This is a genomic window from Variovorax sp. BGA-UO-ETr-C22 (assembly GCF_059567965.1).
The window spans coordinates 1,129,706-1,187,376 of the sequence record NZ_JCAQPA010000010.1; the positions used below are offsets into that span (position 1 = coordinate 1,129,706).

Consider the following 57,671-nt stretch of genomic DNA (forward strand, 5'->3'; position numbering starts at 1 on the left):
ATGAGACGACCGGTGCGCAAAGTCTAGAAATCGGCCGCGCGCCGGAAAAGACAATCGCTTGTCGCGATGACAACCTGCGTTTGTCTGGGGATCACCCGGTGGCGCCGGGCGGCAGAATGCGCCGCATGAAGGACCACCAGCTCAAGGCCTGGCTGCGGCTGGCCGACACCGGCAGCATCCGCGCCGCCGCGCGCAGCCTGCACCTGAGCCAGGCGGCCGTGACCAAGGCGATCCGCGAACTCGAGGCCGAGGTCGACGCCCAGCTGGTGCTGCGCAGCTCGCGCGGCATCGAGTTCACCGAGTGCGGCCGCCAGCTCACCGTGCGCGCGCGGCTGGCGCACCAGCAGCTCGAACTCGCGCGCCAGGACATCCGCATCCTGCAGGGCAGCCAGCACGGGCGCGTGGCCGTCGCGGTGACGCCGATGGTGTTCCTGGGCGTGCTGCCCGAGGTGGTGCGCGCCTTCCGCAAGGCGATGCCGCATGCGCAGCTCAAGCTCTTCGATGGCCTGATTCCCCAGGTGCTGCCGCTGCTGCGCGAAGGCACGATCGACTTCGCGGTGGCCGGCCCGGTGGCCGCGGCGCTCGATGCCGACTTCGCCTTCGAACGGCTCGACATGATCGAGATGGCGGTGCTCTGCCGGCGCGGCCATCCGCTGAACCGCGCCACCCGATGGGAAGAAGTGGCGGGCGCCGAATGGCTGATGCACCTGGCGCCGGGCAGCCAGCACACCTTCCTGCTCGAACAATACGCCGCGCAAGGCCTGCCGCTGCCCGAGCACCGCATCGAGGTGGCGTCGTTCGGCGTGAGCTGGGGCCTGCTGACCCGCAGCGACGCGCTGATGGTCGGGCCGGCCGGCATGCTCACCATGCCGCCGTATGCCGACCTGGTGGAGCGCGTGCCGCTCGCGATGCCGGTCCCGCCGCTGGAGCTGGGCATCGTCTCGCCGCGCGGCAAGCCGCTGTCGCTGGCGGCACTGCGGCTGGCCGAGCTGTTTCGCAAGTACCTGGCGCGGCCCACCTGAGTTGATGTCATCGTTTTCGTGATCGCCGCGTGTATATTGCGCCGGCGTTCGCGGGGCCGCTCCCACGCACGCAGACCCAAGGGAAGCCGTCATCGCAGCCACCATCGAAGCCGCGAGACAGACCAATTTCAGGATGCCCCGCCCATGACCCCCTTGCGCATGCTGCCGCTGCTGAGTGCCCTTCTCCTGCCGGGCCTCGCGCTGGCGCAGTCCTTCGAGCCGAAGAACATCTGGGTCAACCCCGGTTTCTATTCGGCCCACTTCGACAGCGGCAAGGGCCTGGAAAACGCCAACCCGGGCCTGGGCTTCGAGTACCCGCTGAACGACACCTACCGCGTCACGGCCGGCACCTTCCACAACAGCAACCGGCGCCAGTCGCACTACGTCGGCCTGTACATCCTGCCCTTCGAGTTCTACGGCGTGAAGTTCGGCGCGGTGGTGGGCGGCTTCGACGGCTACCCGGACTATCGCAACGGCAACTGGTTCCCGGCCATCATTCCCACGGCCGCCATCGAGGGCAAGAACTGGGGCCTGAACATCGCCTACGTGCCGACGATCAGGAACCGGTTGTACGGCGCGATCAGCTTCCAGCTCAAGTACCGCTTCGGCACGCACGAGTAGCGGCCACAAAAAAAGGCCAGGGCCGCGCGAGCGACCCTGGCCTTCTTCGGGCAGGCCCCGCAGGGCCGCAGGCTCAGTGGCGGAAGTGGCGCACGCCCGAGAACACCATCACCACGCCGCGCTCGTCGGCCGCGTCGATCACTTCCTGATCGCGCATCGAGCCGCCCGGCTGGATGACGCAGCCCGCGCCCGCGTCCACCACCACGTCGAGGCCGTCGCGGAACGGGAAGAAGGCGTCGCTCGCCACCGCCGTGTCCTTGAGCGACAGGCCCGCGTGCTCGGCCTTGATGCTGGCGATGCGCGCCGAATCGAGGCGGCTCATCTGGCCGGCGCCCACGCCCATCGTCATGCCGTCGGCGCAGAACACGATCGCATTGCTCTTGACGTACTTCGCAACCTTCCAGGCGAACAGCAGGTCTTGCAGCTGCTGCGGCGTGGGCTGCTTCTTGCTGACCACCTTGAGGTCGGCCAGGGCCAGCTCGTGGTTGTCGGCGGTCTGGATCAGGAGGCCCGAGCCGACGCGCTTGACGTCCATCGCGTTGCGGCCGTTGTCCCAATCCGTGCTTCCACCCTTGGGCAGCGCGATCTCGAGCACGCGCACGTTGAGCTTGGCCTTGGTGGCCTGGAACACTTCCAGCGCCTCGGGCGTGTAGCCCGGTGCCATCAGCACTTCGACGAACTGCTTGTTGACGGCCTGCGCGGTGGCCAGGTCGACCGGGCGGTTGAAGGCGATGATGCCGCCGAAGGCCGAGGTCGGGTCGGTCTTGAAGGCCTTGCTGTAGGCCTCGAGCGCGTCGGCGCCCACGGCCACGCCGCAGGGGTTGGCGTGCTTGACGATCACGCAGGCCGGCACGTCGAAGCTCTTCACGCATTCCCACGCCGCATCGGCGTCGGCGATGTTGTTGTAGCTGAGTTCCTTGCCCTGCAATTGCTTGGCCGACACGAGCGAACCGGGCGCCGGGTACAGGTCGCGGTAGAACGCGGCCTGCTGGTGCGGGTTCTCGCCGTAGCGCAGGTCCTGCACCTTCACGAAGCGGCCGTTGCTCTGCGCGGGGAACAGCGAGCGCTTGGGCGCGGGCTGGCCGATGCTGGCGTCGAAGTCGATGGCCGAGAGGTAGTCGCTGATCGCGCCGTCGTAGTCGGCGATGCGGTTGAACGCGGCCACCGAGAACGCGAACTTGGTCTTGTCGCTGAGCTTGCCGTCGGCCTTGAGCTCAGCCAGCGCCACGGCGTACTGCGAAGCGTCGGTGAGCACGCCCACGTCCTTCCAGTTCTTGGCGGCGCTGCGCACCATGGCCGGGCCGCCGATGTCGATGTTCTCGATGGCGTCCTCGAGCGTGCAGCCGGGCTTGGCCACGGTGGCTTCGAACGGGTACAGGTTGACCACCAGCAGGTCGATGGTGTCGATGCCGTGCTCCTTGATCGCAGCGACGTGCGCGGGCAGGTCGCGGCGCGCCAGCAGGCCGCCGTGGATCTTCGGGTGCAGCGTCTTCACGCGGCCGTCGAGCATTTCGGGAAAGCCGGTGTGGTCGGCGACTTCGGTCACCGGCAGGCCGGCGTCGGCCAAGAGCTTGGCGGTGCCGCCGGTGGACAGCAGCTTGACGCCCAGGCCATGCAGGGCCTGCGCGAATTCAAGGATGCCGGTCTTGTCGGAAACGGAAAGGAGTGCGGTCTGAGCCATGGGATATGCCGTGGAGTTATTTCAAAAGTTTGTGCTCGACCAATTTCTTGCGGAGCGTGTTGCGGTTCAGGCCCAGCCATTGGGCGGCCCGGGACTGGTTGCCTTCGGCGCGCGTCATGACGACGTCGAGCAGGGGTTTCTCGACCACGCGCACGAGCATCTCGTACATGCCGTCGGGTTCGGTGCCCCGCAGATCGCGAAAGTAGCTGTCCAGACTGCTGCGAACGCAGTCCTCGATGTGTTTCTTGCTCATTGCTTCTTCTCTTTTTGTCTTCGCTCAATCGACGGCGCAGGCCGTCTCCTCTTCTCCCGCCGGCTCCTCGTCTGCCGTCGGGGCGGGCATGCGGTCCATGCGGTCCGCAAGCCCCTGGAAATAGTCGTCGACCGCGCGCAACTGGCCGGCGCAGTCTTCGATGGCGTTCATCCGTGCGCGGAACGCCTCGCCATCGGGCAGCGCGCGCACATACCAGCCGATGTGCTTGCGCGCCGTGCGCACGCCGCTGAACTCGCCGTACAGCGCGTAGTGCTCCACCAGGTGATCGAGCAGCAGCCGGCGCACCTCCGCCACCAGCGGCGGCGCCAGGTGGGTGCCGGTGTCCAGGAAATGCGCGATCTCCCGGAAGATCCACGGCCGGCCCTGCGCGGCGCGGCCGATCATCACGGCGTCGGCGCCCGTGGCCGCGAGCACGTCGCGTGCCTTCTCGGGCGAGCGGATGTCGCCGTTGGCCACCACCGGCACGCGCACCGCGGCCTTCACGGCGGCGATGGTGTCGTACTCGGCGTGGCCCTTGTAGCCCTGCTCGCGCGTGCGCCCGTGCACGGTGAGCATCTGCACGCCGGCCGATTCGAAGTCGCGCGCGAGCTTCACCGCGTTGCGGTGGTCTTCGCTCCAGCCGGTGCGCATCTTGAGCGTGACCGGCACGTTGAATGGTTGCGCCGCGTCGACCACGGCCTGGACGATTTCCAGCGCCAGCGGCTCGTCGCGCATGAGCGCCGAGCCGGCCCACTTGTTGCAGACCTTCTTGGCCGGGCAGCCCATGTTGATGTCGATGATCTGCGCGCCGCGCTCGATGTTGTAGACCGCGGCCTCGGCCATCATGGCCGCGTCGGTGCCGGCGATCTGCACCGCAATGGGGCCCGGCTCGCCGTCGTGGTTGGCGCGCCGCGAGGTCTTCAGCGTGTTCCAGAGTTCCTTGCGCGAGGTGACCATCTCGCTGACCGCATAGCCCGCGCCGAGTTCGCGACACAGCATGCGGAAGGGCCGGTCCGTCACGCCGGCCATGGGCGCGACGAACAGCCGGTTTTCCAGCGTGTGGGTGCCGATCTGCAAGGTCATGGGAAGGAGTGCTGTGCGGGTCGGCTGCTGAAAAATGAGGCACGATTGTAGCCACGTGGCATTTCAGCGACTGAAACGATTTACGCCTTTTTGCGCTTGCGACACAGGCGTAAACACCAGTATTTCGCGGGGCCTTCTCCCACGCGCTTGCGACGTGAGCGCTGCCTATACTTCGCCGACCTTATGCAAGCCTGGCTCGACGCACTCCTGGCGCTCCTCGCGCTCCCCCAGTACGGACTTTCGACGCTGTTCATCGCGGCCTTCGTGTCGGCCACGCTGCTGCCGGTGGGCTCCGAACCGATTTTGTTCGGCCTGCTGAAACTCAACCCCGAGATGTTCTGGCAGGCCATTGCCGTGGCCACCATCGGCAACACGCTGGGCGGCGCGGTCGACTGGTGGATGGGCTACGGCGCGCACAAGGTGGCCGACAAGTACTCGCACTCGAAACACCACCTGCGCGTGCTCGGCTGGCTCGAGCGGCTGGGCCCGAAGGCCTGCCTGCTGAGCTGGCTGCCGATCGTGGGCGACCCGCTGTGCGCGGTCGCGGGTTGGCTCAAGCTGCCGTTCTGGCCCTGCGTGGGCTACATGGCGATCGGCAAGTTCCTGCGTTACGTGACGATGACCTACGCGCTTCTATACGTCTTTCCGTCATAAGGACTTGGCTCGCCCCCCAGGCTGCGCGCACTTCGTGTCGCTTCGCCAACCCCCTACCGGGGGCAGGCCGGCCGCTTCGGGTGGCCGTGCGCGGCGGCCTCGCGCAGATGCAAAAAACTCAGCTCAGCAGTTCGTAGGGGCCGCCGCGTTCCAGCGCGCGCTGGTAGGCCGGACGCGCATGGATGCGCTCCAGGTAGGCCATGAGCTTCGGCCGCTTCGCATCGAGGCCGCCGCGCGCCCGCGAGGCTTCGACCACGAAGCTCATCTGGATGTCGGCGCCCGTGAATTCATTGCCCGCGAACCACTCGCTGCGGCCGAGTTCGGCCTCCATGAAATTCAGATGGCCCGTGATGTTCGGATGAATGAAGGCCGACTTCGCCTTCGCCGCGATGGCCTTGGCGATCGGCTTGGCGAAGAAGGGCATCTTGCTCGTCTCGATGCGGTCGAACACCAGCTTGAGCAGCAGCGGCGACATCGCCGTGCCTTCGGCGAAGTGCAGCCAGTAGCGGTAGCGCAAGGCCTCGGGCGAGCCCGGCGCGGGCGCGAGCCGACCCTGGCCGTAGCGTTCGATGAGCGACTCGATGATCGCGCCCGATTCCGCCAGCGTCGCGCCGTCGTCGGTCGTCACCACGGGCGACTTGCCCAGCGGATGCACGGCCTTCAGCGAAGCGGGCGCCAACATGGTCTTGGGGTCGCGCTGGTAGTGGACGATCTCGTAGGGCAGCTCGAGTTCTTCGAGCAGCCAGAGCACACGTTGCGAGCGCGAGTTGTTCAGGTGATGGACGGTGAGCATGATGGCGAATGAAAGCCTTCCGGCGGAGGATGCAGCGGGCGCGCAGTCTAACCAACGCACGCGGGTTCCGGGCGCCCGCTGCGACAGCGTCACCGCCTACGGCAAACCGTGGACCGGCTTCCTACACTGACCCGGATGGCTCCTCACTCCGCGCGGCACCGCCGCACCTCGCTGTTCATCACCGGACTCTGGCTCGGCCTTGCGGCCTGCCAGGCCTGGGCGCTCACGCCCGAGGAGGTGTTCCGCAAGGTCGCGCCCGCCGTCTGGACCGTGAAGGGCGAGCGCGGCAACAACCAGACCGCCATCGGCAGCGCGGTGGCCGTGACCTCGGGCGCGCTGGCCACGGCCTGCCACGTGGTCGACGGCGCCGTCGCCGTCACCGTGGAGCAGGGCCCGACCACATTGCGCATCGCCCGCATCGTGCGCGACCCTGATCCGTCGCGCGACCTGTGTGTGCTCACGAGCGAGACGCCGCTGCAATTGCCCGCCGTGCAGATCGTGCCCGCCAGTGAACTGCGCGTCGGCCAGCGCGTGTTCGCCGTCGGCAGCCCGCATGGCCTCGAACGCACGCTGAGCGAAGGCCTGATCTCCGCGCTGCGTCCGCGCGCGCCCGGGCAACTGCCGATCGTGCAGACCTCGGCGCCCGTGTCTTCAGGCTCCAGCGGCGGCGGGTTGTTCGACACCGAGGGCCGGCTGGTCGGCGTGACCGACAGCGTGGCGCCCGGCGGCGCGAACCTCGGCTTTGCCTATCCGGCGCAATGGGTGATGGAACTGCCTCAGCGCGTGACCACGGAGCTGGCGACATGGCGCGATCTGCTGAAGACCACCGGCGTGGTGTTCGGCCCCAACGGGGAACCCGCGCCGTCCGGCCACGCCGAGCTGTCGGACCTGCAGGCCCTGCCGCCCATCGGCGCCGACCCGACCCCGGTGCGCAATGCGTACCGCCAGTTCCTGCTGCAGGCCCGGCCCCGGATCTTCCTGATCACCGGCGATCAGAAGTTCGGCACTGCCACCAGCTCGGCCGCGCTGACCGAGCATCTGAAAGGCTGCACTGAACGCAAGGTGACGTGCGCGGCCTATGCGGTGGATGACACGGTGGTTTGGGGCAAGGAGCAGGCCGCGAAGTAGCCGTGACTTACTTGACGCCGGCCTTGCGAAGCTCTTCCGCCGTGATGCGGACCGACTTCTGGCCCCGCTGAACCACGATGGCGGTGTTGGTACGCACCGCGGCCTCGCGCGCAGCCCGCGCGGCGCGCCGGATCGCGATCAGCGAAGCGGCCAGGTCCTTGTCCTTGGCTTGCATGAGCTGTTCACGGGTCATGGTGCTTCTCCCCATTCGATGAGATCCGGCTCTTCGCCGGCGTTGTCGTACAGCGCCCACGCGTCCACCGCGACGCGATAGAGGTCGTCGAAATTTCGACGCCCCGCCTCGAATCGGCGACGAATCACATCTTCGGGAATGTGATGCCCGCCCTGCCGGACACGCTCGGCGACGCGTGCCACGGCAAATTCTGCCGTCGGAAGGGCCAGAAAGAAAAGGCTCACGTGGTAGCCCGACTTTCTCCACGCATCGATGTGGCGCAGATAGCCCAGTCCCGACAAGGTCGTCTCGAAAGCGAAGCTCTCTCGGCGACGGGCGCACTCCGCGATCTCCGCCAGCATCAATCGCCCAGCCTTGAGGGCTTCAGCCTCCGGTGCGAAAGGCGACAAGCCGGCCGCGATCAGATCGGCATTGATGAAACGCGAGATTTGCGCTTCCTGAGGAAGGAAGGCGCGGGCGAAAGTGGTCTTGCCCGCACCGTTCGGTCCCGCAATGATGACGATCTTGGGATGGCTCATCAAAGCAGGAGATGCGCGCTCAGGAACTGAACAGGAAGTTCATCACGTCGCCATCCTTCACGACGTATTCCTTGCCTTCCGACCGCATCTTCCCCGCGTCCTTCGCGCCCTGCTCGCCCTTGAAGGCGATGTAGTCGTCGAACGCGATGGTCTGGGCGCGGATGTAGCCCTTCTCGAAGTCGCCGTGGATCACGCCGGCCGCCTGCGGGCCGGTGTCGCCGATGTGGATGGTCCAGGCGCGCACTTCCTTCACGCCGGCGGTGAAGTAGGTCTGCAGGCCCAGCAGCTTGAAGGCGGCGCGGATCAGGCGGTTCAGGCCCGGCTCTTCCTGGCCGATTTCGGCGAGGAACATCTTCTTGTCTTCGTCGTCCATCTCGGCCAAATCGGCTTCGATCTTGGCGCAGATGGCGACCACGGGCGCGCCCTGCTTGGCGGCGTACTCGCGCAGGCGATCGAGGTAGGGGTTGTTCTCGAAGCCGTCTTCCGACACGTTGCCCACGAACATGGCGGGCTTGGCGGTGATGAGCGTGAAGCTCTTCACCAGCGGCAGCTCTTCCTTCGTGAACTCGAGCGCGCGCACGGGCGTGTTCTCGTTCAGCGCGGCCTGGCAGCGTTCGAGCAGGCCGACGAGCTTCTGCGCGTCCTTGTCGCCCGAGCGGGCGACCTTGGTGTGGCGGTGCAGCGCCTTCTCGACCGTGGCCAGGTCTGCCAGGCAGAGTTCGGTCTGGATCACTTCGATGTCGGAGATCGGGTCGACCTTGCCGGCCACGTGGATCACGTTTTCGTCGTCGAAGCAGCGCACCACGTTCACGGTGGCGTCGGTCTCGCGGATGTGCGCCAGGAACTTGTTGCCCAGGCCTTCGCCAGTGCTGGCACCGGCCACCAGGCCGGCGATGTCGACGAACTCGACGATGGCGGGCACCACGCGCTCGGGCTTGACGATCTCGCTCAGCTGGTCGAGCCGCGGATCGGGCACTTCCACCACGCCCACGTTGGGCTCGATGGTGCAGAACGGATAGTTTTCCGCTGCGATGCCGGCCTTGGTCAACGCATTGAAAAGGGTGGATTTACCGACGTTGGGCAGGCCGACGATGCCGCATTGCAAACTCATGGGAGGTCCTCTTGGGTAACCCCCGATTTTAGGCTGACCGGGTTCTCCCCCGGGCCAGGCGCCCTTCCCGCCACGCCGGCGCGCCCTTTTCCAAGGCGCTCGACTCCGCCAGAAAGCCCTCTGGCAGCGGCTTCGAGGGCTGAAAGGCTCAGGGTTTGACCCGACTGGCAAACGTTTGCGCAAACGTTTCCCTCGATTAACATCGGGGCCCCCGGCACAGACCGGCGTTCCGCTCTGACCCCTTATTTCAGGAGACATCCACCATGAAGTTCACCCGCCGTACCCTGCAAAGCGCTGCCGCACTGACCTTGCTGGGCGCCATCGCCGGAACGCCCGCCTTCGCGCAGGACAAGCCGAAGGTCGCGCTGGTCATGAAGTCGCTGGCCAACGAGTTCTTCCGCACCATGGAAGACGGCGCCAAGGCGCACCAGAAGGCCAACGCCGCGCAGTACACGCTGGTGGCCAACGGCATCAAGGACGAGACCGACACCGCCGCCCAGATCAAGATGGTCGAGCAGATGGTGGCGCAGAAGATCAACGCGCTGGTCATCGCGCCGGCCGATTCGAAGGCGCTGGTGCCGGTGATCAAGGCGGCCATCGACAAGGGCATCCTGGTCGTGAACATCGACAACCGGCTGGACGCCGACGCCCTGAAGGAAAAGGGTATCCAGGTGCCCTTCGTCGGCCCCGACAACCGCGCCGGCGCCAAGCTGGTGGGCGACGCGCTGGCCAAGGAGCTGAAGTCGGGCGACAAGGTCGGCATCATCGAAGGCGTGTCGACCACCTTCAATGCGCAGCAGCGCACGCTGGGCTACCAGGACGCCATGAAGGCCGGCGGCATGACCGTGGTCGGCGTGCAGTCGGGCCAGTGGGAAATCGACAAGGGCAACACCGTGGCCGCCGGCATGATGCGCGAGCACCCCGACCTGAAGGCCCTGCTGGCCGGCAACGACAGCATGGCGCTGGGCGCCCTGGCCGCCGTCAAGGCCGCGGGCAAGACCGGCAAGGTGCTGGTGGTGGGCTACGACAACATCGGCGCCATCAAGCCGATGCTGAAGGACGGCCGCGTGCTCGCCACCGCCGACCAGTTCGCCGCCAAGCAGGCCGTGTTCGGCATCGAGACCGCGCTGAAGGCCATCGCCGACAAGAAGAAGCAATCGGAAATGCCGGCTGAAGTGAAGACCGACGTGGTGCTCGTCACCAAGTCGTCGAAGTAAGCCATTCCGCTCCCCTCTAAAAAGAAGAAGACCTCGTTTTGACCGCCGCACCCGACGCCGCCATGAATCCGCCCTTACCCACCGCCGTGCTCGCCCTGAGCACGGTCGGCAAGGACTACGCGGCGCCGGTGCTCGACGGGGTTTCGCTCGAGCTGCGCGCCGGTGAGGTGCTGGCGCTCACGGGCGAGAACGGCGCGGGCAAGAGCACGCTGTCGAAGATCGTCTGCGGGCTGGTGCAGCCCACGCGCGGCGGCATGCTGCTCGATGGCCAGCCCTTCGCGCCAGCCTCGCGCCGCGATGCCGAGCGCCTGGGCGTGCGCATGGTCATGCAGGAACTCGGCCTCGTCACCACGCTGTCGGTGGCCGAGAACCTGCTGCTCGACCGCCTGCCGCACAAGAGCGGCTGGATCCGCCGCGCCACGCTGCACGAGCTGGCCGAGCGCCAGCTCGCCAAGATCGGCCTGGACGGCATCGACCCGGCCACGCCGGTGGCGCGGCTGGGCATCGGCCAGCAGCAGATGGTGGAGATTGCGCGCAACCTGCAGGACGACACGCGCGTGCTGGTGCTCGACGAGCCCACCGCCATGCTCACGCCGCGCGAAACCGCCCACCTGTTCGAGCAGATCGAGCTGCTGAAGCTGCGCGGCGTGGCGATCGTCTACGTGTCGCACCGCCTCGAAGAGCTGCAGCGCATCGCCGACCGCGTGGCGGTGCTGCGCGACGGCAAGCTGGTCGACGTGCGCGCCATGGCCGGCGTGCGCGAATCCGAACTGGTGCAGCGCATGGTCGGGCGCGCGGTGCACGAGCACGAAGGCCGCGCGCGCCGCGTGGCGGGCCCGGTGCTGCTGAGCGCGCGCGGCATCGGCCGGGCGCAGGTGGTGCGCGACGTCGATCTCGAACTGCGCGCGGGCGAAGTCATGGGCCTGGCCGGCCTGGTCGGCTCGGGCCGCACCGAGCTCGTGCGGCTGCTGTTCGGTGCCGACCGCGCCGACCGCGGCGAGGTCGTGCTGCACGACGGCACGCCGGCCGCGCAGCCCGTGCAACATGCGCGCAAGGGCTGGCGCTCGCCGATGCAGGCCATTCGCGCGGGCATCGGCCTCGTCACCGAAGACCGCAAGTCGCAGGGCCTGCTGCTGTCGCAGCCGATCCGCGTCAACGCCACGCTGAGCGACCTGGGCGCGATCTCGCACGCCGGCTGGCTGCGCCGCACCAAGGAGCGCCAGATTGCCCGCCGGCTGGTCGAGCTGCTGCGCATCCGCTCGCGCAGCATCGAACAACCCGTATCGACGCTCAGCGGCGGCAACCAGCAGAAGGTGGTGTTCGCCCGCTGGCTGCACCGCGAATGCAGGGTGCTGCTGCTGGACGAACCCACGCGCGGCGTGGACGTGGGCGCGCGCGCCGACCTGTACGCCGAACTCGACCGCATGACCGACGCCGGCAAGGCGCTCCTGATGGTGTCCAGCGACCTGCGCGAGCTGATGGCCATGTGCGACCGCATCGGCGTGATGAGCGCCGGCCGGCTGGTCGCGGTGTTCGAGCGCGGCGAGTGGAGCGAACAGTCGCTGCTCGCCGCCGCCTTCAGCGACGCCACGGGCCGCGTGCCCGGTTCCCCGGCGGATTCCGCCCCTTCCGCATCCGCCCCGACTTCCGCCGACGCCTGACGACCATGAACGCAGCCTCTCCCTCTTCTCCTGCTTCCGCCGCCGCCGGCAAGCCGCCGTCCGCACTCAAGGGCCAGCTCGGCACCTACCTCGGCCTCACGGTCGTGCTGCTGGGCATGATTGCGCTCTTCGGCTCGATGAGCGAATACTTCCTCACGCGCGAGACCTTCATCTCCATCGCCAACGAAATCCCGGCGCTGGCCGTGATGGCGGTGGGCATGACCTTCGTGCTGATCATCGCGGGCATCGACCTCTCGGTGGGCTCGGTGCTCGCACTCAGTGCGGCCGTCACGGCCGCCGCCATCCTCGAATGGAAGCTCTCGGTGCCGCTGGCCGCCATGCTCGGCCTGGCCACCGGCCTGATCTGCGGCACGGTGACGGGCGCGGTGTCGGTCGCCTGGCGGCTGCCGAGCTTCATCGTCTCACTGGGCATGCTCGAGGCCGTGCGCGGCGGCGCCTACCTGGTCACCGACTCGCGCACGCAGTACGTGGGCGACGCCATCTCGGGCCTGGCCGCGCCGTGGATCGGCGGCATCTCGGCCGCCTTCGTGCTCGCCGTGGTGCTGGTGGCCGTGGGGCAGCTGGTGCTCACGCGCTCCGTGTTCGGCCGTCATGTCGTGGGCATCGGCACCAACGAGGAAGCCATGCGCCTGGCGGGCATCGACCCGCGGCCGATCCGCATCATCGTGTTCGCCGTGACCGGCCTCTTGGCCGGGCTCGCGGGCCTGATGCAGTCGGCCCGCCTCGAAGCGGCCGACCCGAACGCGGGCGTGGGCATCGAGCTGCAGGTGATCGCGGCCGTGGTCATCGGCGGCACCAGCCTCATGGGCGGGCGCGGCTCGGTGGTCAACACCTTCTTCGGCGTGCTGATCATCGCCGTGCTCGAGGCCGGCCTGGCGCAGGTGGGCGCGAGCGAACCGAGCAAGCGCATCATCACGGGCGCGGTGATCGTGGTGGCCGTCATCATCGACACCCTGCGCCAGCGCCGGGCCGAACGCCGGCTGGCCTGAGCTTCCACAGGAACAAGGACAACCATGGCCACCATCAAGGACGTCGCACTCCAGGCGGGCGTTTCCGTCACCACCGTGTCGCACGTCGTCAACGACACGCGCCACGTGAGCGCCAAGGTGCGCGAGCGCGTCGAGCTGGCGATCCGCGAGCTGGGCTACGTGCCCAACGCGATGGCGCGCAGCCTCAAGAGCAACACCACCTCGACGCTGGGCATGCTCATTCCCAACAGCTCGAACCCCTACTTCGCCGAGATCGTGCGCATCGTGGAAGACCGCTGCTTCGGCGCCGGCTACACGCTGGTGCTGTGCAACACCGACGACGAGCCCCGGCGCCAGAGCGTGTACCTGCAAGTGCTGGCCGAGCGCCGCATCGACGGGCTCATCGTGGTGTCGACCGGCGCCGACGAAGACGACTCGCTCGCCACCCAGTTGCGCGGCCTGCGCATTCCCACGGTGCTGGTCGACCGCGAGATCGCCGACCCCGCCTGCGACCTGGTGGAAACCGCCCACATGCAAGGCGGCCTGCTCGCCGTGCGGCACCTGCTGTCGCTGGGCCACAAGCGCATCGCCTGCATCGGCGGGCCGCTGGGCGTGACGTCGAGCGAGCAGCGCATCGAAGGCTGGCGCATGGCGCTGGCGGAAACCGGCTCCGCGCCGAACGCCGACGCGTTGCTGTGGCGCGGCGGCTTCACCAGCCAGGGCGGCTACGAGGCGATGCACGCCATCCTGCGCACCGAGCAGAAGCCCTCGGCCGTGTTCGTGTGCAACGACCTGATGGCCATCGGCGCGCTGCGCGCCGCGCATGAAAGCGGCGTGCGCGTGCCCGACGAACTCTCCATCGTGGGCTTCGACGACATCGAACTGTCGGCCTACACCAGCCCGCCGCTCACCACCGTGGCCCAGCCCAAGGAGCGCATCGGCGCGCTGGCGGTCGACATGCTGCTGGAGCGCATGGGCGGCAAGCGCCGCGACGCGCGCAAGGTCGTGCTGCAGCCCGAGCTGCGCGTGCGCGCCTCGACCGCGCGCCACGCGGGCTTTCGCGAAGCCGGCGTGACGCCCGCTCCTTCCACCACCACCGCCACACCTTCCAAGTCCCGCACCTCGTGAGCCTTCAGCCTCTTTCTTCCTCCACGCCACCGCGCATCGTGGTGCTCGGCAGCCTGAACATGGACATCGTGCTGCGCGTGCCGCACGCGCCGGCCGCGGGCGAAACCCTGCTGGGCCGCTCCATCGACGCCATTCCCGGCGGCAAGGGCGCCAACCAGGCCGTGAGCTGCGCGCGCGAAGGCGCGCAGGTGCAGATGATCGGCTGCGTGGGCGACGACGCGCATGGCACGGCCCTGCGCGATGCGCTCGCGCGCGACGGCATCGACACCGCCGCGCTGCGCACCGTGGCGGGCGAGCCGACCGGCACGGCGCTGATCCTCGTGGAAGACAGCGGCCAGAACCGCATCGTGATGATTCCCGGCGCCAACGCGCGCGTCGCCATCGACGAAGCCTCGCTGACGCAGCAGGTGCAGGGCGCGGCCTTCCTCGTCGCGCAGTTCGAAACCCCGATGGACCAGGTGGCACGCGCCATCAACGCCGCGCACAACGCGGGCTGCGCGGTGATGCTCAACCCCTCGCCGGTGCAAGCCATCGCCGAGGCGCTCTGGCCCCGCATCGACACGCTGGTGGTCAACGAGATCGAGGCGCAGACCCTGTCGGGCCAGAACGCCGACAGTCCCGAAGAAGCAGCGCAGGCCGGCCAGGCGCTGCGCGCGCGCGGCATCGCCCGCGTGGTCGTGACCTTGGGTTCGCGCGGCGCCGTGGCGGTCGACGCCGACGGCGCGCGCCACCATCCCGCGCCGAAGGTGCAGGCCGTCGACACCACCGCCGCCGGCGACACCTTCCTGGGCGCGCTCGCCGTGGCGCTGGGCGAAGGCCAGTCCTTCGACGAGGCCGTGCGCCTGGGCATCCGCGCCGCCGCGCTGTGCATCCAGCAGCCCGGCGCCCAACCCTCCATTCCGCTGCGCGACGCCGTGCTGCGCAGCCCCCTGCCTCCCGACTGGATCACGCTGTGAAACGCTCTCCCCTGCTGCACGCCGAACTCTCCCACGTGATCGCCTCGCTGGGCCACGGCGACATGCTGGTGATCGGCGACGCCGGCCTGCCGATTCCCGACGGCCCGCGCCGCATCGACCTGGCCGTGGCACGTGGTGTGCCGGGGATCAGCGATGTGCTGAAGGCGGTGCTGTCGGAGATGCAGGTGGAAAGCGCACTCATGGCGCGCGAAGCGCTGGAGCACTTGCCTGCCGGCACGCTGCCCGCGTGGTGCGAAGGCCAGCTGAGCGTGGTGCCGCAGGTCATATCGCACGAAGAACTGAAGCGCGTGAGCGCGCGCGCCAAGGCCGTCGTGCGCACGGGCGAATGCACGCCCTACGCGAACATCATCCTGGTCGCGGGCGTGGCGTTCTGATCGCCCCTTACTCGAAGCGGTAGTTCGCCCCCACCACCTGCCCCACCTTGAGCATGTGCTCCACGCCCTGCACCACGATGCAGTTCATGCCGAAGGTGATGCCGCCATCCACGCGCGCGTCGGCGCGGTAGGTGCGCAGCACGTCGCCGACCTCCGGGCTGCTGAGCGCGGTGGCCGGGTCGATGTCGGGAATGGGGCAGCGCGTGCAGGGCTTGACCGGGCGCAGCTCGGCCTCGCCTTCGCCGGTGGTGACGTGCAGCGCGTCGACCCGGTCTTCGTCGTGCGACTCGATGCCGGCCAGCACGATGTTCGGGCGGAAGCGCTCGATGCCGACCGGGCCGTGGCCGGCCGCCGCCAGGCGCTCGTTGAGTTCGGCGATCGAGCCTTCGCTGGCCACCAGCAGCGGGAAGCCGTCGGCGAACTGGTTCAGCGCCTCGACGCCGTCGGTCCACTTCAGGCTCGACAGGCGCTGGTGCTCGGGGTCGAAGCGCACCAGGCGCAGCGTCTGCGGCTTGCCGGGCTCCGAAAGAAAGTCGCTGAACCACTGGGCGGCGATGTCGCCCATGTCGTAGGCCGCGACTTCGTCCTTCCACACGCGCACGCGCACCGGCTGCTCGACACGGTCGAAGGCCAGGTGCAGCGCCAGCATGCCGGGCGCGCGCAGCACGACCTCGGTGTGCTTCATCTGCGGCTGGATGAGTGCCATGCGCGGCAGCTGCCGCTGGGTGACGAACTCGCCCTGCGCATCGACCACCATCCAGGCGCGGTCGAACTCCAGGCCGGTTTCGGTGAGCAGCATCTCGTCGAGCTCGACGCCGGCGCACGACTTGACGGGGTACACGAACAGGCGGGCGATGGTGGCCTGGAGATCGAAAGCGGGCGGCTGCGACACGGTGGGGGTTCCTTTGAAATCGCTGGCCATTCTCCCGCATGAACGGGTATCGGCGCCCGCGCGCGAGGCAACTCCTACAATCATCCGATGGCTCTTTCTCCCGAAGTTTGTATCCGCGGTGCCGGCATCGTCGGCCGCACGCTGGCGCTGCTGCTGGCGCGCGAACGCGTGCGTGTCGCGCTGGTGGTGCCGCCGGCCCCTGCGGGCAAGGAAGACATCCGGGCGTACGCGCTCAACGCGGCGTCCCGCACCATGCTCGAATCGCTGCGCGCCTGGCCCGACACGGCCCATGCCACGCCGGTGCACGAGATGCAGGTCCACGGCGACGACGGCGGCCGCGTGCAGTTCAGCGCCGCGCGCCAGAAGGTCGAGGCGCTGGCCTGGATCGTCGACGTGCCCGCGCTCGAACAGCAGCTGGCCGACGCGGTGCGCTTCCAGCCCCTGATCGACGTGGTGACCGAGCCCGTGGTCGCGCCGCTCACGGTGGTCTGCGAAGGCAAGGCCAGCGCCTCGCGCGCCGCGCTGGGCGTGAGCTACGAGGTCACGCGCTACCCACAGCACGCCATTGCCGCGCGGCTCGAGGCCGCGCACACGCACGACGGCATCGCGCGCCAGTGGTTCAACGACCGCGGCGAGGTGTTCGCCCTGCTGCCGCTGGGCGGCGTGCACGGCAAGACGCTGGCGCTGGTGTGGTCGGTCGACCAGCTGCGCGTGCCCGAGCTGGTCGCGCAGGGCGTCGACGAATTCAGCGCCGCCGTGAGCGAAGCCAGCCACGGCGAGCTGGGCTCGCTGCGGCTCACGAGCGAACGCGCCGTGTGGCCGCTGTCGCGCGCCATCGCCGACCGCTGGTCCGGCACGATGCCCGGCCAGCCCACCCAATCGTGGGTGCTCGCGGGCGACGCCGCGCACACGGTGCATCCGCTGGCGGGCCAGGGCCTGAACCTCGGCCTGGCCGACGCGGCCGCGCTGGCCGACGTGATCCGCACCCGCGACTACTGGCGCAGCGTGGGCGACGCCCGCCTGCTGCGCCGCTACGAACGCGCCCGCCGCGCCGACGTGCTGCAGATGAGCCTGGCCACCGACGGATTGCAGCAACTTTTCTCGCACAACCTGGGTCCACTCCCTGCGTTGCGCAACTGGGGCATGCGCGGTTTCGACCGCACGCGCTTCGTGAAGCACTGGATCACCGCACAAGCCATGGGCCTGAAGGCCTGATCGCCTGACGCCGCCGCCAGCCCTCCACCTTTTTCCCGAAACCTTCCCGATGACCTTCGTCCGCCACCTTCTCGTCGCCGCTTGCGCGCTGCTCACGCTCTCCACCGCCGGCGCGGGCGAGGCCGAGATCCGCAAGAACCTGCCGACGCACATTCCGCAGCTGCCGCCCATCGAGGAAGTCACCAAGACGCCCGTGCCGGGCCTGTACGAAGTGCGCGTCAACGGCAGCCAGATCCTGTACACCGACGAGCAAGGCGGCTACCTGCTGCAGGGCAGCCTGATCGACGCCAAGACCCGCCGCAACCTCACCGAAGAGCGCGTCGAGAAGCTCACCGCCGTCGCCTTCGACAAGCTGCCGCTGAAGGACGCGATCAAGATCGTGCGCGGCAACGGCAAGCGCAAGGTCGCGGTCTTCGAAGACCCGAACTGCGGCTACTGCAAGCGCTTCGAAAAAGACATGAAGAAGGTCGACAACGTGACCGTCTACATGTTCCTGTACCCCGTGCTCGGCCCCGATTCGACCGCCAAGTCGCGCGACATCTGGTGCAGCAAGGACCCGGGCAAGGCCTGGGCCGACTGGATGGAAGGCAACGTCAAGCCCGCCGCCGCAGCCACCAGCTGCAACGTGACGGCGCTGGAGCGCAACGTGGAGTTCGGCCGCAAGTACAACATCACCGGCACGCCCACGCTGATCTTCACCGACGGCAGCCGCGTCCCGGGCGCCATTCCCGCCGAGCAGGTCGAGAAGCAGCTCGCCGCCGCCAACTGATCCGATGGCGACGACCTCCGCTTCCCGGCGCGCAGCCGCGGCTGCAACCGCCACGCCCGCCGTGCATTGCCGCGTCGAGTGCGCCGACCTGCATGCGCGCCTGTTCGCCGTCACGCTGACCATCGCCGCGCCCGCCGCGCAGCAGCGCGTGGCGCTGCCGGTGTGGATTCCCGGCAGCTACCTCGTGCGCGAGTTCGCCAAGAACCTGCAGGGCCTGCGCGCCACGCAGGGCCGCCGCAAGCCGGTGCTGACGCAGCTCGACAAATGCAGCTGGCAGATCGATTGCGTGCCAGGCCAGCCGCTGGTGCTGCACTACCAGGTGTGCGCCTACGACAACTCGGTGCGCACCGCATGGCTCGACGCCACGCGCGGCTTCTTCAACGGCACCAGCGTGTGCCTGCGCGTCGAAGGCCAGACCGAGGCGCCGCATGCGCTGGAGATCGTTCCGCCCACGCTGCCGGCCGACGCCGCGCGCTGGTCGTGCGCCACCGCGCTCGTGCCGACGAAGGCCGACAAGCACGGCTTCGGCAGCTACCGCGCCGCCGGCTACGACGAACTGGCCGACAGCCCGGTCGAGATGGGCGCCTTCTGGAGCGCTGAGTTCGACGCCTGCGGCGTGCCGCACCGCTTCGTGATCGCGGGCGCCGCGGCCTCGTTCGACGGCGATCGCCTCATTGCCGACACCAAGGCCATCTGCGAAGCCGAGATCCGCTTCTGGCACGGCGACAAGGCCGGCAAGCGCGGCGGGCCCAAGCTGCCGATCGACCGCTACGTGTTCATGCTCAATGCGGTGGACGACGGCTACGGCGGGCTCGAGCACCGCCATTCCACCGCGCTCATCTGCAACCGCCGCGACCTGCCGCTGCGCGGCGAAAAGAAGAAGCAGCCCGAGGGCTACACCACGCTGCTGGGCCTCATCAGCCACGAGTACTTCCACACCTGGAACGTCAAGCGCATGCGCCCGGCGGAGTTCGCCAGCTACGACTACAGCCGCGAGAACTACACGCAGCTGCTGTGGTTTTTCGAAGGCTTCACGAGCTACTACGACGACCTGCTGCTGCGCCGCGCCGGCCGCATCGACGACGCGGCCTACCTGCGCCTGCTCAACAAGACCATCAACCAGGTGCTGCAGACGCCCGGCCGGCTGGTGCAGCCGGTGGCCGACGCGAGCTTCGACGCCTGGGTCAAGTACTACCGCCAGGACGAGCAGACGCCCAACAGCACCGTCAGCTACTACACCAAGGGTGCGCTGGTGGCGCTGTGCTTCGACCTCACGCTGCGCCAGGAAGGCAAGGGCACGCTCGACGACGTGATGCGCCACCTCTGGACGCAAGGCAACGGCGGCCCGATCAGCGAAGCCGACATTGCAACCGCACTCGAAGCCGTGGGCAGACGCTCGTATGCGCCCGAGCTCGCGCGCTGGGTGCATTCGACCGACGAACTCCCGCTGGCCGACCTGCTGCGCGCCCACGGCGTGGCCACGCTAGACGACCCGTCGCAACCCGCGCAGGCGCTCGGCCTGCGCGTGGCCGAAACCGGCGGCAGCGTGCAGATCAAGGTGGTGCTGCGCGGCGGCGCCGCCGAGAAGGCGGGCTTCTCGGCCAACGACGAATGGCTCGGCATCGAGCTGCCGGCCGTCGGTGGTCGCAAGGGCGCGGCGCAACCTGCACAGGCCTGGCGCCTCACCAAGCTCGACGACCTGGCGCTGTACCTCGGCGATGCCACCAAGTGCACCGCCCTCGTCGCGCGCGACCGCCGGCTGCTGCGCCTGCCGCTCACGCTGCCGACGGGCTCGACCACGTGGCGGCTGTTCTCGCACGACGCGGCCAAGATCACGGCCTGGCTCGCAGCCAAGCCTTGATTTCTTCCGTTCAGGCCGGGTGATCGACGGCCGCCGCCAGCGGCGGCCGCACGAACAGCATCGGCTGCGGCTCGCCCACCAGCACGCAGGGCTTGCCGGTGCGGCGGCAGTGGTCCTGCACGCGCCAGTAGGCACCGTGGCTCACGCAGCCCGTCTGGCAGATCACGAGATCGGCGGCGCGCAGGCCCGCTTCGAGCGCTGCGGGGTCGTCGGCCTCGTCGCCGCCGTCGTGGTGCAGGTAATGGCCGCCGGCAATCTCCACGAGCTGGCGCGCCAGCGAAGGCGCCTCGGGCGCCGCTTCCGAACGGCCCACGCACAGCACCGACTTGGCCCGCAGGTCGGCCGGCACCTGCGGCCCTGGCGGCAAGGCATGGTGACGCCGGCCGCCCGGCGCCAGCAGCGCATGCAGGCGCTGGGGCAAGGCGCTGCCCTTGGCGGCGCGCGCCGCCAGTTCCTCGCGCACGATGGCAATCGCCGAGTCGCGCGCCACCAGTGCGCCGCGCAACCGCACGACCTGCGCCTCGAGCCGCTCGACCCGGGCGGCCTGCTCCATCAGCAGGCGCGAGCAACGCTCCTGCACCCGGGCATAGGCCCGCAGCAACACGGCATGTTCTTGCATCGGGAAGTCCATGGCGGCCATTCTAGATGAGAATAATTCTCAAATGAAACACCCGCGCGTCAGCGGGCCCGAAGCCTGGCTGGGTATAGTGGGACGCGTTTTTTTCCCCACCTCCCCCGGAGACAGCGACACCATGAGCTACGAAAACATCGACGTGCGGACCGAAGCAGGCAAGGTCGGCATCATCACCCTCAACCGCCCCAAGGCCCTCAATGCGCTGAACGACGCACTGATGACCGAGCTGGGCCAGGCGCTCAAGGCCTTCGACGCCGACGACGCCATCGGCTGCATCATCCTCACGGGCAGCGAGCGCGCCTTCGCGGCCGGCGCCGACATCGCGGCGATGGCCAAGTACAGCTTCATCGACACCTACAAGGGCGACTACATCACGCGCAACTGGGAAACCATCCGCTCGATCCGCAAGCCGGTGATCGCGGCCGTGAGCGGCTTCGCGCTGGGCGGCGGCTGCGAACTCGCGATGATGTGCGACTTCATCATCGCGGCCGACAACGCCAAGTTCGGCCAGCCAGAGATCAAGATCGGCGTGATCCCCGGCGCCGGCGGCACGCAGCGCCTGCCGCGCGCAGTGGGCAAGAGCAAGGCCATGGACATGGCGCTCACCGCCCGCATGATGGACGCCGCCGAAGCCGAGCGCGCGGGCCTCGTGAGCCGCGTGGTGCCGTTCGAGAAGCTGGCCGACGAAGCGCTGGGCGCCGCGCTGATCATCGCGGGCTTCTCGCAGATCGCCGTGATGGCGGCCAAGGAATCGGTCAACCGCGCCTTCGAGAGCGGCCTGAGCGACGGCGTGATGTTCGAACGCCGCCTGTTCCACGCGCTGTTCGCGACGCAAGACCAGAAGGAAGGCATGGACGCCTTCCTGGCCAAGCGCCAACCGGATTTCAAGAACGCCTGATCAGGCCTGATCGTCGCGGGCCCGGCGACCGCAGCAGCGGTTGCTGTCAGCGGGTTCGCGACAGCGCCGTGCGCAGCGCCTCGAGCGCCTGCGCCGGCGGCGTGCCGATGGAGGCGGGGCCGCCCGGCTGCGGCGTCCACCGCACCTGGTCGCCCGCGATCTCGAGCACGGCCAGCAACGCGCCGTCGCGCCGCAGTTCGATGCGCGCCTCGACCGGCGCACCCAGTTCCCCGCCCGACACGGTGGCCGCGCGCGCCACGGTGTTCACCAGCGCCGCGAGGCCTTCGGTGTCGCCGCGCGCCTGGCGCGTGGTGGCGCCGGCGCGCGTGATGTCGAGCGCGGTCCAGCGGTCCAGTGCCGTGAAGCCGCCGCTCGCCACAGCTTCGGTGGCTGCGCGCGGTGCCGCCTTGGCGGCGGCCGACGGAGCCGGTGCGGCTTGCACAGGAGCGGCCCGACGCTGCATGCCGGCGACATTCGCGCTGGCACCGCCTTGCGCGGCAAGCGACGGCGCCGTCTCTGCGGACTCGCGCTGCATCGGCGCTGGCGCTGCAGGTGCTACGGCCGGCGCCGGCGGTGCAGCTGCGTAAGGCATCGGACTCTGACCGACATCGGCCATGGGCGGCGCGGCCGGCATGGGCGCAGACGCGATGGCCGGTGCGGCGGGTGCAGGCGCAGGCACGGGCGCCGGGGCTTGCACCACTGGGGCCGCGGGCGTCGCCTTTTCCATCGTCCGTGCTTCGTCCTTCTGGACCGATGCGGCAGCAGGGGCTTCGCGCCGCCGCGACGCTTCACGCGTTTCCTGCACCTCGCGCTGCTTGAGGGTTTCCTTCGCATCGCGCGCCGCCTCGCTGCGCTGCGCAGCGGGCGGCGTCATGTCCGCCGTTGCGGCCGGTTCAGCGACAGGCGCGGGTGCCGCGGCGACTGCCGGCGCCTCAGCCGATTGCGCAGGCGGTGCCGACGCCGGCGCGGGCGCCCCGGCCACTTGCGCCTCGCCATCGAGCCGCGCGTCGGGCACCGGCTCGCGATGCCACAGCACGGTGACGAAGGTCGCCACGAGCACGGTCGCGAAGGCCGCGTTCCACGGCATGCGCGAACGCGGACTGCCGCCGCCGAACAGGCGTCGCCACCACGGCGCAGCCTGCACCGCAGGGCCGGCCGCCGGCGCGGAGGCCGCGGCGAGGTTGTGCGCCATCTTCAGGATCGCCTCGCGCGTGTGGGCCGCGGGCACGGCGTCGCGATCGGGCGCGTGGTCCAGCGCGCGACGCAGCCGGGCGTCGTGCAGGTCGTGGTCGTCCATGCCGGTGCTCATGCGCGCTGCTCCAGCACCGACAGGTAGCGTTCCATGCAGCCGCGCAGCTTCTGCAGCCCGTAGCGCAGGCGGCTGCGCACGGTCTCGAAGCCGATCTCCAGCCGGGCCGCGAGCGCGTCGACGGTCAGGCCGTCTTCATGGTGCAAGAGAAAAGCCGCGCGTTGCTCGGCCGGCAGTTCGTCGAGACAAGCCAGCAGCCGACGCCCGGCGGCGCGCCAGAACGCCAACTCTTCGGCCGACGGGTGCGCCGACAGGTCGGTGGCCCCGTGCACGCCGCGGTCGAGCGCGGGCACCGCGTCGCCGTCGTCGTCCGCCGCGTGGCCATCGAGCGTCACCTCGCGTCCGCTCACGCGCAGGCGGTCCATCGCGAGGTTGTGCGCGATGGTGAAGGCCCAGGTGCGCCAGGTGGCGCCCTGCGGCGAGAAGCTGTCGCGCGCCGAGATGATCCGCACCCAGGTGTCCTGGAACACCTCGTCGGCCTGCGCGGCCAGCCGCGCGCCGAGCAGGCGCTTGACGAAGCGGAACAGGCCGCCTTCGTGGCGCGCATAGAGCACGTCGAAGGCGGCGGCGTCGCCGTGGGCGTAGGCCAGCATCAACTGATCGTCGGGCATGGCGTCGCGCTCGGTGGCGGTGCGGGCAGCAGCAGAAGGGGCGCGTGGCAGCGCAGACATCGCAGGATTGTCACCCGAGCTTGTACGGCGCACGGAGGCGATCGGGGTTAAGTCGAAACGCGATCCGACGCATTCGATTGCAGAAAAATCGACCTGAAAACGCCGGGAGTTGAACTGGGCCCAAAGCCTGGGCTATAATTTTGGGCTCGGTGCTGAATTGCACTGACGGCTCTTTAGCTCAGTCGGTTAGAGCGATGGAATCATAATCCACAGGTCCGCGGTTCGAGTCCGTGAAGAGCCACCAACACAGCCTCCCCGCCCCGGCGGAATGGCTCAAAAAGCCCTAAGTTTTCAACGACTTAGGGCTTTTTTCGTTCAGGCCTGCAATGGGGTCTCACCCACCGGCACCCGGTCCAGCCGGAACGCCTCGGGCTCGCAGTGCACCAGGCGCCAGCCGTGCGCGCCGTGCAGCTGCAGCTCGTCCATCACGTCCGTCAGCGTGCCGATGAGTTCGTTGCCCCAGAACCTGCGCGCGCCGCGCACGGGGTTGAGCATCTGCCGCAGCCGCGGAATCGACAGCACGCGCTCGGCGTTGAAGAAGAACTCCAGCGCGAGGTCGAAGGTGACCGGGTCGACGCGCTGCGTGCGGCCCGGGAAGCTCACGCTGCGGTCCATCGGCTGGAAGCTGTAGGCGCCCCACACGAGCGGCGTTGGCATCGCGCACGCCAGGCCGCGCGTTCGGAGCGACAGCAGGATGGTGCGGTAGAAGTCGTCGAACGCCGGTGCCGCCGCGGGCGGGCGCCCCCGCAGGTGCCGCGTGGGCGCGGGCGCCTCCTGCGCCAGCGGAACGATCTTCGTCCCCATCAACGACAGCACGTCCGGCGCCTCCTCGCCTGCCGCCTCGGGCACATCGGCCAGGAACAACAGGTTCAGGCGGTCGCCCAGTGCCTCGAGTTCGTCGACGCTGGTGAACACCAGCGGCGCCACGCCCAGCGCGCGCAGCACGCGCCGCGCGTACTCGCGCTCGCGCAGCGCACGGCCGAGCACGCCGATGCGGCGGGCGGGGCGCGCCAGGGGCTCCGAGGGTGCGGCGAAGAAGCGGCTCATGCGGGAGCTCCTTCACAGTCCGCTGCGGCAACAACATGCCCGAGGCAATGCGTTCGGGGGCTCGGGCCGCGGTTCGCGACCCCGGTGATCAGGACCGGCATGGGTGCTCGAAATTCTCAAAAGAATGAATGAAGCCGCGTCCGCTGCGCCCGCGCTTCATGCCGCATGCGATGCAGCACAAGGCAGCGGGCCCACTGAGGCAACCCGGCGCTCACCCATCCTAGGAAGGCCCGCACGGCCCGTACATAGGACTGTTCCGAAAAGCCGCGCCTTTCGCGCCCCTCAGAGCACCTTTGCGCCGCGCAGCCAGTCCAGCAGCATGGCCGAGTCGGCGCGCATGCGCAGGTCGGCGGCCTCGGCGTCGAAGCGCGTCGTCACCTGGGCCGACTGGTTGTTGTAGTGATCGCTCTCGGCGGTGAGCACGTCCAGCAGCGTGCGCTTGCCCAGGTGGTACCACTGCTCGTAGAAGATCTTGCGCACGCGGTCGGTCTCCTGGATCAGCTCGGTGTACTCGCCGGCACGGCTGGCCGCCGCGTCGCGCTGCTCGGCGGACGTGCGCAGCCGGTAGGCCAGGTCGCGCGCCGAGGCCTCGGCCTTTTCCTCGCCGGCCGCCGCGCGCTCGAAGGCCGCGCGTTCCGACGCGCGCCCCGAGCCGCCCTGGAACGCGTTCCACTGCAGCGACAGGCCCGTGGACCACGGCTGCTTGCTGCCCGCCGAATCTTCCTGCGTGCTCTTGCCGACCACCCAGTTCAGCTGCGGCAGGCGCCCGGCCTTCACCGACTCCGCATACAGGCCCGCGGCCTTCGCCTCGGCCCGCGCCTGCTGCATGGCCGGATGCTCGGCGCCCGCAATCAGGGCGTCCTGCAGCGCGACCGGGCGGATCTCCCATGCCAGGTCGGCCGGCCACTGCACCTCTTCGCCGACCAGCTTCACGAGGTTGACCTGCACCTCGCGCAGCTTGGCCACGATGGCGTCGCGGCCGGTCACGGCCTGCAGGCGGCGTGCGCGCGCCTGCGTGAGTTCGCTGGCGCGGCCGCGGTCGCTCTGCACGATCTGGCTCAGCATGTCGACCAGCTCTTCCATGCGCTTGACATAGCCCTGGCTGGCCTCGAGCGCCGCCTGGTGGCGCCGCTGTTCGAGCAGCGCCGACACGGTGTCGTAGGCGATCTTCTGGCGCACCTGCTGCGCCGCCTGGTAAGCCGCCTTCGAGGTCTCGGTGCGGCTGTCGATGGTGGCGCTCAGGCGCCCCCAGTCGTACACCGGCGTGGTGATCGCGAGGTTGCCCGACGCGTTGCGCGTGCCGCTGTTGGCACCGCCGCCGAAGGTCGCGGAAGGCGACGACACGCCCACCTGCACCTGCGGCCACCGCTGGCCCTTGGCCTGGTCGATGTCGTACTCGGCCGCCTTCCAGTTGGCCTGCGCCTCGCGCGCCTCGGCGCTGAGCTCGAGCGCCTTGCGCACGTTCTCGTCGAGGTAGGCGCGCAGGCGCTCGCCCGCGTCGGCGCTGAGGCCCATCGAGGAGGCGGACGCCGCCACCTTGCGCATCTGGAACGGCGGCGGCGATGCCGCCACGAACGGCGCAGGCATGGCCACAGGCGCCACCGCAACCGCCACGGCCGGCGCTACAGCCAACCGCCGCGCCACCTTCAGCGCCGGCGCCTCGTCCTGCGACGCATGCGCCACCGACGCACCGGCGCCCAGCAGCATCGACACCGACAGCAGCGCGCACATGCCCGGCTGCATGGATTTGTTCTTCTTCGTTTTCATGATGACTTCGACTCCTGCTCAGCGTTCGCGGAACGCTTCGCGTGCCTTGAGCACCGGCTTCAGCAGGTAGCTCAGGACTGATTTCTCGCCCGTGCGGATCTCGACCGTGGCGGTCATGCCGGGAATGATGGGGAACTCCTTGTCGCCCGCGCTCAAGGAGGCCTTGTCCGTGCGCACCAGCAGGCGGTAGTACGAGGTGTCGCCGCGCGCGCCCTGGCGTGCCTTGTCGTCGTCCTTCAGCGTGTCGGGGCTCAGGTGCTCCACCGTGCCGGTGAGGCCGCCGTAGATGCCGTAGTCGTAGGCCGAGATCTTCACGGTGGCCGGCAGCGTCGGCCGGATGAAGGCCACGTCCGAGGGTTTGATCTTGGCTTCCACCAGCAGCTGGTCTTCCAGTGGCACGATCTCCATGATGTCCGCGCCCTGCTGGATCACGCCGCCGATGGTGTTCACGCGGATGTTCTTCACGGTGCCCTTCACAGGCGCCTTGATGGTGGTGCGCTTCATCACGTCCTCGCGCGCGCCCATGTTCTCCTTGGCCTGCGCCAGCTCGCCCTCGAAGCGCGTGAGCTCGGCGTTGGCCTCGGCCCGGTACTTGTTCTGGCGCTCGGCGATCTGCAGGCGGAACTCGTTGGCCTGGCGCTTCATGCGCAAGACCTCCACCTCCGACATCAGGCCGCGCGCCGACAGCGGCTCCGACAGCGAGATCTCGCGCTCGGCCAGCTGCAGGCTGCGGTTCAGCGCGCCCACGCTTTCGTTGAGCGTCTGGCGGCGTGCGTTGTAGGCCTGCGTCTCGTCGCGCACGATCGAGTCCACGCCCTGCACGTCCGGCGGAAACGCCAGCGGCTGCGCATAGGCCTCGGCGCGCAGCCGGGCAATGGAGCCCTTCAGCGCCTGCACCTTCGAGAGCCCTTCGCGGTACGACGCACCCGCGCGCGTCGGGTCGATCTCGAGCAGGATCTGCCCGCGCTCGACCACGTCGCCTTCGTGCACGTTCATCTCTTCCAGGATGCCGCCTTCCAGGCTCTGGATGATCTGCTCGCGGCTGGCCGGAATCACGCGGCCTTCGCCCTGCGTGATCTCTTCCACCTTGGCAAAGTGCGCCCACACGCCGCCGACCACGAGGATCGTCGCGATGAGGTACAGCACCGCCAGGCTGCCCGGCGTCTTCTGCACCAGCATCGCCTCGCGCAGGTCCTTCACGAAGGGAGAGTCTTCGTGGCGTGCCTGGCCGCTCGGGCCCGGGCGCTTCGCGGGCAGCTTCGCCACGGGGGCCGGCACCTTCGCCGGCAAGGCCGCGCCGGGCATGGGCCCCGCGGTGGTTTCGTTCGTGTTCATGGCATCGTTTCCTTGCATCGGGTGCGCGCTCACGCGGGCACCGGTTGTTCGTTCGGTTCATTGCCGGCCGCGCCGCGCAGGCGCGCCAGCACGGCGTCTTTCGGTCCGTCGAGAAACACCTTGCCGTCGCCGTCCATCACGACGATGCGATCGACCAGGTCGAGCACCGACAGCCGGTGCGTGGCCACGACCAGGGTCTGGCCCTGCGTGACGTGCGCCATGCGGCGCAGGAATTCGTGCTCGGTCTGCAGGTCCATCGAGCTGGTGGGCTCGTCCATCAGCAGGATGCGCGGGCGCAGCAGCAGGCAGCGCGCGAGCGCCACCAGCTGGCGCTGCCCACCCGACAGGCCGTGGCCGCCCTCGCCGATGGGCATGTCGTAGCCGCGCGGATGGCGCGCCGCAATCGCGTCGATGCCGGTGATGCGCGCCACGTGCAGAAACTCTTCCGTGGTGGCCGAGGGGTGGCCGATGGTCACGTTGTCGCGCAGCGTGCCGTGGAACAGGCGCGCGTCCTGGCTCAGCAGGCCCACGGCGGCGCGCACGTCGGCCGGGTCGATCTGGCCCACGTCGACGCCGTCGAGCAGCACCTGCCCGGCGCCGGGCTGGTACATCGCGGCCATCACGCGCAGCAGCGTCGACTTGCCGCAACCGATATTGCCCAGGATGGCGATGCGTTCGCCCGCCTTGATCGCCAGGCTCACGTCCTGCAGCACCGGCGGTGCCGGCTGCATGGGCGGCGCGGGGTAGGCAAAGTTGATCTTCTTGAGCGTGACGTGGCCGTTGAACACCGGCTTGGCCAGGTAGCGGCGCTCCGCCACGCGGTCGGCCGGCTTGGCCATCACCTGGTTGAGCGAGGTCAGCGCCGTCTTGGCCTGCTGGTAGCGCACCGCCAGGCCCACCACCGCCGCCAGCGGCGAGGTCGAGCGCCCGGCCAGGATCACCGTGCCGAACAGCGCGCCCATCGTGAACTCGCCCGCATGGATGAGGTAAACGCCCCACACCACCAGCACCACGGTCTGCACCTGCTGGATCAGCGTGACGAGGTTCACCGCCATGCTCGAGAGCTTGCGCGACTTCATCGAACTGGTGGCCGCGAGCGCGCTGAAGTTTTCCCACTTCTGCTGCATCACGCCCTCGCCGCGCGCGGCCTTGAGCGACTCGATGCCTTCGATCGATTCGATGAGCAGGCCCTGCTTGAGCGAACCCTCGCGCAGGTTCTCCTGCATCACCTTGGCCAGCGGCCACTGGATGGCCACGCTGATGAGGATGATGAGCGGAATCGACAGCAGCGGCACCAGCGCCAGCGGCCCGCCGATCATGAAGATGATGCCCACGAACAGCAGGCAGAACGGCAGGTCGGACAGCGTCGAGATCGTGGCCGAGGTCACGAAGTCGCGCACCGACTCGAACTCGCGCAGCTGGTTGGCCGACGAGCCCGACGACTGCGGCTTGTGCTCCATGCGCGTGGACAGCAGCTTGCGAAACAGCATCGAGCCCAGGATCAGGTCGGCCTTCTTGCCCGCCATGTCCACCAGGTGCGAGCGCACGTGGCGCGCGCTGAACTCGAACACCATCGCAAACACCACGCCGATGGCCAGCGACCACAGCGTGACATACGCCTGGTTGGGCACCACGCGGTCGTACACGTTCATCGTGAAGAAGGTGCTCGCCAGCGTGAGGATGTTGATCAGCAGCGCCGCCAGCGCCGCGCTCGCGTAGTAGCGCCGGTAGCGCCACAGCGTGGAAAACAGCCAGTGCCCTTCCGACTCCTCGGCCTCGGGGCCGGCGCGGTCGTCCAACTGCGCGTGCGGCTTGGCCAGCAGCGCGTGGCCGCCGTACAGCGCAGCCATCTCCTGCACGTTGAGCGTCACGGTGCCCGTGCCGGCTTCCGGCAGGATCACGTCGTAGGTGGCCTTGTCGCCCTGGCCGTTGCGGCCAGTGATGACACACGCGCCGCCTTCCTTGCGCAGCGCCACCACGGGGAACAGGTACGAGAGCAAATCGCCCACCTCGCGCTTGACCCAGCCTGCGCCGATGCCCGCCTGCTCCAGGATGCGCACCGCCAGCGTGGGCGACAGGCGCATCTCGCGCGGCAGGCCCGCCTGCAGCGCGGCCTCGCTCAACGTGCGACCGTGGTGCGCGCACAGCCAGTGCACGGCGCGCAGCAGCGTGTCGCGCTCTTCCGCCACCATCGCCATCGGCGACGCCTCGTTGCCGGGGGCTCCCGGTACGCCGGGTACGGCGTCATGCGCGATCACTGCAGCCATGTGGTTCTCTTTTCTCTTCGCCCGTTGGCAGGCCTGTGGCAGCGCGGCGGGGCCGTGGATGCCGGTGGTGTGAAACATCGGGGCAACACCCGTCCCTGCCCCATGGCATCGGACTTTCATGGCATTGCACTGACAAGGAATTCGCAGGGGCCCCGCATGCGCCTCGGCAGCGGGGGATCTCGACGTGGGAACCGCGCGGCAGGCGCCGTTCCCATGCCAAGGACTTTACAAATGGGCCCGTGAACAATCCATCGGACTCGTCCGAAACTGCGGGCCGCATGCACGCCAAAAGGGGCGTTGTCCCTGCCGCTGCGGGCAAGGGGCAACGCCCCGCGGCGCACGCAGCGCCGGAATGCCCGCCGCGCGGTGCGACTTACGCGACTTACTTCACGCCCTGCACCACCACCTCGACACGGCGGTTGGGGGCGTTGCACGCAATGCGGGCGTCGCGCGAGCGGTTGGCCACGCACGACACCACCGTCTCGACGCTGCCCATGCCTTCGGCCGCGATGCGGTCCGCCGGCAGGCCTTCGTCGGCCAGCACGCGGCGCACCGTCTGTGCGCGCTGCTCCGACAGGCGCAGGTTCTCGGGCGCCGAGCCGATCGGATCGGCATGGCCGCGCACTGCGATGCGCGTCACGCCTTCCAGCGAATTCGCGCGGATCTGCGCAGCCACGTCGGCCAGTGCCGTGCGGCCCTTCTGCGTCATCGCGGCGAGGTCGGAGCGGCCGAACGCGAACAGCGTGTCGGTGTTGAGCGTGTAGCGGGCCTTTTCCACCGGCTGCACCGCGGCCACCGGCTCCCGGCAACGCTCGACCGTGCTCGCGCGGCTGATCACGTGGCGCTGTTCGTGCGCGCCCGCCAGCATGCGTTCGGCATCGGCGCGGCGGTAGGGCACGGGCGAGCCCGAGCCGTCCTGTTCCGACACGGCCACGAACACCGTCTTGCCGCCCTCGAGCTCGGCGCGCGTGCGGGGCTGCGACTTGCCTTCGTAGGTGGGCGCATCGCCGAGGTAGGCCTCGACCGAGTGGTTGCCCGGGGCCACGCACAGGCGCGTGAAGCTGTTGGGCAGCAGCGCGGCGTGGAACTCGCCGTTCACGTACACGTGCGCCGCACCGGGGCGCTGGCCGGCGGCCGAGGTGCTGACGGGGCGAAAGAAGATCACCTGGGCCTGGTCGGCCGCTGCAGCGGGCACGGCACGGTAGACCGGCCCCTGGCGGACCGCAGCAGCGCCCTGCTTCTGCGGTTGCTGGGCCTGCGCCGCGGTCGCCGCCAGCACGCCCAGTGCCAGGAGTGCGGCGGCGCGGACGCCGCGGTAGGAGAAAAGAAAAGTCGAAGGAAGCAACGAGGACATGAATGGCTCCGGGTGCCCCGTACGGGGGCACGCATGAAAAATGAATGAGAAAAAAGTGGGACCTCGACGCCACGGCCAGCCAGCAGCGCCTGGCAGCCATCGGCTGCCACGCGCATTCACCGGCCGGGCGACGGGCCCCGTCGGCTTAAAGGATGGTCACGTGGACCTTGTCCTCGACCAGCAACTCGGCCGTGCCGGCCAGGTTGGTGTAGACGTGGTACGTCACGCCGCCCACCGTGGCATTGCTGCCCTGGGTCCAGCCGTCGTCGCCGTGGGTGCCGCCGAGCAGGTCGACTTCGCCATTGGCGCCGTTGACCAGCATCTGCACCTTGCCGTCGGCCACGACCATGTCGTGCGCGCCACCGGCCAGCACGTCGTGCGTGCTCAGCGCCAGCGTGTTGCCGCCCGACCCGAGGTCGAACTTCTCCACGCCCTGCACCTTCGGGCCGAGGGCCGACAAGTCGATGTGCATCGCCTTGCCGTGCATCACCAGGGTGTCGATGCCCAGGCCGCCGTCGATGTGGGCGAAGTCGCCGCTGTGGACGCGGATGACGTCGTCGCCCGCACCGCCATGCACCGTGTCGCCCGTGCCCACCTTCATGAAGGTGTCGTTGCCCGCGCCGCCTGCGAGGCGGTCGGCGAAGCCGAGTTTGGCGATGAACGTCTCGTCGCTTTCGGTGTAGACCTGGGCCGGGCTGTCGATGATGTTGTCGTCCGTCATCTCCACAGGTTCGAAGACACCGAAGGTGCCGGCGGGGTAGGCCCAGAAGTGACTGGTCTTGTTGACGGGGACGGAGACAAAAGCCGTCAGGTTGCCCGCCGCATCTTCGAACGCCACCTTGATCGGGATTCCCGCCGGGATGGGGAGGTCCCGCCACACGCTGGTGATCGTTCCATCCCTGTGGCCCTCGGTGACCTGGAGGTAGTAGTCCTTCTCGATGTTGTTTTCGACGTAGCGAATGACGACCCGAGCCGCGTCCTTGACCCCGGGATTCTCAGCGACTGGAATGTCGAGGGCCCACCAGTACCACAAGTGGGCGTACGACAGATAGATGCCGCCCTGGGCAAGAACCGGCGGTGCCGTATCCACCGTGAACTCGAACGCACCCGAGGGCGCACTCGTGTTGCCCGCCTGGTCCGCCCCCGCCACCGTGATGCTGTGCGCACCTTCGCCCAGCGCCTTGGCCGGCGTGTAGGTCCAGTTGCCCGAGGCGTTGGCCTGCACGCGGTCGATCTCCACGCCGTTGTCGTAGATGATCACGGTGCCGTTCGCATCGGCCTTGCCGCTGAAGGTCGGCTTGGCGTCGTTGGTGGTGGTGCCGCTGGCAATGGCGCCTGTGATGGCCTCCACGTCGTCGATCACCGACACGATGGTCGGCTTGCCCGGCGGCGTGGTGGCCACCGTGAAGCCGAAGGCATCCGACGCCACGCTGGCGTTGCCCGCCTTGTCCACCGCCGTCACCGTGATGGTGTGCACGCCATTGCCCAAGGCCGTTGCCGGTGTCCAGCTCCAGTTGCCCGACGCATCGGCCTGCACCTGCATGAGCTTCACGCCCTTGTCGTAGATGACCACGGTGCTGTTGGCCTCGGCCTTGCCCGTGAAGTCGGGGCGCGCGTCGTCGGTGGTGCCGTTGAGCGCCACCTTGCCCACCACGCTGCCCACGTCGTCCATCACCGACACGATGGTCGGCTTGGTCGGTGCGGTACGGTCGACCGTCAGATCGAACGCAGCGGTCCTGGCGCTTTCGCTGCCGCCCGCCGGCGTCACGCTGGCACGCAGGCTGTGCAGGCCTTCGCCCAGCGGCGTGTCCGGCGTGTAGCTCCAGTTGCCACTCGCGTTGACCACGGCCTGGCCCAGCAAGGTGTTGCCGTCATAGATCTTCACGGTGCCGCCCGCGATGGCCTTGCCCGTCAGCGTCGGGGTGGTGTCGTCGGTGAAGCCGCCGTTTGCAATGGGGCCGGTGATCGCACCCGCATCGTCCATCACCTGGTCGATGCTGATCTGCAGCGTGACCGCCACGCCTTGCTGCACCAGCAGGTCGGCCTTGAAGCCGGAGTGCTGGTACACCTCGTAGACCACGCCGCCGACGGTGACGTTGGCGCCCTTGACCCAATCGCCCGGGTCGGTGCCGTTGGGCAGCACGTCCATCAGCGAGACCTTGTCGCCGGCATTGCCCTTGACCATCATCTGCACGCGGCCGTTGGTCACGAACTGGTTCATGGCGCCGTTTTCCATCACGTCGGCCAGCGACAGGGCGAGCGTGTTGTTGCCCGTGCCGGTGATGTCGATGATTTCCACCGAGCTGACCTTGTGGCCGAGCGCAATCAGGTCCAGCAGCTGGTTGGCGCCGGTCAGCTTGAGCGTGTCGGTACCGCCGTTGCCGGAGATCGCCGAGTCGGCCAGGTGCTTGACGTCGGACACGACGAACTCGTTGTTGCCCGAGCCGCCATGCACGGTGCCCACCGATGCAGCGGTGAGGGTTTGTGATGCCGCGGGGTCCTTCAGTCCTGCGCTGGTCCAGTACTGCGATGCATTGCCGGCCGGGTCGACCATGGCCGCGGAGATGTCGGGCAGAGGCGGGAGGGCGCTCAAGTTGTCGATCCAATGCCCCTCCAGATCGCCGATCGCCGTCACGACGAAATGGCCGATCGTTTTTCCGGCTGGCGCTTCAAAGGAAAACTTCTGCCAGTTGCCAGCTGCCGCCGGGAGAGATCCCAGAAGATTGCCCGACACGTCATAGAACTTGATGTCGCCCGTGCCGTTGTGGCCGTACATGAAGAAGGAGACCGCGCTCTTTCCACTCGAGAACTGATAGCTTGTCGTGAAGTTGGCATTGCTCCCACCAGGCATGAGAACGCGGCCGTCCAGAGTGCCGCCAGTGATCTTCATCTCGGAAGAGGAGGTGATGGTCACATCGCCAGTCGTCAACGACAGCCCCACCGCTCCCGAGGGAAGATCATTGAACTTGATCATCGCGGGATTGGTGATCAACGCCTTTCCTGCCGCAATGTCGGCCGCGGTCAGCGTGTACTCGTAATAGTCGCCGCCCAGTTTCAGGCTGATCTTGTGGCCCGCGGCCACGTTGGCGGCGTTGAACTGCACCTCCAGGTCGGTGCCGACCTGGACCACCTTGGTCGGCGCCACAGGCGCCGCAGCGTCCAGCGCCATCGCCTGCGATTGCACCGCGCCCACGTTGCCGGCGGCGTCCACCACCTGCGTCTGCACCGTCCAGTTGCCTGCGTGGCTGCTGTCGTCCTGCGCACTCCAGGCGATGCCCGAAACGAAGGCCGCCTTCCAGGTCACGCCGCCATCGGTGGAGACCTGCAGGGTCTCGCCCGCACCGAGCGCAGCGGACAGCTTGCCCTGCAGCAGGCGCCCGGCGCTGCCGTCATTGGTCAGGTAGTCGGCTTCGCTGAAGCCGCTGTCCTTGCCAATGACCGAGACCGTGGCCGTCTGCGTCGGCGCCACCGTGTCCACGGTGAAGCCGAACGCATCCGACGTCGCGCTGGTGTTGCCCGCCTTGTCCACGGCCGTCACGGTGATGCTGTGCGCGCCCTGGCTCAGTGCCGTGGCCGGCGTCCAGGTCCAGTCGCCCGAGGCATTGGCCGTCACCTTGGTGAGTTCGACGCCCTTGTCGTAGATGACCACGGTGCTGTTGGCCTCGGCCTTGCCCGAGAGCGCCGGCCGAGTGTCGTTGGTGAACCCGTCCTTGCTCACGTTGCCGGTCACCGGGGCCACGTCGTCGACCACCGACACGATGGTCGGCTTGACCGGTGCCAGCGTGTCCACCGTGAAGCCGAACGCGTCCGACGCCACGCTGGTGTTGCCCGCCTTGTCCACAGCCACCACGGTGATGTTGTGCGCGCCCTGGCTCAGTGCCGTGGCCGGCGTAAAGGTCCAGTCGCCCGAGGCATTGGCCGTCACCTTGGCGAGCTCGACGCCGTTGTCGTAGATGACCACGGTGCTGTTGGCCTCGGCCTTGCCCGAAAGCGCCGGCTTGGTGTCGTTGGTGAACCCGTCCTTGCTCACGTTTCCGGTCACCGGGCCCACGTCATCGACCACCGACACGATCGTCGGCTTGGCCGGCGGCGTCGTGTCCACCACGAAGTTCCAGCTGCCGCTGGCCTCGCTGGTCTGGCCCAGCGGGCTGGTGGAGGTGGCGGTGATGCCGTGCGCGCCATCGGTCAGGCTGGTCGGGGGCGTGAAGCTCCACTTGCCCGAGGCGTCGGCCACGACCTGGCCCAGCAAGGTGCTGCCGTCATAGAACTTGACCGTGTGGTTCGCCTGCGCCGTGCCCGCCAGGGTCGGCCTCGCGTCGTCGGTGGCTTCGCCGGGTTGCAGCATGTGCGGCGTGCCCACATCGTCGAACACGCTCTCGATCACGGGTGCGCTCGGCTTGTCGGTGACGACGTTGACGGTGTAGCGCCCGGTCGGCATGGTCTCGTTGCCGGCAGCATCGCGCTCCACGAGCGTGAAGGTGTTCGGGCCGGCTGCCAGCGGGGTGTCTACCTGGAAAGTCCATTGGCCGTTTTCGCCGATGGTGGCCTGGCCCAGTTCGCGGGTGCCGGCGGCATCCCTGACCATCACGGTGACCGTGTGGCCGGGCACGCCGGTGCTGTAGCCGCTGAGCAGCGGATGCGTGTCGTCGGTGGTGGCACCGGAGGCCACGTTGCCGGTGACGCCGCCCACGTTGTCGGCGACGCCCGTGATGGCCAGTCGGCTGGCGTCGGGCGGGGTCACGTCGATCTCGAAATTGAACGCGGGCGAAGGCGCGCTCTCGTTGCCGGTGCTGTCGCGCGCGACGATGGTGATGGCGTGCAGGCCTTCGAGCAGGTCGGTCGATGGGGTGAAGGTCCAGGTGCCGTCTTCGGCGACTTCGGTGGTGCCGATCTCGGTGCCGTTGTCACGGATGACGATGGTGTCACCGGGCGTGCCCTGGCCGCGGAATTCGGGTTGGCGGTCGTCGGTGACGCCGCCGGGGGCGATGCTGCCCAGGATGTCGCCGGCGTCGTCGGCGGCGCCGCCCACCGAAGGAGGAAGGGGCGCGAAGGTCGATGCGCCTGCGCTCAGGGCGGAGGCGATGTTCGCGTGGGGGGTGACGTTCGTCTGTTCGAATGTCATGGGATTCCTATGCTCTGAAATGGGAAAGGAAGACCGGATCGGCACGCGAAATAAGCGCAGCGCGATCCAGCGTTTTGAGGGGTGACCTACTCTAGAAATCGCCGTCGGGCCGGGCCATCGGACGAATCTGAAAGCCGGGTACGAAGGCGTAGGTCGGTGCCGAAATCGCGCACAAAGTCGTCGACAACGGCACAGGTAAAAAAGAAAAACGCGGCAGCCGCACCGGCAGCTGCCGCGTCATGCGCGGCGCTGTGGTTGCGCCGCGTGACCGACCAGCGGCCTTACAGGATGGTCACGTGGACCTTGTCCTCGACCAGCAGCTCGGCGGTGCCGGCCAGGTTGGTGTAGACGCTGTACGTCACACCGCCCACCGTGGCGTTGCCGCCCTGCGTCCAGCCGTCGTCGCCGCCGAGCAGGTTCACGTCGCCGTTGGCGCCGTTGACCAGCATCTGCACCTTGCCGTCGGCCACAACCATGTCGCGCGCACCGCCGGCCAGCACGTCGTGCGTGCTCAGCGCCAGCGTGTTGCCGCCCGCGCCCAGGTCGAACTTCTCCACGCCCTGCACCTTCAGGCCGAGGGCCGACAGGTCGATGTGCATCGCCTTGCCGTCCATCACCAGGGTGTCGACACCCAGGCCGCCGTCGATGCGTTCGAAGTCGCCGCTGTTGACGCGGATGACGTCGTCGCCCGCACCGCCATGCACCGTGTCGCCCGTGCCCACCTTCGTGAAGGTGTCGTTGCCGGTGCCGCCTTCGAGGCGGTCGGCGAAGCCGAGCCTGGCGATGAGCGCGTCGTCGCTCTCGGTATAGGCTTGGGCTGGGCTGCCAACACCGTTGTCGTCTGCTGCCGCCTCTTCCAGGGAAAGATCAAAGGTGGAAGCGGGGTAGAAAGTATCCCCCTGCGTGTAAGAGATGGTGACGAATTTCGTCATGTTGCCCTGCGCATCGGCATAAGCAAACTCGACAGGGGTCCCATCGAGTAGCCAACGCAACTCCTGGGAGTTATCCAGGAAGCTAAGGCTGTCGATATCTTCCGACGTCAGTTCAAAGTAATGAATTTTTCCCCTGAACTTGACTACGGCGAAGTCTCCTACGGCAAGATTATTTTCCGGGCGGAAATAGGTGTAGAACTGCATTCCGCCTCCCATACCATCCACGCCATAAAACGCATAAACGCCACTTGGCGATCCAAGCGACGGTGACAGCGTGTCCACCGTGAGGTCGAACGAACCAGACTGCGCGCTTGCGTTGCCCGCCTTGTCCATCCCTGCCACCGTGATGCTGTGCGCCCCTTCAGCCAACGCCGTGGCCGGCGTGTACGTCCAGTCGCCCGATGCATTGGCCTGCACACGGTCGATCTCCACGGTCTTGTCGTAGATGGCCACGGTGCTGTTCGCTTCAGCCTTGCCACTGAAGGTCGGCGTGGCGTCGTTGGTGGCGGCGCCACTGGTGATAGCGCCCGTCATGGCCTCCACGTCGTCGATCACCGACACGATGGTTGGCGCTGTCGGTGGCGTCGTGTCCACCGTGAACCCGAACGCCGCCGAAGGCACGCTGGAAACACCCGCCTTGTTGATCACGATCGCGCTGATGCTGTGGCCGCCGTCGGCCAGCGGGGTGGCCGGCGTGTACGTCCAGTTGCCCGACGCATCAGACTGCAAGCGCGTCACCTCCACGCCGTTGTTGAAGACGATGACGGTGCTGTTGGCCTCGGCCTTGCCCGTGACCAGGGGCAGGGAATCGTCGGTGAAGTCGCCGCTGTACAGGTCGCCCTGCTCGCCGCCCACGTTGTCGTACACCGACACGATGGTCGGCTTGGGCGGCGGCGTGGTGGACACCGTGAAGCCGAAGGCATCCGACGGCGCGCTCGCGTTGCCCGCCTGGTCGACGGCCTTCACGGTGATGGTGTGCACGCCGTTGTTCAGCGCCGTCGTCGGCGTCCAGGTCCAGTTGCCCGACGCATCGACAGGCACGCGCTTGACCTCCACACCCTTGTCATAGATGACCACAGTGCTGTTGGGCTCGGCCTTGCCCGCGAAGTCGGGGCGCGGGTCGTCGATGACGCCGTTCAGCGTCACCTCGCCCTGGATGCTGCCCACGTCGTCGACCACCGACACGATGGTCGGCTTGGCCGGCGGCGTCGCGTCGACGGTGAAGTCGAACGCGGCCGAGGGCACGCTCACGTTGCCTGCGGCGTCCGTAGCGGTCACGGTCACGTTGTGCGCGCCGTGGCCCAGCGCCGTGGCCGGCGTGAAGCTCCAGTCGCCCGCGGCGTTGGCCGTGGTCTCGCCCAGCAGGGTGGCGCCGTCGTAGACCTTCACGGTCGCGTTGGCTTCGGCCTTGCCCTTGAACTGCGGCCGGGTGTCGTCGGTGACGCCGCCCTGCACCACGTTGGTGGTAAGGCTGCCCACGTCGTCGAGCACCGCCACGATGGTCGGCGCGCCCGGCGCGGTGAAGTCGACGGTGAAGTCGAACACCGCCGTCTTCGCGCTCTCGCCGTGCGCCGCCGTGGTCACGGTGGCGCTCAGTTCGTACGCGCCTTCGCGCAGCGCGGTGGATGGTGTGAAACTCCAGTCGCCGTTGGCGTCGGCCACGACCGAGCCCAGCACGGTGGTGCCGTCGTACACCTTCACGGTGCCGCCCGGGGTGGCCTTGCCGTGCAGGGTCGGGGTGGCGTCGTCGGTGACGCCGCCCTTGGCGATCTCGCCGAGGATGTCACCGGCGTTGTCGGTCGCGCCGGCGATGCTGACGGTCGCGGGTTGCACATCGACGGTGAAGTCGATGGCCGCGCCCGGCTGGCCCACGTTGCCGGCCACGTCGGTCACGGCGTTGCTGAAGCTGTGCGCGCCCGGCGCCAGCGGCGTTTCGGGCGTGAAGCTCCAGTCGCCCGTGGCGTTGGCCTGCACCTTGCCGATTTCCTTGCCGTCGTCATAGATGGTGACGGTGGCGTTCGGCTCGGTCTTGCCCGCATAGGTCGGGGTGTCGTCGTCGGTCACGGTGCCGCTGGTGATCGGCCCCTTGATCTCGCCGGCGTCGTCGCTCAGCGTCGCGACCGAAGCCGCGGGCGGCGTGTAGTCGGTGGTCAGCACGAACTCGGCCGAAGGCGTGCTCGTGTTGCCGGCCTTGTCGGTGGCGCTGACGGTGAACTTGTGTTCGCCCTCTGCCAGCGGCGTGGTGGGCGTGTACACCCAGTTGCCGTTGGCGTCGGCCACGACCGTGCCCAGCTTGGCGCCGTTGTCGTTGATGGTCACGGTGCTGCCGGCTTCGGCCTTGCCCGAGAGCGTGGGCGACGGGTCGTCCGTCACGCCGCCGTTGACCAATGCACCCTGCTTGGCGCCCACGTCGTCTGCCGCCGCATCGATGCTCGGCGCCATCGGGGGCACGGTGTCCACGGTGAAGCCGAAGACCGAGGTCGGCGTGCCCGTGTTGCCCGCCAGGTCGGTGGCGGTGGCGGTGATGGCGTGCGCGCCCTGGCCCAGGTCGACCGTGGGCGTGAAGGTCCACGAACCGTCGGCCTTGACCACGGTCTGGCCCAGCAGGGTCGAACCGTCGTACACCTTCACGGTGCTGCCGGCCTTGCCCGTGCCCTGGATTTCAGGGCGCGTGTCGTCGGTCGTGCCGTTGAGCACGATGCCGCCCTTGATGGCACCCTGGTCGTCCACCAGCGCGCTGATCTCCAACGTGCCAGGGATGATGTCCACGATCAGGTTCAACGGAGCGCTTTGACCGCTCGAGTTGCCCGCGGGGTCCACCACCTCGGTGGTGAGCGCATGCGAACCGTTCGCCAGCGGCGTGGTCGGCGTGAACGTCCAGTCGCCGTTGGCGTCGACCAGCGCGCTGCCCAGCAGCGTGCCGTTGTCGTAGACCTTCACGGTCGCGCCCGGCTCGGCCTTGCCGTTGAAGGTGGGCTTGGTGTCGTCGGTGGTGTCGCCATTGGCGAGCGGCCCCGTCTTGGCACCCACGTCGTCCAGCACCTCGAGACCCGTCACCGGGCCCGGAGGCGCGGTGTCGACCACGAAGTTCCAGATGCCGGTGGCGTCGCTGGTCTGGCCCACGGAGTTCGTGGCCGTCGCGGTGATATCGTGCGGGCCGTCGGCCAGCGCGGTCTCGGGCGTGAAGCTCCACTTGCCCGACGCATCGGCCACGACCTGGCCCAGCAGCGTGGCGCCGTCGTAGACCTTGATGGTGTTGCCGGCCTGCGCCGTGCCGATGATGGTCGGCTTGGCGTCGTCGGTGACTTCGCCCTTTTGCAGCATGTGCACCACGCCCACGTCGTCCTGCACGTTCTGGATCACGGGCACGCTCGGCGGCACGCTGTCCAGGATCACGGTGTACGAAGCGCTCGGCGCGGTCTGGTTGCCCGCCGGGTCCATTTCGATCGCGGTGAACTCGTTGCTGCCTTCCAGCAGCGGCGTGCTCACTTGCAGCGTCCACTTGCCGTCGGCGCCCACGGTCGCGCGGCCCAGCTCACGGCTGCCCGTGCTGTCCTTGACCGTCACGATGATGGTGTCGCCGGCCGTGCCGGTGCCGCTGATGACCGGACGGCTGTCGTCGGTCGTCGCGCCCGAGGCCACGTTGCCCGTGATGCCGCCCACGTCGTCTTCCACGCCCGTGATGGCCAGCTTGCTGGCGTCCGGCGGCGTGTAGTCGGTGGTCACCACGAACTCGGCCGAAGGCGCGCTCGTGTTGCCCGCCTTGTCGGTGGCGGTGACGGTGAACTTGTGTTCGCCTTCCGGCAGCGGCGTGGTGGGCGTGAAGCTCCACTTACCTTCGGCATCGGCCGTGACCTGGCCGAGCACGGCGCCGTTGTCCTTGATGACCACGGTGCTGCCCGCTTCGGCCTTGCCGGTCAGTGTCGGGGACGGGTCGTCCGTCACGCCGCCGCTGACCAGCGGCTCCTGCTTGGCGCCCACGTCGTCCGTGACCGATTCGATGGTCGGTGCGGTCGGTGCGACGGAGTCCACCGTGAAGTTGAACGCCTGGGTCGGCTGGCTCGTGTTGCCCGCCTTGTCGGTGGCCGTGGCGGTGATGGCATGCGCGCCTTCACCCAGGTCGACCGTGGGCGTGAAGCTCCACGAGTTGTCGGCCTTGACCACGGTCTCGCCCAGCAGCGTGGCGCCGTCGTACACCTTGATGGTGCTGCCGGCCTTGCCCGTGCCCTGGATCTCGGGACGCTTGTCGTCGGTCGTGCCGTTGGCGGCAATGGCGCCCGTCACGGTGCCCTGATCGTCCACCAGCTTGCTGATCGAGACTTCCACCTTCTTGGTGTCCACGTTGATGTCCAGCGCCGGACCCTTGCCGCTGGAGTTGCCAGCGGGGTCGACGACCTCGGTGCTCAGCGAGTGCGCACCGTCGCCCAGCGGTTCGGTGGGCGTGATGCTCCAGTTGCCGTTTTCGTCAGCCACGGCTTCACCGATTTTCTTGTCGCCGTCGTACAGGTTCACGGTCGCGCCCGGTTCGGCCTTGCCCTTGAACTCGGGTTTGTTGTCATCGGTGGTGTCACCGCTCTTGAGCGGACCTTGCACCGCACCCACGTCGTCCAGTGCTTCCTGGCCCGTGACCGGGACCGGAGGCACGGTGTCGACCACGAAGTTCCAGATGCCGGTGGGCTTGCTGGTCTGGCCCACGGGGTTGGTGGCCGTCGCGGTGATGTTGTGCGCGCCGTCGGCCAGGTTCGTGCCTGGCGTGAAGCTCCACTTGCCGCCAGCGTCGGCCACGACCTCGCCGATCTGGGTGCCGTTGTCGTAGATCTTGACGGTGGTGCCGGCTTGCGCCGTGCCGATGATGGTTGGCTTGGCGTCGTCGGTGACGTCGCCCTTTTGCAGCATGCCCGTCTTCGGGCCTGCATCGTCCTGCACGTTCTGGATCACCGGCTCGCTCGGCGGCACGCTGTCCAGGATCACGGTGTAGGGCGCGCTCGGCACGGTCGCATTGCCCGCCGGATCGACCTCGATCGCGGTGAACTCGTTGCTGCCTTCCAGCAGCGGCGTGGTCAGCTGCAGCGCCCACTTGCCGTCGGCGCCCACGGTCGCTTCGCCCAGCTTGTGGGTGCCCGTGCTGTCCTTGACCATCACGACGATGGTGTCGCCGGCCGTGCCGGTGCCGCTGATGACCGGGCGGCTGTCGTCCGTCGTCGAACCCGAAGCGACGTTGCCCTGCACGCCGCCCACGTCATCGGCCACGCCGGTGATGGCCAGCTTGCTGGCGTCAGGTGGCGTGTAGTCGGTGGTCACCACGAACTCGGCCGAAGGCACGCTCGTGTTGCCGGCCTTGTCGGTGGCGGTGACGGTGAACTTGTGTTCGCCCTCTGCCAGTGGCGTGGTGGGCGTGTACACCCAGTTGCCGTTGGCATCGGCCACGGCCGTGCCCAGCTTGGCGTTGTTGTCGTACACGGTCACGGTGCTGCCCGCTTCGGCCTTGCCCGACAGCGTCGGGGACGGGTCGTCCGTCACGCCGCCGTTGACCAATGCACCTTGCTTGGCGCCCACGTCGTCTGCCGCGGCGTCGATGCTCGGCGCGGCCGGTGGCACGGTGTCCACCGTGAAGTTGAACGCCTGGGTCGGCCCGCTCGGGTTGCCGGCCTTGTCGGTGGCCGTGGCCGTGATGGCGTGCGCGCCCTGGCCCAGATCGGCCGTGGGCGTGAAGGTCCACGAACCGTCGGCCTTGACCACGGTTTCGCCCAGCAGGGTCGCGCCGTCGTACACCTTCACGGTGCTGCCGGCCTTGCCCGTGCCCTGGATCTCGGGGCGTGCATCGTCGGTGATGCCATTGGTTGCGATGGGACCCTTCACGGTGCCCTGGTCGTCCACCAGCGTGCTGATCCGCAGCTCACCAGGGATGGTGTCCACGATCAGGTTCAGCGGATCGCTGTGGCCACTCGAGTTGCCCGCCGGGTCCACCACCTCGGTGGTGAGCGCGTGCGAACCGTTCGCCAGCGGCGTGGGGGGCGTGAAGCTCCAGTCGCCATTGCCGTCGACCAGCGCGCTGCCCAGCAGCGTGCCGTTGTCGTACACGTTCACGGTCGCGCCCGGCTCGGCCTTGCCCTTGAACTCGGGCTTGTTGTCGTCGGTGGTGTCGCCGTTCTTCAGCGGCCCCTGCACGGCGCCCTCGTCGTCCAGCACTTCCAGTGCCCGTCACCGGGCCCGCAGGCACGGTGTCGACCACGAAGTTCCAGATGCCGGTGGGTTGGCTGGTCTGGCCCACGGGGTTGGTGGCGGTGGCGGTGATGTTGTGCGTGCCATCGGCCAGGTTGGCTTCGGGCGTGAAGCTCCACTTGCCCGAGGCGTCGGCCACGACTTCACCGATCTTGGTGCCGTTGTCGTAGATCTTGACGGTGGTGCCCGCTTGCGCCGTGCCGATGATGGTCGGCTTGGCGTCGTCGGTCACATCGCCCTTTTGCAGCATGCCCGTGTGGATGCCCACGTCGTCCTGCACGTTCTGGATCACCGGCGCGCTCGGCGGCACGCTGTCCAGGATCACGGTGTACGACGCGCTCGGTGCGGTCGCATTGCCTGCGGGGTCCACTTCGATCGCGGTGAACTCGTTGCGGCCTTCCAGCAGCGGCGTCGTCACTTGCAGCGTCCACTTGCCGTCGGCGCCCACGGTCGCCTCGCCCAGCTTGTGGTTGCCCGTGCTGTCCTTGACCATCACGATGATGGTGTCGCCGGCCGTGCCCGTGCCGCTGATCGCGGGACGGCTGTCGTCGGTCGTCGAGCCCGAGGCCACGTTGCCTTGCACCAGGCCCACGTCGTCGGCCACGCCGGTGATGGCCAGCTTGCTGGCGTCCGGCGGCGTGTAGTCGGTCGTCACCACGAACTCGGCCGAAGGCGCGCTCGTGTTGCCGGCCTTGTCGGTCGCCGTCACGGTGAACTTGTGTTCGCCTTCTGCCAGCGGCGTGGTGGGCGTGTAGACCCAGTTGCCGCTCGCGTCGGCCACGACCGTGCCCAGCACGGCGCCGTTGTCCTTGATCGTCACGGTGCTGCCGGCTTCGGCCTTGCCCGACAGCGTGGGCGACGGGTCGTCCGTCACGCCGCCGTTGACCAATGCGCCTTGCTTGGCACCCACGTCGTCCATGGCCGAATCGATGCTCGGCGCGGTGGGTGCCACGGTGTCCACAGTGAAGTTGAAGGCCTTGGTCGGCTCGCTCACGTTGCCAGCCTTGTCGGTGGCGGTGGCGGTGATGGCGTGCGCGCCCTGGCCCAGGTCGGCCGCAGGCGTGAAGCTCCACGAACCGTCGGCCTTGACCACGGTCTCGCCCAGCAGCGTGGCGCCGTCGTACACCTTGATGGTGCTTCCGGCCTTGCCCGTGCCCTGGATCTCGGGCTTCGTGTCGTCGGTGCTGCCGTTGGCGGCGATCGGGCCCTTCACGGTGCCCTGATCGTCCACCAGCTTGCTGATCGAGACTTCCACCTTCGAGGTGTCCACGGTGATGTCCAGCGCCGGGCCCTTGCCGCTGCTGTTGCCAGCGGGGTCAATCACTTCCGTGCTCAGCGAGTGCGCACCGTCGCCCAGCGGTGTCGTGGGCGTGATGCTCCAGTTGCCGTTCTCGTCGGCCACGGCTTCGCCGATCTTGGTGTCGCCGTCGTACAGGTTCACGGTCGCACCCGGCTCGGCCTTGCCCTTGAATTCGGGCTTGTTGTCGTCGGTCGTGTCGCCGCTGGTCAGGGTGCCTTGCTTGGCGCCCACGTCGTCGATCACTTCCAGGCCCGTCACCTGGCCCGGGGCCTTGGTGTCGATCACGAAGTTCCAGATGCCCGTCGCATCGCTGGTCTGGCCCACCGGGTTGGTGGCCGTCGCGGTGATGTTGTGCGTACCGTCAGCCAGGTTGGCCGTCGGCGTGAAGCTCCACTGGCCCGAAGCGTCGGCCACGGTTTCGCCCAGCAGCTTCGTGCCGTCGTAGACCTTGATGGTGTTGCCCGCTTGCGCCGTGCCGATGATGGTCGGTCGGGCGTCGTCGGTGACCTGGCCCTTCTGCAGCATGCCTTGGAGCACGCCCACGTCGTCCTGCACGTTCTGGATCACCGGCACGCTCGGCGGCACGCTGTCCAGGATCACGGTGTACGGTGCGCTCGGCGCGGTCGCATTGCCCGCCGGGTCCACTTCGATCGCGGTGAATTCGTTGTTGCCCTGCAGCAGCGGCGTGCTGGCCTGCAGCGTCCACTTGCCGTCGGCGCCCACGGTCGCGCGGCCCAGCTCACGGCTGCCCGTGCTGTCCTTGACCATCACGATGATGGTGTCGCCGGCCGTGCCGGTGCCGCTGATGACCGGACGGCTGTCGTCGGTCTTCTCGCCCGGGGCCACGTTGCCTTGCACCAGGCCCACGTCGTCGGCCACGCCGGTGATCGCCAGCTTGCTGGGGTCCGGCGGCGTGTAGTCGGTGGTCAACACGAACTCGGCCGAAGGCGCGCTCGTGTTGCCCGCCTTGTCGGTGGCGCTGACGGTGAATTTGTGCTCGCCTTCATTGAGCGGCGTGGTGGGCGTGTAGCTCCAGTTGCCTTCGGCGTCGGCCACGACCTTGCCCAGGAAGGCGCCGTTGTCGTTGATGGTCACGGTGCTGCCCGCTTCGGCCTTGCCCGAGAGCGTGGGCGACGGGTCGTCCGTCACGCCGCCGTTGACCAATGCACCCTGCTTGGCGCCCACGTCGTCCAGCGCCGATTCGATGCTCGGCGCGGCCGGCGGCACGGTGTCCACGGTGAAGTTGAACGGCTTGGTCGGCTCGCTCGTGTTGCCGGCCTTGTCGGTCGCGGTCACGGTGATGCCGTGTGCGCCGTCGGACAGGGCCGTGCCGGGCGTGAAGCTCCACGAGCCGTCGGGCTTGACCGTCGTCTCGCCCAGCAGGGTCGCGCCGTCGTACACCTTGATGGTGCTGCCGGCCTTGCCCGTGCCCTGGATTTCGGGGCGCGCGTCGTCGGTGTTGCCGTTGGGGGCGATGGCGCCCTGGATCGTGCCCTGGTCGTCCATCACCTTGCCGATGGCCACCGTGGCGGGAATGGCGTCCACCACCACATTCAGCGCATCGCCCTGGCCGCTGCTGTTGCCGGCCTGGTCGACCACCTCGGTGGTGAAGGCGTGGTCGCCGCTGGTCAGCGGCGTGGTGGGCGTGAAGCTCCAGTCGCCGTTCTCGTCCACCAGCGCTTCGCCGATCTTGTTGCCGTTGTCGTACACGTTCACGGTGGCGCCCGGCTCGGCCTTGCCGCTGAAGGTCGGGAGGTCGTCGTCGGTGGTTTCGCCGTCCTTCAGCGCGCCCACCTTGCCACCCACGTCGTCGGTCACGACGAGGTCGGTGACCTGCCCCGGCGGCGTGGCGTCGACCACGAAGTTCCAGACGCCGGTGGCGTCGCTGGTCTGGCCCACGGGGTTGGTGGCCGTGGCGGTGATGTTGTGCGTGCCGTCGGCCAGGTTGGCTTCAGGCGTGAAGCTCCACTTGCCATTGGCGTCGGCCACGGTCTGGCCCAGCAGCTTCGTGCCGTCGTAGACCTTGATGGTGTTGCCGGCCTGCGCGGTGCCGATGATGGTCGGTTTGGCGTCGTCGGTCACGTCGCCCTTCTGCAGCATGCCCTGGTGCGGGCCCACGTCGTCCTGCACGTTCTGGATCACGGGCACGCTCGGCGGCACGCTGTCCAGGATCACGGTGTAGGGCGCGGTGGGCGCGGTGTGGTTGCCCGTGGGGTCCATCTCGATGGCGGTGAACTCGTTCTTGCCTTGCAGGAGCGGCGTGCTCACCTGCAGCGTCCACTTGCCGTCGGCGTCCACGATGGCGCGGCCGAGCTCGCGGCTGCCCGTGCTGTCCTTGACCATCACGATGATGGTGTCGCCGGTCGTGCCGGTGCCGCTGAGCAGCGGACGGCTGTCGTCGGTCTTGCCGCCCGAGGCCACGTTGCCCGTGACTTCGCCCACGTCGTCGGCCACGCCCGTGATGGCCAGCTTGCTGGCATCGGGCGGGGTCACGTCGATCTCGAAATCGAAGGGGTCGGAGGGCTTGCTCTCGTTGCCGGCCGGGTCGCGCGCGATGACGGTGATGGAATGGTCGCCCTCCTTCAGGTCGGTCGACGGCGTGAAGGTCCAGGCGCCGTTCTCGTCCACTTCGGTGGTGCCGATCACGGTGTCACCGTCCTTGATGACGATGGTGTCACCCGGCGTGCCTTCGCCATGGAACTCGGGCTGGCGGTCGTCGGTGACGCCACCCGGGGTGATGGGGCCCTGGTACTCGCCCATGTTGTCGTTGGCGCCGCCCACCTGGGGCTGCGCGGGCGGGGTGATGTCGACGACGAAATCGAACGGGTCGGAGGGCTCGCTCTCGTTGCCCGCGGGGTCGCGCTCGACGATGGTGATGGAGTGCTCGCCCTCGCTCAGGTCGGTCGGCGGCGTGAAGGTCCACACGCCGTCCCCGTTCACTTCGACGCGGCCGATTTCCTTGCCGTGGTCCTGCACGATGATGGTGTCGCCCGGGGTGCCCTGGCCGTTGAACTCGGGACGCTGGTCGTCCGTCGCGCCGCCCGGGGGCACGCGGCCCTTGATGGGGCCCACGTCGTCGATGACGGCGCCGGGGCCTTCGCTGCTGCCGCCGTCCCACTCGGGCTTGGGCTGCGGGGTGGTGTCGACGGCGAACTCGAACGGGTCCGAAGGCTCGCCTTCACGGCCGGCCGGATCGCTCTCGGTGATGGTGATGGAATGGTTGCCCTCGCTCAGGTCCTTCGGTGGCGTGAAGTGCCACGCGCCGTTGCCGTCCACGAGGGTCTTGCCGATTTCTTTGCCGTTGTCGTACATGGTGATGGTATTGCCGGGGGTGCCGGTTCCGAAAAAATCAGGTCGCGTGTCGTCGGTCTGGCCGCCGGGTTGGATCTGGCCCTTGATGGGACCGACGTCGTCGTAGGCACCGCCAATGCCGTCGAAGCCGGGCTTGCCGGGAGGACGCACGTCGGGCGGGGGCATCACGGGCGGAAGGCTGGGCGCGGTATCACCGTCGCTGCCGCTGGCCGCGGCAATGGCGCCGAGACCGAGCGCGGCCAGGCCGCCGGTCATCAGCAGGGGCAGCATGCCGCCGAAGAAATCGTTGCCACCGGCCGCTTCGGTGCCGGCCAGGTACGGCGCACCCGGGCCGTACGAATCGCCACCCAGCGCCACGGGCGCCGACTGGCCTTCGGCCAGCGCGTAGATGTCGCCCGCGCCATCGGTGCGCGCATACGCATACAGCTGGCCGTCCTCGGCCACGCCATACAGGCCCACGGGTTCCGATTGCGCGTAGTAGCCCTCGAGCACCAGGCCCGGGCTCGTCTCGCCTTCGAGCGTGATCTGCAGGTCGTTGCCCACGCGCGTGAGCGTCACGTTCTCGGGCGCAAAACCGTCGTCGCCCTTGAGCAGGTACTTCGCGCCCTTCTGGACCTTGATGCGGACCGGCGCCTTGCCGTTCGTTGTCGCTTCCACCGTGTGATCGATGTTCCTGCCGTTGCTGTTGACGACGACCTTCGTCTTCTTCGTTGCCATGTGATTCCTAGTGCTTGCTGAATGAAAAACGGGACCGCAGTGGCACGCGCACGCGCGGCGCCAACTCATACGGTTTGTTGACCGATGACTTTAGGAAGACGGTCCCGTTCCATCCATCGGACGAGTCCGAAAGCGGGTGCGGCAAACATAGGCACAGGGCGAAACTGTGAACAAAGCCCCCAGGAGTTCGTACAAAGCACAAGGCCCTCGCGAGTCAGCGACTCGCAAGGGCCTTGAAGAAGACAGCGCCGCAGCGCGAAGCGGTCAGCGTCCGAGGTCTTTGGCGGACACGCCGCCGATGCCCCAGTTTTCCTTGGGCATGTCGTGCAGCCACACGCGCACGTTCTCCTTCGGCGCGTCGACGGCCTCGACGATGGCGCGGGTCACTTTCTCGATCAGCGCGCGCTTCTGTTCTTCGGTGCGGCCTTCGATGAGGTAGATCTGTGCAAAGGGCATTCGTGTACTCCTGCTGTGTGCTTCAGTGCTTGATGCAGATCAGACGAAGCGCAGGCCCACGCTGCCCATGCCCTGCACCTTCAGCGTGACGGCATCGCCCGCCTGCACGGCCACGGCCTCGGTGATGCCGCCCGAAAGAATCAGCGTGCCCGCCGGAATCTCCTCGCCGCGCGCGCCCAGGTGGTTGGCCAGCATCGCGATCGCCGCGGCCGGGTGGCCGAGCACGGCGGCGCCCGCGCCGAAGGCCACGGGCTGGCCGTTCTTTTCGAGCACGATGCCGACGGTGCGCAGGTCGACCTCGCTCGCGGGCACGGCGCGACCGCCCACCACGAAGCGCGAGGCCGAGGTGTTGTCGGCCACCACGCTCTTCAGGTCGAACTTGAAGTCGCGGTAGCGGCTGTCGATCACCTCGATGCCCGGCAGCACGAAGTCGGTGGCCGCGAGCACGGCGCCGATGTGGCAGCCCGGGCCGCTGAGCGCGCGCTTCGTGACGAACGCGATCTCGGGCTCGACCTTCGGGTGGATGAGCTCGCTCACCTTGCACTCGCCGCCCTCGGGCAGCGCGTAGTTGTCGGCCATGAAGCCGAAGACCGGCGTGGTCACGCCCATCTGCTTCATCTTGGCGTGCGAGGTGAGCCCGGCCTTCAGCCCGATGATGCGGTGGCCGCGCGCGAGCTTGCGGCGGCGGATCTCGTTCTGGATGGCGTAGGCGTCGTCCCAGTCCATCTCGGGATGTTCGTCGGTGATCTTGGGCGTGTCGCGCGCTTCCAGCTCGCAGGTCTCCAGGTGCTCGGCGAGCGCGGCGATGGTGTCTTGGCTGAGCTTCATGCCGCCACTCCTTCCTGTTGCTGCTGCACGGCCTGGCGTGCGCGGGCCAGCGTGATGGCCGTGTCTTCGATCCTGTCTTCCTGCCCGCCGACCATGCCGCGCCGCCCCAGCTCCACCAGGATCTCGCGCGCGGGCACGCCGTACTTCTTCTCGGCGCGCTTGGCGAACAGCAGGAAGCTCGAGTACACGCCCGCGTAGCCCAGCGTGAGCGAGTCGCGGTCGACGCGGATCATGTGGTCCATGATCGGCACGACGCGGTCCTCGGCCACGTCCTGGATGCGGAACACATCGACACCGGTCTCGATGCCCATGCGGTCGCACACCGCCACGAACACCTCCATCGGCGTGTTGCCCGCGCCCGCGCCCAGGCCCGCTGCTGCGGCGTCGATGCGGTTGGCGCCGGCCGCGACGGCCGCGACCGAGTTGGCCACGCCCATCGCGAGGTTGTGGTGGCCGTGAAAGCCCAGCTCGGTGTCGGCATGGAGCGCCGCGCGCACCGCGCCGATGCGCGCCGTGACATCGTCAGGCAGCATGTAGCCGGCCGAGTCGGTCACGTAGATGCAGTTGGCGCCGTAGCCTTCCATGAGCAATGCCTGGCGCACCAGCGTCTCGGGCGAGGCCATGTGGGCCATCATGAGAAAGCCCACCGTGTCCATGCCGAGCCGGCGCGCCATGGTGATGTGCTGCTCGGACACGTCGGCCTCGGTGCAGTGCGTGGCCACGCGCACGGTGTGCACACCCAGGCCGTGCGCCATGCGCAGGTGGTCCACGGTGCCGATGCCGGGAATCAAGAGCGCCGACACCTTGGCCTGCTTCATCAGCGGAATCACGGCGCCCAGGTACGCCTCGTCGGAATGCGCGGGAAAGCCGTAGTTGACCGAGCTGCCGCCCAGGCCGTCGCCGTGCGTCACTTCGATCAGCGGCACGCCCGCTTCGTCGAGCCCGCTGGCGATGTGCGTCATCTGTTCGAGCGTCATCAGGTGGCGCTTGGGGTGCATGCCGTCGCGCAGTGTCATGTCGTGCAGGGTGACGCGGCGGCCCTTCAGATTCGTGTTCGTCGTGGTGGTCATGGGTGTGCTCCTAGGCCACGGCGGGCTCGGGTTGCGGGAGGCTGGCGAGCATCGCTTCGGCGAACATTTCGGCCGTGCGCGCCGCGGCGGCGGTCATGATGTCGAGGTTGCCGGCGTACTTGGGCAGGTAGTCACCCAAGCCTTCGACCTCCAGGTAGATCGACACGCGGTTGCCGTCGAACACCGGCCCGTTTACGAGCTTGTAGCCCGGCACGTACTTGCGCACCTCGGCGATCATCTCGTGCACCGAGGCCGTGATGCGCGCCTCGTCGGGCGGGCCTTCGGTGAGGCAGTGCACCGTGTCGCGCATGATCAGCGGCGGCTCGGCCGGGTTGACGATGATGATCGCCTTGCCCTTGGCAGCGCCGCCCACGCGCTCAACCGCACCGGCCGTGGTGCGCGTGAACTCGTCGATGTTCTTGCGCGTGCCCGGGCCGACCGAACGGCTCGACACGGTGGCCACGATCTCGCCGTAGGCCACGGGCTGCACGCGCGACACCGCCGCCACCATCGGGATGGTGGCCTGCCCGCCGCAGGTGACCATGTTGACGTTGGCCGGCCGTGCACCGCTTTCCATCAGCAGGCTCTTCAAGTTGACCGGCGGCACGCAGAACGGACCGATGGCCGCCGGCGTGAGGTCGATCATCAGCACGCCCAGCGCGTTGAGCTTGGCGCTGTTCTCGGCATGCACGTAGGCGCTGGTGGCGTCGAACGCGATCTGCACGCCGTCGGCCTGCACATGCGGCAAGAGACCGTCCACGCCCTCGGCCGTGGTCTTCAGGCCCATCTCGCGGGCGCGCTTCAGGCCGTCGGACTCGGGGTCGATGCCCACCATCCACACGGGTTCGAGCACCGGGCTGCGCTGCAGCTTGGCGAGCAGGTCGGTGCCGATGTTGCCGGGGCCGATCAGCGCGCACTTGATCTTCGTTGCGGTCGTCATGGGGTTGTCTCCTTCAATGGAAGCGCACCGAGCAGCCGCCGAGGCCGCCGATCGAGACGCGGAAGTTGTCGCCGGCCTTGGCGGGGAACATCGCGGCGAGCGCGCCCGACAAAATCACCTCGCCCGCCTTGAGCCCGATGCCCAGCGCACCGAGCGTGTTGGCCAGCCAGGCGACCGCGTTCACCGGCGAGCCGAGCGCGGCGGCGCCCGCGCCGGTGGCGATGATTTCGCCGTTCTTCTCGAGCACCATGCCGCAGGTGGCCAGGTCGATGCGGCGCGGATCGACCGCGTGGTCGCCGAGCACGAACACGCCGCACGAGGCGTTGTCGGCCACGGTGTCGGCGATCTGGATCTTCCAGTCGCGGATGCGCGAATCGACGATCTCGAAGCAGGGCATCACGCACTCGGTGGCGGCCAGCACGTCGGCGTTGCCGATGCCGGGACCCATGAGGTCGCGCTTGAGCAGGAAGGCGATCTCGCCCTCGGCCTTGGGCTGGATGAGCGTGGTGCTGTCGATCGACTCGCCCTCGCCGACGACCATGCCGTCGAGCAGGTAGCCGAAGTCGGGCTGGAACACGCCCAGCATGTTCATCACGGCGCGCGAGGTCACGCCGATCTTCTTGCCGACGACGCGCTCGCCGGCTTCGAGGCGGCGCGCGATCATGCGCTGCTGGATGCCGTAGGCGTCGGCGATGGTGATGCCTTCGTGCCGGCTGGTGAGCGGCTCCACGACGCTGCGCTCGCGCAGCGCGTCGTAGAGCTCGTCGCCGAGCCGCTGGATGAGGGTGGGGTCCATGGGGGGTCTTTCCTTTGCTCTGTCTCGGGTGAATCAATCAATCGGTCGATCGGCTTCGTTCAGGAAGTCGCCGACCAGGCGGGCGAAGCGCGCGCTGTGCTCGATCTGCGTCCAGTGGCCGCAGCGGCCGAACACATGCAGCTGGCTGCGGGGAATCCACTGGCTCAGCGTGAGCGAGGTGGCCAGCGGGATCACCTGGTCTTCGCGGCCGTGGATCAGCAGCGTCTCGTGCGGCAGCGCACGAATGGCGGCCTCCGGGCTCGCCATGGCATCGACCCAGCGCTGGCGCGGCGCCGGGAACATCGCGCCGAAGGTCTCCTGGAAGCCGGGCCGCGTGCTGGCCTCGTAGCGCAGCTGCGCGAGCTCGTCGGTGACGAGCGTGCGGTCGAACGCGAACACGTCCATGATCCGGCGCATGTTCGCGAACGAGGGCGTGTAGCCCCACACCGCATCGAGCCCCGGCGTGATCGCGAAGGGCACGCCCACGCTGCCCATGAGCACCAGCCGGCGCACACGGTGCGGCGCGCGGATGGCGAGTGCCAGCGCCAGCGCACCGCCGAAGGAGTTGCCCACCACGTCGGCGCGTTCGATGTCGAGCGCGTCGAGCAGGTCGAGCGCCTGCTGCACCCAGGCGTCCATCGTGTAGCCCGCGCCGGGCACGCGCTCGGTGAAACCGAAGCCGGCCATGTCGGGCGCGATCACGCGGCGCGTCTGCGCGAGCACCGGCAGCACCAGCCGCCAGTTGGCCCACGCACTCACGCCCGGGCCCGAGCCGTGGATGAAGAGCACCGGCGCGCCCTCGCCCAGGTCGTGGACGTTGGTATGGAAGGCGCCCGTGCGGATGCTGTTCGCGATTTCGGGGTTGCTCACCGCCGGGCCCTCACAGCTTGATGCAGACGTTGCGAAGTTCTGTGTAGAACTCGAGCGAATGCACGCCGCCTTCGCGGCCGATGCCCGACGACTTGGCACCGCCGAAGGCCGTGCGCAAATCGCGCAGGAACCAGCTGTTGACCCAGCAGATGCCGACCTGCACCTGCTTGGCCACGCGGTGCGCGCGGCCCAGGTTCTCGGTCCACACGGTGGTCGCCAGGCCGTAGTCGGTGGCGTTGGCCAGCGCGATGGCTTCTTCCTCGGTGTCGAAGGGCGCGATGTGGCAGCAGGGGCCGAAGATTTCCTCGCGGATCACCGAGGCCGTCTCGGGCAGGCCGGTCCAGATGGTGGGCTGCACCCAGTGGCCCTCGGCCAGCGCGCCGGGCATCGACGGCACGCCGCCGCCGGTGACGACGGTGGCGCCTTCCTTCACGGCCTTCGCGTAGTACGACAGCACCTTCTGCTGGTGCTCGCGCGAGATCAGCGGGCCGATGCCCACGCCGGCCTCTTCCGACGGGCCCGGCTTCAGCGCCTCGGCCCTGACCTTGAGCGCCGCGACGAACTTGTCGAAGATCGGCCGCTGCACATAGACACGCTCGGTGCCCAGGCACACCTGGCCGCAGTTCTCGAAGGCCGAGCGCGTGATGCCGGCCACGGCCTTGTCGAAATCGGCGTCGGCGAACACGATGCCGGCGTTCTTGCCGCCCAGCTCGAAGGACACGGGCCGCACGCCCTTGGCGGCCGCCCCCATGATGGCCTCGCCGGTGCGCGTCTCGCCGGTGAAGGTGATGCCGTCCACGCCCGGGTGCGTGGTGAGGAACTCGCCGGCCGAGTCGGGCCCGAAGCCGTGCACCACGTTGTAGACGCCCGGCGGAATGCCGACCGCGTTCATCACCTCGCCCAGCAGCGTGGCGGTGGCCGGCGTTTCTTCCGAAGGCTTGACCACCACCGTGTTGCCGCAGGCCAGCGCGGGCCCGACCTTCCAGGTCATGAGCAGCAGGGGCAGGTTCCACGGGCACACGACGCCGATCACGCCCAGCGGCGAGCGCACGGCGTAGTTCAGCGCCTGCCCGCCGTCGGGCGTGGCCATCTCGAAGCTCTCGGTGGGCACGTTCTTCACGATGTCAGCAAACACCTTGAAGTTGGCGGCGCCGCGCGGGATGTCGACGTGCGAGGCCAGCGCGTGCGGCTTGCCGGTGTCGGCCATCTCGGCGGCCAGGAAGTCGTCGAAGCGCCGGTTGATCTCGTCGGCCACGGCATGCAGCAGCTCGACGCGGCGCGCGACGCTCATGCGGCCCCACTCGCCGTTCAGTGCCGCACGTGCGGCGCGCACGGCCGCATCGACCTCGCCGCGGCCGGCCTCGTGCACCTTGCCGATGACGCGGTTGTCCACCGGCGCGCGGTTGTCGAAGGTCTTCGTCGTGGCGACGAACTCGCCGCCGATGAAGTTCATGAACTGTTTCATCGCACCGTCTCCTTCAGGTCACCACGCTCAGGAAGTTCTCGTTGAGCTTGCGGTCGTGATAGAAGATCGCGCGCCCGAGTTCGTCGTCGGTCCACACCAGCGGCGGCTTGTCGGGGTAGAAGATGTAGCCGCCCGAGAACACCTCGTTGCGATTGCCGCTCGGGTCGAAGAAGTAGATGGTCTCGCCGCGCGTGATGCCGTGGCGCGTGGGGCCGATGTCCAGCGACACGCGCTTCTTGGTGATGATGTCGGCCGCCTTGAGCACCTCGCCCCAGTTGTCGAGCAGGAACGACGCGTGGTGGAACTTGTTCTTCTCGGGGTGGCGGATGAAGGCGATGTCGTGCGGCTTGGTCGAGCAGGTGAGAAAGGCCGCGATGTACATGCGCTCGGGGCCGGCCACCACGCTCTCGGCCAGCTGGAAGCCCAGCACCTCGGTGAACAGTTTCATGGTGCCGTCCAGGTCGTCGCCGTACAGCAGGCAGTGGTCGAAGCGCGAGGGCGCCATGCCCTTGAGGTCATCGGGATAGACCTCGGGGTTTTCATACGGCATGCCGTTGCCGACCTTCTCCTTCTCGGCGAAGAGCTCGATGGCATGGCCGGTGGGCACGGTGAAGCGAAAGCGCTGGCCGGTGCGCAGGTGCTCGCCGGCTTCGATCCACTGCATGTCGGTGGCCAGGCCGCTGGCCTTCAGGTCGGCGGCGAGCTTGTCGAGCGTGGCGGGCGAATCGACGCGAAAGCCCATGAAGTCCATGCCGGCCTCGTCGGCTTCGCGCAGCACGACGCTGTGGTGGTCGTGCTCGTCCCAGGCCTTGAGGTAGATGCGGCCCTGCGCATCGCGCCCGGTTTCGATCAGGCCCAGCACGTCGCGGTAGTGCGTGAGGGCGGCCCCGAGGTCGAGCACGCGCAGTTGCACGTGTCCGGGGCGAATGACGCCAGTGAGTGCCATGGAAGTCTCCTTTGGTGGGTGAGGGAAAGGTTCAGGTGGGGGAACGGGGAACGGCGGGCTGCGACGCGGCCAGGCGCCGCTCGATGCAGCGCGCCAGCTTCTCGACGGCGCGCAGGGCCAGGTCGCTCTGCGGGTACGCGCGGCACGCCAGCACGTAGCCCTGGGCTTCTTCTTCGGCGCTGACGTGGCAGCGGCTCATGCGCTCGCGGCGCACGGCGCCCGACTCGATGCGCACCTTGCACACGCCGCAGCCGCCGCCGCGGCAGCCGACCGGGATGCCCTTGCGGCCAAGCTGCTCCATGCCGCCGAGCAGGGTCTGGTCGGCGCGGCACACGTAGTGCTCGTGGGTGTTGCCGATGGCGACGGAAAAGCGCATGACGGGCTCCACGTCACAGTGCCTTGAACAGCGGGCTGCGCGGTGCTGCAGAGGCCGCATCGGCGGCGGTGAAGAATTTCTCGGTGTAGATGTCGCGCTCGAACAGGCGGCCCTGCATCAGCGTGGCGATGCAGGCCTCGGTCATCGGCGGCGGTCCGCACAGGTAGGCCTTGTGGCCGCGGAAGTCGTTCGCGAAGTGGGCCTTCAGCGCCTCGTGCGCAAAGCCGCGCGCCCCATGCCAGTCGCTGTCGGCCGGCAGGTCGGACAGCACGGGCACGTAGGTGAAGTTGGGGTGCCGCTCGGCGAGCTGCTCGAAGAGCTCGCGGTAGTACAGCTCTTCGGTGTTGCGTGCGCCCTGCACCAGCGTGATCGGCAAGGTGCAGCCTTCGGCCAGCAGGTCGAGCACCATCGACTTCGGGCTCGACAGGCCCGAGCCGCCGGCCACGAAGATCATCGGCAGGCCGGCCGACTTGCGCACGAAGAAGCGGCCATTGGGCGCGGTGAAGCGCAGACGCTGGCCCACCTGCAGTTCGTCGTGCAGCCAGCCGGTGGCGCGGCCGTTGGGCACGCGGCGGATGTGCAGCTCGACCAGGTGGTCGTCGGGTGCGTTGGCGATCGAGAAGGCGCGTGCGCCCTCCACGCCCGGCACGTGCAGCATCACGTACTGGCCGGCCTGGAACGGCGCCGGCCGGTCGGTGCGCAGCCACAGGCCGCGGATGGTGGGCGTGAGCATGCGGGCCTCGACCAGCTCGGCGTCGAAGTCTTCCAGCGGCAGGAACTGCGCGTCGGGGTCTTCGTCGATCTCGGCCTCGATGACCAGGTCGGCCTGCGCCATCGCGCAGCACGCGAGGATCTTGCCGTCGTCGCGCTCGAAGTCCATGAGCGCGAAGTTGGACG

The 57,671-nt window shown here is 68.5% G+C and carries 42 protein-coding genes, 1 tRNA gene and 2 pseudogenes (1 of these 45 cut by a window edge); 15 read left to right on the top strand and 30 right to left on the bottom strand.

Going from position 1 to position 57,671, the window contains the following annotated elements; all coding sequences use genetic code 11:
• Positions 1-125 precede the first annotated feature (125 nt).
• A complete protein-coding gene (locus AC57B8_RS18700; protein WP_159279321.1) occupies positions 126-1,022 on the top strand; it encodes a LysR substrate-binding domain-containing protein in 897 nt (298 codons plus the stop codon).
• Between the two features lie 144 nt (positions 1,023-1,166).
• Positions 1,167-1,643 (top strand): hypothetical protein, encoded by a 477-nt coding sequence (locus AC57B8_RS18705; protein WP_062479124.1) that lies wholly within the window; start codon positions 1,167-1,169, stop codon positions 1,641-1,643.
• A 73-nt stretch (positions 1,644-1,716) separates the two neighbouring features.
• Here AC57B8_RS18705 and purH read toward each other — a convergent pair whose 3' ends face one another.
• From purH to dusB, 3 genes are read right to left on the bottom strand one after another with little or no spacing between them, the layout of a single operon-like run.
• Positions 1,717-3,324: a bifunctional phosphoribosylaminoimidazolecarboxamide formyltransferase/IMP cyclohydrolase gene (gene purH, locus AC57B8_RS18710; RefSeq protein ID WP_495302307.1), complete on the bottom strand. Its 1,608-nt coding sequence runs from the start codon at positions 3,322-3,324 to the stop codon at positions 1,717-1,719.
• Positions 3,325-3,340: 16 nt separating this feature from the next.
• Positions 3,341-3,577: a Fis family transcriptional regulator gene (locus AC57B8_RS18715; RefSeq protein ID WP_056577757.1), complete on the bottom strand. Its 237-nt coding sequence runs from the start codon at positions 3,575-3,577 to the stop codon at positions 3,341-3,343.
• A gap of 24 nt (positions 3,578-3,601) precedes the next feature.
• On the bottom strand, positions 3,602-4,660 hold the full coding sequence (dusB, locus tag AC57B8_RS18720; protein ID WP_070062764.1) for a tRNA dihydrouridine synthase DusB: 1,059 nt from the start codon (positions 4,658-4,660) through the stop codon (positions 3,602-3,604).
• A gap of 183 nt (positions 4,661-4,843) precedes the next feature.
• Here dusB and AC57B8_RS18725 point away from each other — a divergent pair, with 183 nt between their 5' ends.
• Positions 4,844-5,314 (top strand): YqaA family protein, encoded by a 471-nt coding sequence (locus AC57B8_RS18725; RefSeq protein ID WP_056577751.1) that lies wholly within the window; start codon positions 4,844-4,846, stop codon positions 5,312-5,314.
• Positions 5,315-5,432: 118 nt separating this feature from the next.
• Here the strand turns inward: AC57B8_RS18725 and AC57B8_RS18730 are convergent, their stop codons facing one another.
• Entirely contained in the window at positions 5,433-6,107 is a 675-nt protein-coding gene (locus AC57B8_RS18730; RefSeq protein ID WP_495262358.1) for a glutathione S-transferase N-terminal domain-containing protein, read from the bottom strand.
• Between the two features lie 135 nt (positions 6,108-6,242).
• Here AC57B8_RS18730 and AC57B8_RS18735 point away from each other — a divergent pair, with 135 nt between their 5' ends.
• A complete protein-coding gene (locus AC57B8_RS18735; RefSeq protein WP_496480388.1) occupies positions 6,243-7,235 on the top strand; it encodes a trypsin-like peptidase domain-containing protein in 993 nt (330 codons plus the stop codon).
• Positions 7,236-7,242: 7 nt separating this feature from the next.
• Here the strand turns inward: AC57B8_RS18735 and AC57B8_RS18740 are convergent, their stop codons facing one another.
• The 3 genes from AC57B8_RS18740 to ychF are packed head-to-tail and all read right to left on the bottom strand — an operon-like array spanning position 7,243 to position 9,057.
• A complete protein-coding gene (locus AC57B8_RS18740) occupies positions 7,243-7,428 on the bottom strand; it encodes a hypothetical protein (RefSeq protein ID WP_496480389.1) in 186 nt (61 codons plus the stop codon).
• On the bottom strand, positions 7,425-7,946 hold the full coding sequence (locus AC57B8_RS18745) for an ATPase (RefSeq protein ID WP_496480390.1): 522 nt from the start codon (positions 7,944-7,946) through the stop codon (positions 7,425-7,427). The genes AC57B8_RS18740 and AC57B8_RS18745 overlap by 4 nt, the downstream gene beginning before the upstream one ends.
• A 19-nt stretch (positions 7,947-7,965) precedes the next feature.
• Positions 7,966-9,057, bottom strand: coding sequence for a redox-regulated ATPase YchF (gene ychF, locus AC57B8_RS18750; RefSeq protein ID WP_062479140.1), 1,092 nt, complete (start codon positions 9,055-9,057; stop codon positions 7,966-7,968).
• A 263-nt stretch (positions 9,058-9,320) separates the two neighbouring features.
• Here ychF and AC57B8_RS18755 point away from each other — a divergent pair, with 263 nt between their 5' ends.
• From AC57B8_RS18755 to rbsD, 6 genes are all read left to right on the top strand, one after another.
• The gene (locus AC57B8_RS18755; RefSeq protein WP_496480391.1) at positions 9,321-10,274 is read left to right on the top strand and encodes a sugar ABC transporter substrate-binding protein; all 954 of its coding nucleotides are present in this window, start codon (positions 9,321-9,323) and stop codon (positions 10,272-10,274) included.
• A 62-nt stretch (positions 10,275-10,336) separates the two neighbouring features.
• Positions 10,337-11,935, top strand: coding sequence for a sugar ABC transporter ATP-binding protein (locus AC57B8_RS18760; RefSeq protein ID WP_496480545.1), 1,599 nt, complete (start codon positions 10,337-10,339; stop codon positions 11,933-11,935).
• Between the two features lie 5 nt (positions 11,936-11,940).
• The gene (locus AC57B8_RS18765) at positions 11,941-12,945 is read left to right on the top strand and encodes an ABC transporter permease (protein WP_496480392.1); all 1,005 of its coding nucleotides are present in this window, start codon (positions 11,941-11,943) and stop codon (positions 12,943-12,945) included.
• Positions 12,946-12,969: 24 nt separating this feature from the next.
• A complete protein-coding gene (locus tag AC57B8_RS18770) occupies positions 12,970-14,052 on the top strand; it encodes a LacI family DNA-binding transcriptional regulator (protein ID WP_496480393.1) in 1,083 nt (360 codons plus the stop codon).
• Complete coding sequence (gene rbsK, locus AC57B8_RS18775) at positions 14,049-15,008, top strand: ribokinase (RefSeq protein ID WP_496480394.1); 960 nt, start codon at positions 14,049-14,051, stop codon at positions 15,006-15,008. The genes AC57B8_RS18770 and rbsK overlap by 4 nt, the downstream gene beginning before the upstream one ends.
• Positions 15,005-15,403 carry a D-ribose pyranase gene (gene rbsD / locus AC57B8_RS18780; RefSeq protein ID WP_496480395.1) on the top strand — a complete coding sequence of 133 codons (399 nt, stop codon included), beginning with the start codon at positions 15,005-15,007 and terminating at the stop codon, positions 15,401-15,403. The genes rbsK and rbsD overlap by 4 nt, the downstream gene beginning before the upstream one ends.
• A gap of 7 nt (positions 15,404-15,410) precedes the next feature.
• Here the strand turns inward: rbsD and AC57B8_RS18785 are convergent, their stop codons facing one another.
• Positions 15,411-16,325: an MOSC domain-containing protein gene (locus AC57B8_RS18785; RefSeq protein WP_496480396.1), complete on the bottom strand. Its 915-nt coding sequence runs from the start codon at positions 16,323-16,325 to the stop codon at positions 15,411-15,413.
• A gap of 57 nt (positions 16,326-16,382) precedes the next feature.
• On the opposite strand from AC57B8_RS18785, the gene AC57B8_RS18790 reads away from it, so the two are divergent.
• The 3 genes from AC57B8_RS18790 to AC57B8_RS18800 are packed head-to-tail and all read left to right on the top strand — an operon-like array spanning position 16,383 to position 20,140.
• On the top strand, positions 16,383-17,510 hold the full coding sequence (locus AC57B8_RS18790) for an FAD-dependent monooxygenase (protein WP_496480397.1): 1,128 nt from the start codon (positions 16,383-16,385) through the stop codon (positions 17,508-17,510).
• 49 nt (positions 17,511-17,559) lie between these two features.
• Complete coding sequence (locus AC57B8_RS18795) at positions 17,560-18,279, top strand: DsbC family protein (RefSeq protein ID WP_070062774.1); 720 nt, start codon at positions 17,560-17,562, stop codon at positions 18,277-18,279.
• A 4-nt stretch (positions 18,280-18,283) separates the two neighbouring features.
• Positions 18,284-20,140 carry a M61 family metallopeptidase gene (locus AC57B8_RS18800; RefSeq protein WP_496480398.1) on the top strand — a complete coding sequence of 619 codons (1,857 nt, stop codon included), beginning with the start codon at positions 18,284-18,286 and terminating at the stop codon, positions 20,138-20,140.
• Between the two features lie 10 nt (positions 20,141-20,150).
• Here the strand turns inward: AC57B8_RS18800 and AC57B8_RS18805 are convergent, their stop codons facing one another.
• Positions 20,151-20,759, bottom strand: a complete 609-nt coding sequence (locus tag AC57B8_RS18805) for a DUF2325 domain-containing protein (RefSeq protein WP_493195720.1) — start codon at positions 20,757-20,759, stop codon at positions 20,151-20,153.
• A 133-nt stretch (positions 20,760-20,892) separates the two neighbouring features.
• Here AC57B8_RS18805 and AC57B8_RS18810 point away from each other — a divergent pair, with 133 nt between their 5' ends.
• Positions 20,893-21,672, top strand: a complete 780-nt coding sequence (locus AC57B8_RS18810) for an enoyl-CoA hydratase (RefSeq protein ID WP_062481985.1) — start codon at positions 20,893-20,895, stop codon at positions 21,670-21,672.
• Between the two features lie 46 nt (positions 21,673-21,718).
• Here the strand turns inward: AC57B8_RS18810 and AC57B8_RS18815 are convergent, their stop codons facing one another.
• Both AC57B8_RS18815 and AC57B8_RS18820 read right to left on the bottom strand, forming a co-directional pair.
• Positions 21,719-22,981, bottom strand: a complete 1,263-nt coding sequence (locus AC57B8_RS18815) for a hypothetical protein (RefSeq protein ID WP_496480399.1) — start codon at positions 22,979-22,981, stop codon at positions 21,719-21,721.
• Entirely contained in the window at positions 22,978-23,652 is a 675-nt protein-coding gene (locus tag AC57B8_RS18820) for a sigma-70 family RNA polymerase sigma factor (protein ID WP_496480400.1), read from the bottom strand. The genes AC57B8_RS18815 and AC57B8_RS18820 overlap by 4 nt, the downstream gene beginning before the upstream one ends.
• 167 nt (positions 23,653-23,819) lie before the next feature.
• On the opposite strand from AC57B8_RS18820, the gene AC57B8_RS18825 reads away from it, so the two are divergent.
• Positions 23,820-23,896 (top strand) — tRNA-Met (locus tag AC57B8_RS18825).
• Between the two features lie 71 nt (positions 23,897-23,967).
• On the opposite strand, the gene AC57B8_RS18830 is transcribed toward AC57B8_RS18825, so the two are convergent.
• The 19 genes and pseudogenes from AC57B8_RS18830 to AC57B8_RS18920 all read right to left on the bottom strand — a co-directional run.
• Complete coding sequence (locus AC57B8_RS18830) at positions 23,968-24,699, bottom strand: hypothetical protein (protein WP_496480401.1); 732 nt, start codon at positions 24,697-24,699, stop codon at positions 23,968-23,970.
• A 282-nt stretch (positions 24,700-24,981) separates the two neighbouring features.
• On the bottom strand, positions 24,982-26,466 hold the full coding sequence (locus AC57B8_RS18835) for a TolC family protein (protein ID WP_496480402.1): 1,485 nt from the start codon (positions 26,464-26,466) through the stop codon (positions 24,982-24,984).
• 18 nt (positions 26,467-26,484) lie between these two features.
• Positions 26,485-27,801, bottom strand: a complete 1,317-nt coding sequence (locus AC57B8_RS18840) for an HlyD family type I secretion periplasmic adaptor subunit (protein WP_496480403.1) — start codon at positions 27,799-27,801, stop codon at positions 26,485-26,487.
• 29 nt (positions 27,802-27,830) lie between these two features.
• On the bottom strand, positions 27,831-30,068 hold the full coding sequence (locus AC57B8_RS18845) for a type I secretion system permease/ATPase (RefSeq protein WP_496480404.1): 2,238 nt from the start codon (positions 30,066-30,068) through the stop codon (positions 27,831-27,833).
• Between the two features lie 382 nt (positions 30,069-30,450).
• On the bottom strand, positions 30,451-31,422 hold the full coding sequence (locus AC57B8_RS18850) for an OmpA family protein (protein ID WP_496480405.1): 972 nt from the start codon (positions 31,420-31,422) through the stop codon (positions 30,451-30,453).
• A 145-nt stretch (positions 31,423-31,567) separates the two neighbouring features.
• Positions 31,568-36,544 (bottom strand): Ig-like domain-containing protein, encoded by a 4,977-nt coding sequence (locus tag AC57B8_RS18855; RefSeq protein ID WP_496480406.1) that lies wholly within the window; start codon positions 36,542-36,544, stop codon positions 31,568-31,570.
• Positions 36,545-36,635: 91 nt separating this feature from the next.
• A complete protein-coding gene (locus AC57B8_RS18860) occupies positions 36,636-36,785 on the bottom strand; it encodes a hypothetical protein (RefSeq protein ID WP_496480407.1) in 150 nt (49 codons plus the stop codon).
• Between the two features lie 40 nt (positions 36,786-36,825).
• On the bottom strand, positions 36,826-43,665 hold the full coding sequence (locus AC57B8_RS18865; RefSeq protein ID WP_496480408.1) for an Ig-like domain-containing protein: 6,840 nt from the start codon (positions 43,663-43,665) through the stop codon (positions 36,826-36,828).
• A gap of 43 nt (positions 43,666-43,708) precedes the next feature.
• Positions 43,709-49,096 (bottom strand): annotated as a pseudogene (locus tag AC57B8_RS18870) (Ig-like domain-containing protein); the annotation flags it as partial.
• Between the two features lie 195 nt (positions 49,097-49,291).
• A pseudogene (gene thmT / locus AC57B8_RS18875) lies at positions 49,292-49,489 on the bottom strand (2-hydroxymuconate tautomerase); the annotation flags it as partial.
• Between the two features lie 33 nt (positions 49,490-49,522).
• The gene (gene dmpH, locus AC57B8_RS18880) at positions 49,523-50,311 is read right to left on the bottom strand and encodes a 2-oxo-3-hexenedioate decarboxylase (RefSeq protein ID WP_369645208.1); all 789 of its coding nucleotides are present in this window, start codon (positions 50,309-50,311) and stop codon (positions 49,523-49,525) included.
• Positions 50,308-51,381, bottom strand: a complete 1,074-nt coding sequence (dmpG, locus tag AC57B8_RS18885; RefSeq protein WP_496480409.1) for a 4-hydroxy-2-oxovalerate aldolase — start codon at positions 51,379-51,381, stop codon at positions 50,308-50,310. Before dmpG ends, dmpH begins: the two co-directional genes overlap by 4 nt.
• A gap of 10 nt (positions 51,382-51,391) precedes the next feature.
• The gene (locus AC57B8_RS18890; protein ID WP_496480410.1) at positions 51,392-52,321 is read right to left on the bottom strand and encodes an acetaldehyde dehydrogenase (acetylating); all 930 of its coding nucleotides are present in this window, start codon (positions 52,319-52,321) and stop codon (positions 51,392-51,394) included.
• Positions 52,322-52,334: 13 nt separating this feature from the next.
• On the bottom strand, positions 52,335-53,117 hold the full coding sequence (gene dmpE / locus AC57B8_RS18895; RefSeq protein ID WP_496480411.1) for a 2-oxopent-4-enoate hydratase: 783 nt from the start codon (positions 53,115-53,117) through the stop codon (positions 52,335-52,337).
• Positions 53,118-53,150: 33 nt separating this feature from the next.
• Positions 53,151-53,987, bottom strand: coding sequence for an alpha/beta fold hydrolase (locus AC57B8_RS18900; protein ID WP_496480412.1), 837 nt, complete (start codon positions 53,985-53,987; stop codon positions 53,151-53,153).
• A gap of 10 nt (positions 53,988-53,997) precedes the next feature.
• Positions 53,998-55,452 carry a 2-hydroxymuconic semialdehyde dehydrogenase gene (locus tag AC57B8_RS18905; protein WP_496480413.1) on the bottom strand — a complete coding sequence of 485 codons (1,455 nt, stop codon included), beginning with the start codon at positions 55,450-55,452 and terminating at the stop codon, positions 53,998-54,000.
• A 13-nt stretch (positions 55,453-55,465) separates the two neighbouring features.
• Positions 55,466-56,398 carry a catechol 2,3-dioxygenase gene (locus AC57B8_RS18910; RefSeq protein ID WP_070062785.1) on the bottom strand — a complete coding sequence of 311 codons (933 nt, stop codon included), beginning with the start codon at positions 56,396-56,398 and terminating at the stop codon, positions 55,466-55,468.
• A gap of 31 nt (positions 56,399-56,429) precedes the next feature.
• A complete protein-coding gene (locus tag AC57B8_RS18915) occupies positions 56,430-56,774 on the bottom strand; it encodes a 2Fe-2S iron-sulfur cluster binding domain-containing protein (protein WP_159279343.1) in 345 nt (114 codons plus the stop codon).
• A 13-nt stretch (positions 56,775-56,787) separates the two neighbouring features.
• A protein-coding gene (locus AC57B8_RS18920) for an NADH:ubiquinone reductase (Na(+)-transporting) subunit F (protein WP_496480414.1) crosses the window boundary here: on the bottom strand, positions 56,788-57,671 show its 3' portion. 175 nt of this gene lie beyond the right edge of the window; only the last 884 of its 1,059 coding nucleotides appear in the window; its start codon lies off the right edge, out of view — the gene reads right to left on this strand; the stop codon is at positions 56,788-56,790.

What these genes read in the sequence shown, in the direction of transcription:
- AC57B8_RS18700 (WP_159279321.1), top strand. Translation starts at nt 126, where the DNA reads ATGAAGGACCACCAGCTCAAGGCCTGGCTGCGGCTGGCCGACACCGGC.
- AC57B8_RS18705 (WP_062479124.1), top strand. Translation starts at nt 1,167, where the DNA reads ATGACCCCCTTGCGCATGCTGCCGCTGCTGAGTGCCCTTCTCCTGCCG.
- purH (WP_495302307.1), bottom strand. Translation starts at nt 3,324, where the DNA reads ATGGCTCAGACCGCACTCCTTTCCGTTTCCGACAAGACCGGCATCCTT.
- AC57B8_RS18715 (WP_056577757.1), bottom strand. Translation starts at nt 3,577, where the DNA reads ATGAGCAAGAAACACATCGAGGACTGCGTTCGCAGCAGTCTGGACAGC.
- dusB (WP_070062764.1), bottom strand. Translation starts at nt 4,660, where the DNA reads ATGACCTTGCAGATCGGCACCCACACGCTGGAAAACCGGCTGTTCGTC.
- AC57B8_RS18725 (WP_056577751.1), top strand. Translation starts at nt 4,844, where the DNA reads ATGCAAGCCTGGCTCGACGCACTCCTGGCGCTCCTCGCGCTCCCCCAG.
- AC57B8_RS18730 (WP_495262358.1), bottom strand. Translation starts at nt 6,107, where the DNA reads ATGCTCACCGTCCATCACCTGAACAACTCGCGCTCGCAACGTGTGCTC.
- AC57B8_RS18735 (WP_496480388.1), top strand. Translation starts at nt 6,243, where the DNA reads ATGGCTCCTCACTCCGCGCGGCACCGCCGCACCTCGCTGTTCATCACC.
- AC57B8_RS18740 (WP_496480389.1), bottom strand. Translation starts at nt 7,428, where the DNA reads ATGACCCGTGAACAGCTCATGCAAGCCAAGGACAAGGACCTGGCCGCT.
- AC57B8_RS18745 (WP_496480390.1), bottom strand. Translation starts at nt 7,946, where the DNA reads ATGAGCCATCCCAAGATCGTCATCATTGCGGGACCGAACGGTGCGGGC.
- ychF (WP_062479140.1), bottom strand. Translation starts at nt 9,057, where the DNA reads ATGAGTTTGCAATGCGGCATCGTCGGCCTGCCCAACGTCGGTAAATCC.
- AC57B8_RS18755 (WP_496480391.1), top strand. Translation starts at nt 9,321, where the DNA reads ATGAAGTTCACCCGCCGTACCCTGCAAAGCGCTGCCGCACTGACCTTG.
- AC57B8_RS18760 (WP_496480545.1), top strand. Translation starts at nt 10,337, where the DNA reads ATGAATCCGCCCTTACCCACCGCCGTGCTCGCCCTGAGCACGGTCGGC.
- AC57B8_RS18765 (WP_496480392.1), top strand. Translation starts at nt 11,941, where the DNA reads ATGAACGCAGCCTCTCCCTCTTCTCCTGCTTCCGCCGCCGCCGGCAAG.
- AC57B8_RS18770 (WP_496480393.1), top strand. Translation starts at nt 12,970, where the DNA reads ATGGCCACCATCAAGGACGTCGCACTCCAGGCGGGCGTTTCCGTCACC.
- AC57B8_RS18785 (WP_496480396.1), bottom strand. Translation starts at nt 16,325, where the DNA reads ATGGCCAGCGATTTCAAAGGAACCCCCACCGTGTCGCAGCCGCCCGCT.
- AC57B8_RS18790 (WP_496480397.1), top strand. Translation starts at nt 16,383, where the DNA reads ATGGCTCTTTCTCCCGAAGTTTGTATCCGCGGTGCCGGCATCGTCGGC.
- AC57B8_RS18795 (WP_070062774.1), top strand. Translation starts at nt 17,560, where the DNA reads ATGACCTTCGTCCGCCACCTTCTCGTCGCCGCTTGCGCGCTGCTCACG.
- AC57B8_RS18800 (WP_496480398.1), top strand. Translation starts at nt 18,284, where the DNA reads ATGGCGACGACCTCCGCTTCCCGGCGCGCAGCCGCGGCTGCAACCGCC.
- AC57B8_RS18805 (WP_493195720.1), bottom strand. Translation starts at nt 20,759, where the DNA reads ATGCAAGAACATGCCGTGTTGCTGCGGGCCTATGCCCGGGTGCAGGAG.
- AC57B8_RS18810 (WP_062481985.1), top strand. Translation starts at nt 20,893, where the DNA reads ATGAGCTACGAAAACATCGACGTGCGGACCGAAGCAGGCAAGGTCGGC.
- AC57B8_RS18815 (WP_496480399.1), bottom strand. Translation starts at nt 22,981, where the DNA reads ATGAGCACCGGCATGGACGACCACGACCTGCACGACGCCCGGCTGCGT.
- AC57B8_RS18820 (WP_496480400.1), bottom strand. Translation starts at nt 23,652, where the DNA reads ATGTCTGCGCTGCCACGCGCCCCTTCTGCTGCTGCCCGCACCGCCACC.
- AC57B8_RS18830 (WP_496480401.1), bottom strand. Translation starts at nt 24,699, where the DNA reads ATGAGCCGCTTCTTCGCCGCACCCTCGGAGCCCCTGGCGCGCCCCGCC.
- AC57B8_RS18835 (WP_496480402.1), bottom strand. Translation starts at nt 26,466, where the DNA reads ATGAAAACGAAGAAGAACAAATCCATGCAGCCGGGCATGTGCGCGCTG.
- AC57B8_RS18840 (WP_496480403.1), bottom strand. Translation starts at nt 27,801, where the DNA reads ATGAACACGAACGAAACCACCGCGGGGCCCATGCCCGGCGCGGCCTTG.
- AC57B8_RS18845 (WP_496480404.1), bottom strand. Translation starts at nt 30,068, where the DNA reads ATGGCTGCAGTGATCGCGCATGACGCCGTACCCGGCGTACCGGGAGCC.
- AC57B8_RS18850 (WP_496480405.1), bottom strand. Translation starts at nt 31,422, where the DNA reads ATGTCCTCGTTGCTTCCTTCGACTTTTCTTTTCTCCTACCGCGGCGTC.
- AC57B8_RS18855 (WP_496480406.1), bottom strand. Translation starts at nt 36,544, where the DNA reads ATGACATTCGAACAGACGAACGTCACCCCCCACGCGAACATCGCCTCC.
- AC57B8_RS18860 (WP_496480407.1), bottom strand. Translation starts at nt 36,785, where the DNA reads ATGACGCGGCAGCTGCCGGTGCGGCTGCCGCGTTTTTCTTTTTTACCT.
- dmpH (WP_369645208.1), bottom strand. Translation starts at nt 50,311, where the DNA reads ATGAAGCTCAGCCAAGACACCATCGCCGCGCTCGCCGAGCACCTGGAG.
- dmpG (WP_496480409.1), bottom strand. Translation starts at nt 51,381, where the DNA reads ATGACCACCACGACGAACACGAATCTGAAGGGCCGCCGCGTCACCCTG.
- AC57B8_RS18890 (WP_496480410.1), bottom strand. Translation starts at nt 52,321, where the DNA reads ATGACGACCGCAACGAAGATCAAGTGCGCGCTGATCGGCCCCGGCAAC.
- dmpE (WP_496480411.1), bottom strand. Translation starts at nt 53,117, where the DNA reads ATGGACCCCACCCTCATCCAGCGGCTCGGCGACGAGCTCTACGACGCG.
- AC57B8_RS18905 (WP_496480413.1), bottom strand. Translation starts at nt 55,452, where the DNA reads ATGAAACAGTTCATGAACTTCATCGGCGGCGAGTTCGTCGCCACGACG.
- AC57B8_RS18910 (WP_070062785.1), bottom strand. Translation starts at nt 56,398, where the DNA reads ATGGCACTCACTGGCGTCATTCGCCCCGGACACGTGCAACTGCGCGTG.
- AC57B8_RS18915 (WP_159279343.1), bottom strand. Translation starts at nt 56,774, where the DNA reads ATGCGCTTTTCCGTCGCCATCGGCAACACCCACGAGCACTACGTGTGC.